Origin of the sequence: Streptomyces sp. NPDC014991 (assembly GCF_043080665.1) — a bacterium.
Lineage (GTDB): Bacteria > Actinomycetota > Actinomycetes > Streptomycetales > Streptomycetaceae > Streptomyces.
Map to the genome: position 1 here is coordinate 57,480 of NZ_JBIBVY010000022.1, position 56,882 is coordinate 114,361.

Consider the following 56,882-nt stretch of genomic DNA (forward strand, 5'->3'; position numbering starts at 1 on the left):
CGGTCGCCTGCTCGATGCGGTCGAGGGAGCGGAACTCGCGCGCGAGGGCCTGCGCGGCCACCGGGCCGACGTGCCGGATGGACAGCCCGTTCAGGAAGCGGGCCAGTGGACGGGACTTGGCGGCCTCGATGTTGGCCAGCAGCGCGAGGGTGTTCTTCTTCGGCTCGCCCTTCTGGTTGGCGAAGACCGTGACGACCTTCTCCTCCCCCGTCCTGGGATCGCGCTTGGGCAGCCCGCTGGCGGGGTCGAGGACGTGCGCCTTGATGGGCAGCAGCTTCTCCACCGTCAGGTCGAACAGGTCGCCCTCGTCCACCAGCGGCGGGTCGGCCGGCTCCAGCGGGCGGGTGAGCGCGGCGGCGGCCACCTCGCCGAAGTGCTCGATGTCCAGGCACTCGCGGCCGGCGAGGTAGGAGACACGCCCCCGCAGCTGGGCCGGGCAGGCACGGGCGTTCGGGCAGCGGAGGTCGATGTCGCCCTCCTTCATGGGCCGCAGCGGCGTGCCGCACTCCGGGCACTCGCCCGGCATCACGAACTCCGTCTCGGTGTCGTCCCGGAGGTCGACGACCGGGCCGAGGATCTCCGGGATGACGTCACCGGCCTTGCGGATGACGACCGTGTCGCCGATGAGGACGTTCTTGGCCCGCACGACCTCCTGGTTGTGCAGGGTCGCGAACTCCACCTCGCTGCCCGCGACCGTGACCGGCTCGACCTGGGCGTACGGCGTGACGCGGCCGGTGCGGCCGACGCCCACCTTGATGTCGATGAGCTTGGTGTTGACCTCTTCGGGCGCGTACTTGTAGGCGATCGCCCAGCGGGGGGCCCGCGCGGTGGAGCCGAGCCGCCCCTGGAGGCGCAGTTCGTCCAGCTTGACCACGGCTCCGTCGATCTCGTGCGCGACGGAGTGACGGTTCTCGCCGTAGTACGCGATGAACTCCCGTACGCCGTCGAGGTCGTCGACCACGCGGTTGTGCGGGGAGGTCGGCAGGCCCCAGCCCTTCAGCAGTTCGTAGGCCTGCGAGAGCCGGGTCATGCCGGTGTAGCCCTCCAGGGCGCCGATGCCGTGGACGACCATGTGCAGCGGGCGGGTGGCGGTGACCCGCGGATTCTTCTGGCGCAGCGAACCGGCTGCGGCGTTGCGCGGGTTGGCGAAGGGCTTGTCGCCGGCCGCGACGAGGCGCTCGTTCAGCTCGAGGAACTTCTCCATCGGGAAGTAGACCTCGCCGCGGATCTCGACCACGTCCGGCACCCGGTCGCCGTCGAGGCGGTCCGGGATCTCCGCGATCGTGCGGACGTTCGGGGTGATGTCCTCGCCGGTGCGGCCGTCGCCCCGGGTGGCCGCGCGCGTGAGCCGGCCCTTCTCGTAGGTGAGGTTGACCGCGAGGCCGTCCACCTTCAGTTCGCACAGGAAGTGGTAGGCCTGGCCGCCCAGTTCCCTGGCGATGCGGTCAGCCCAGGCGGCCAGCTCGTCGTCGTTGAAGGTGTTGTCGAGCGAGAGCATCCGCTCGCGGTGCTCGACCGCGGTGAACTCCGTCTCGTACGCCCCGGCGACCTTCTGGGTCGGCGAGTCCGGGCTGCGCAGCTCCGGGTACTCCTCCTCCAGGGCCTCCAGGGTCCTCAGGAGCGTGTCGAACTCCGCATCGCTGATGACGGGAGCGTCCTTCACGTAGTACCGGAAGCGGTGCTCCTCGATCTGCTCCGCCAGCTGCGCGTGCTTCTCGCGGGCCTCGGCGGGCACCGCCGTCGTCTCCGCCTGCTTGTCGCCGGCCACCGTGTGGTCCTCCCGTTACTCTGGGTTGTCAGCGAGGGATCTCGCCGCCTGGACGCAGTGGGCGAGCGCCTGGCGTGCGTAGCCCGGGGAGGCACCCGCCAGACCGCACGCCGGGGTGACCGTGACCGCCTCCGCGAGCAGCCCCGGACGCAGCCCCAGCCTGCGCCACAGCGTCCTGACACCCATGACGCTACCGGCAGGGTCCGACAATGGGCCGTCCGTGCCCGGCACGACACCGGCGAACAGCCGGGTCCCGCTCTCGACGGCCTCGCCGATCACCTCGTCGTCACGCTCGGTGAGGAGAGCGAGGTCGAAGGAGACGGCCGCCGCGCCGGCCCGCCGCAGCAGCGCGAACGGCACGTCGGGGGCGCAGGAGTGCACGACCACAGGGCCGCCGCCGTGCACCCCGACGACGTCCCGGAGCGTGGCCTCCACGACCTGCCGGTCCACCGCGCGGTGCCTGCGGTAGCCGCTGGCGGTCCGCACCTGTCCGCGCAGGACGTCGGTGAGGGAGGGCTCGTCGAGCTGGAGGACGATCCGGGCACCGGGGACGCGGCGCCGCACCTCGTCGAGGTGCAGCCGCAGTCCCTCGGCGAGCGAGGCGGCGAGGTCCCGGCACGCGCCGGGATCCGACAGGGCGGCCTCGCCGTTCCTCAGCTCCAGGGCCGCGGCCAGGGTCCACGGCCCGACGGCCTGCACCTTCAGATCGCCCTCGTAGCCCTGCGTGAACTCCTCGACGGCGTCGAGGTCCTCGCCCAGCCAGGCCCGGGCCCGCCGGGTGTCCCGGCCCGGCCGGTCGCCGATCCGCCAGCCGCTGGGCTCCACGCGCGCGTACAGCTCGACCAGCATGCCGGCGGTACGGCCGATCATGTCGGCGCCGGGTCCCCGCGCGGGCAGCTCGGGGAGGAAGGGGAAGTCCTCGAAGGACCCGGTGGCGGTCCTGGCGGCCTCCCGGGCGTCGCCACCGGGCAGGGACCCGACACCGGTGGCGCCACCGAACCTGAACACGCTGTTTTCGCTCACCAGGGCAGCCTACGGAACCCCGTGGCCGGGATCAGCGCCCCGGTCGCACCGTCAGGTCGTTGACCTCCGCGTCCCGCGGCAGGTCCAGGGCCATCAGGATCGTCGTGGCGACCGACTCGGGGTCGATCCACCGGGCGGCGTCGTACTCCTCGCCCTCCTGCTGGTGGACCTTGGCCTGCATGGGGCTGGCGGTGCGGCCCGGGTAGACGGAGGTGACGCGAACGCCGGCCGCGTGCTCCTCCTGGCGCAGGGAGTCGGCGAGCGCCTTCAGGCCGTGCTTGGAGGCGGCGTACGCGGACCAGCCGGCGTGGGCGTTCAGGCCGGAGCCGGAGTTGACGAAGATCACATGGCCGCGGGCGGCCCGCAGCTGCGGCAGGAAGTGCCGGGTCAGCTCGGCGGGGGCGACCAGGTTGACGTTGAGCTGGTGGTGCCAGGACTTCGGGGTCAGGTCGCCGACGTCACCGAGGTCGACGACACCGGCGATGTGCAGCAGACCGTCCACGCTCTCCGGGAGCGTCTGGTGGGAGAACGCCCAGGACAGCCGGTCCGGGTCCGCGAGGTCGCCGACGAGGGTGCGGGCGCCGGGGAACGCGGCGGCCAGTTCCCTGGCGCGGCCCGCGTCGCGCGCGTGCAGCACGAGGTCGTCCCCGCGCGCGTGCAGACGGCGGGCCACGGCCGCGCCGATGCCGGAACCGGCTCCGGTGATCACATGAGTTGCCATGCCCGCCATGCTCGCATCAGCGGGCGCCGAACCTTACGGCGGCGGCCGCTCAGATCGCGGACTCCAGGTACTGGAGCGCCGCGGCGGGCTCCTCCGCGAAGAAGACCAGCTCGGACAGCGGACGGGGCAGGAAGCCCTCGGCCTCCATGCGGAGGAACTGCTGCTGAAGGCCGTCGTAGAAGCCCGCGGTGTTCAGCAGCACGACCGGCTTCTCGGTGCGGCCGTGCTTCTTCAGCTCAAGGATCTCGGTGGCCTCGTCGAGCGTGCCGGTGCCGCCCACCATGATCACCACGGCGTCGGCCTTCTCCAGCAGCAGCTTCTTGCGCTCGGCGAGGTCGGCGGCGATGACCATCTCGTCGGCACCGGGCCGCGCCCTGTTCGCCAGGAACTCCACGGAGACGCCCAGCAGCCTGCCGCCCGCCTCGTGCACGCCGTCGGCGACCACCTTCATCAGACCGACGTCCGAACCGCCCCAGACCAGGGTGTGGCCGGCCCTGCCGATCAGTTCGGCGAAGGCACGCGCGGGGCGGGTGTACCGCTCGTCGAGGTCGGCGGCGGACAGGAAGACGCAGATGTTCATGGCTCCTACCGTACGGTGACCGGCCCGGGCGGGAAGAAGCGCGGCCCGCGCGGTGCTGACCCGGTATGACCCGAGGACACACGATCACGATCGAGAAGAGCGGGCGGCACGTGCGCGTGGAGCGCGACGGCCTGGTGCTCGCCGAGTCCGACCGCTCGCTGGAGCTGCGGGAGACGGGCTGTCCGGTGCGGTACTACGTCCCCGCCGAGGACGTGCGCCTGGACCTGCTGACTCCCTCCGACACGCACACCGTCTGCCCCTTCAAGGGAACGGCGTCCTACTGGTCCCTGCCGGACGCGCCCGACCTCGTCTGGGGGTACCCGGACCCGAAGCCCGGGGTCGCCGAGATCAAGGACCACTACTGCTTCTACGAAGCCGACGTGTCCTGACCCAGTCGGTGCCGAGCCGTGCGGGAGCGGCCCGCACGGCCACGGACGGACGCGGTGGGCGGGCTCAGACCGCCGCCTTCGCGCGGGTGGTGGACGCGATCGTCGCCGAGCCCACCACGCGCGTGCCGTCGTACAGCACGATCGCCTGGCCGGGGGCGACCCCGCGGACCGGCTCGCCGAAGGTCACGCGCAGCTCGCCGCCGGCCGGCTCGGCGGTCACCTCCGTCTCGCCGCCGTGGGCACGCAGCTGAGCGGTGTAGGTGCCGACGGCGGTGGGGGCGGTGCCGCACCAGCGGGGCCTGATCGCGGTGAGGGCGGTGACGTCCAGGGCCTCGGCCGGGCCCACCGTGACGGTGTTGTCCACCGGGGAGATGTCCAGGACGTAGCGGGGCTTGCCGTCGGGGGCCGGGGTGCCGATCCTGAGCCCCTTGCGCTGGCCGATGGTGAAGCCGTACGCGCCCTCGTGGGTGCCCAGCCGGGTGCCGGACTCGTCCACGATGTCGCCCTCGGCCCGGCCGAGCCGGGCGGCCAGGAAGCCCTGGGTGTCGCCGTCGGCGATGAAGCAGATGTCGTGCGAGTCGGGCTTCTTGGCGACGGCCAGGCCCCGGCGCTCGGCCTCCGCGCGGATCTCCTCCTTGGTGGTGACCGTGTCGCCGAGCGGGAACAGCGCGTGGGCGAGCTGCCTCTCGTCCAGCACGCCGAGCACGTACGACTGGTCCTTCGCCATGTCGGAGGCGCGGTGCAGCTCGCGGGAGCCGTCCTCGCGCACGATCACCTTGGCGTAGTGGCCGGTGCAGACGGCGTCGAAGCCGAGGGCCAGCGCCTTGTCCAGGAGCGCGGCGAACTTGATCTTCTCGTTGCAGCGCAGGCACGGGTTCGGGGTGCGGCCGGCCTCGTACTCCGCGACGAAGTCCTCGACGACGTCCTCGCGGAAGCGGTCGGCGAGGTCCCAGACGTAGAACGGGATGCCGATGACGTCGGCGGCGCGGCGGGCGTCGCGCGAGTCCTCGATGGTGCAACAGCCGCGCGCGCCGGTACGGAAGGACTGCGGGTTCGCGGAGAGCGCGAGGTGGACGCCGGTGACGTCGTGGCCGGCTTCCGCGGCGCGCGCGGCGGCGACGGCGGAGTCGACCCCGCCGGACATGGCGGCGAGGACGCGGAGGGGGCGGGTGCGCTGCGGGGTGTCAGTCATAGCCCTTCCAGGGTACGGGGACGCGGGAACCGGATGGGCCGGACAGCCGTTGAGGACGGCAGGGGCGACGAGGGGGTGACGGTGACGGCGGGGACGGCGAAGGACGACACGGACCGGCGGCTGGGACGGCGGGCCCTGCTGGCCGGCGGGGCCGCGGCGGCGCTGGGCACGGCCGTGCTGGCCCGGGACGAGCTGGCCCGGCTGTGGTGGCGGCTGCCCGGGGTGGAGCGGCCCCGGGTGGCGGGCGCGGTGGACTTCCGCAGCGCCCGCTGGGTGGCGGCCTCCCCGGCGAACTACCGGCGGGCGGACCGGCCGGACGACTACCCGGTGGACCGGGTGGTCGTCCATGTCACCCAGGGCGGGTACGCGTCGGCGGTGAAGGTCTTCCAGGACCCGGCGCACCGGGCGGCGGCGCACTACGTCGTGCGCCGGGACGGGCGGGTCACCCAGCTGGTCCGGGAGCTGGACGTCGCCTTCCACGCGGGCAACCGGGAGTACAACGAGCGCAGTGTCGGCATCGAGCACGAGGGCTTCGTGGAGGACGCCTCCTCCTTCACCGACGCGCTGTACACGGCCTCGGCACGGCTGACGGCGGCGATATGCCGGCGCTACGGCATACCCGCCGACCGGGAGCACATCGTGGGGCACGCGGAGGTGCCGGGCACGGACCACACGGACCCGGGCCGGTTCTGGGACTGGGAGCGGTATCTGAGACTGGTCCGAGCCGCACACACGGAAGCCCCGGCGGCCGGCTGAAACCCCTCGACGGGTGTCTCCTAGGGTCTTTCGTTCGGATCAGGGAGCGGGTCCTGGTGCCGTGCGTCGCAAGGCGGAGGAGGGAGCCATGGCAACGCGGCGAGGCGCGGTGCCATGGCCCGCGAGCCCGGCATGATCCGAACGAGAGGGCCTAGGTGAGCCCCGCCGCTCGGGCCCGTTCCACCGCCGGGCCGATCGCCTCGGCCACCGCCTCGACGTCGGCCTCCGTGGAGGTGTGGCCGAGGGAGAAGCGCAGGGTGCCGCGGGCCAGGTCCGGGTCGGTGCCGGTGGCGAGGAGGACGTGACTGGGCTGGGCGACGCCGGCGGTGCAGGCGGAGCCGGTGGAGCACTCGATGCCCTGGGCGTCCAGCAGGAGCAGCAGGGAGTCGCCCTCGCAGCCGGGGAAGGTGAAGTGCGCGTTGGCCGGCAGGCGGCCCCCGGGAGCCGGGTCGCCGCCGAGGAGCACGTCCGGTACGGCCGTACGGACGGCGTCGACCAGCTGGTCGCGCAGGGCGCCGATCTCGCGGGCGAACCGCTCCTGCCGCCCGGCGGCGAGCCGGCCGGCCACGGCGAAGGAGGCGACGGCCGGGACGTCGAGCGTGCCGGAGCGGACGTGGCGCTCCTGGCCGCCGCCGTGCAGGACGGGCACGGGGGTGTGCTCGCGGCCGAGGATCAGGGCGCCGATGCCGTACGGGCCGCCGATCTTGTGCCCGGACACCGTCATCGCGGCGAGACCCGAGGCCTCGAAGCCGACGGGGACCTGGCCGAACGCCTGGACCGCGTCGGCATGCAGCGGAACGTCGAACTCGGCCGCGACGTCCGCGAGTTCGCGGACCGGCATGATGGTGCCGATCTCGTTGTTGGCCCACATCACGGTGGCCAGGGCGACGTCGCCGGGGTTGCGGGCGATGGCCTCGCGCAGGACCTCGGGGTGGACGCGGCCGTGGGAGTCGACGGGAAGGTACTCGACCGTCGCGCCCTCGTGCTCGCCGAGCCAGTGCACGGCGTCCAGCACGGCGTGGTGCTCGACCGGGCTGGCCAGGACCCGGGTCCGGGCCGGGTCGGCGGCGCGGCGCGACCAGTACAGGCCCTTGACGGCCAGGTTGTCGGCCTCGGTGCCGCCCGACGTGAGGACGACCTCGCTGGGGCGGGCGCCGAGCGCTTCCGCCAGGGCCTCCCGGGATTCCTCGACCGTACGACGGGCCCGGCGGCCGGAGGCGTGCAGGGCTGACGCGTTGCCGGTGATGCTCAGCTGGGCGGTCAGCGCCTCTGCCGCCTCCGGGAGCATGGGGGTGGTGGCGGCGTGGTCGAGGTAAGCCATGGTGACGCCGATTCTACGTGGCCCCCACGGCGGTCTCCGGCCGCGCGGACGGCGTTCGCCGCCTCACAGGCTCCAGGACACCGTGCCGGACATCTCCATGGCCGCCACCAGGACGGCGAGGTCGGCGATGCCCAGGGCCAGGCCCAGGCAGGCGCGGCCCCGGCGGCTCGTGCCGCGCCACAGGGCTGCCGCGGCGAGGACGACGGCGACCGGGCCGAGGAAGAGGTTGAGGACGAGCAGGCCGAGGAGGCCGAGGATGAAGGACGCCACGGCCATGCCGTCGGCGTCGCGCATGCGCGGGCGGGTGTCGGTGCGGGGCACGGCCGGTGCGGTGAGGTGCATGGGTGTCAGCTCCTGGTGGTCCTGGTGTCTGCGTGGCCCTGGTGGTCGTGACGCCCGGTCAGTTGGCCGAGGGCTGCCGGCGGCGGCCGTGGCGCTCACGGAGCGCGAAGACGGCGAGCCAGACGACGATGACGGCGGCCAGGGCGGCGGTGACGGTCAGCGGCGCGTGGGCCACGGTGCCCAGCACGACGCCGAACAGCATGAGAGCGGCGACGAGGAACAGCATGAGATGGATCCCCCCTCCGGAATACCTCGTGTGCGGCCGGGGTGTTCGGCCGGCGTGAAGTTTCGGTGAACAATTGTAGTAACAGTTGTTCACTGACTTCGAGTCTAGCGCCTTCGACGGCTTTCCAATTCCGGAGAACAGTTGTTAACTGGATGACATGAGTCACACCCTCGGCATCCGGCAGGCCCAGAAGCAGAAGACCCGGCAGGCGTTCCTCGACGCGGCGCTCGCACTGCTGGAGGAACAGAGCCTGAGCAGCCTGGGCCTGCGCGAGGTCACCCGGGCCGTCGGCGTCGCGCCGACCGCCTTCTACCGGCATTTCCGCTCGACCGCCGACCTCGGTGTGGCCCTGGTCGACGAGGCGCTGGGGAGCCTGCATCCGATGGTGCGGACGACGGTGTCGACGACGGGCGACAGCGAGGAACGCATCGTACGGGCGGTCGAACTGATCGCCCGTCACGTGGCGGCGTACCCGGCGCACGTCCGCTTCATCGCCCGGGAACGGCACGGCGGGGTGCAGCCGGTACGCGAGGCCATCCGGGACCAGCTGCTGCGGTTCGCCGAGGAGGTGAAGGCCGAGCTGGCCGGGGACCCGGAGGCGGCGGGATGGAGCGACGACGACCTGCTGATGCTCGCGCACCTCTACGTCGACCAGATGCTCATCACCGCCTCCCTGTTCCTGGAGGCGCTGGAGGCTCCGGAGGAGGAGCGCGAGCGGGTGGCGCAGCTGGCCACCCGCCAGCTGCGGCTCATCACCATCGGCCGCGGCCACTGGCTCGACTGAGCCGCCCGGTGGTACGGCCCCTCGCTCATGCCGCGCTCAGGGGCGGCGGGGCGCGGCCCTTCTCCGCGCACACGCGGGCGAGGGGCGGCCCGGGGGCCGCCCCTCGACGCGGTTCCGCGCCGCTCAGCCGAGCCGGACGCGGGCCAGCTGACGGGACTGGGCGACCAGGCGGTCCTCGCTGTCCCAGACCTCGGCGTCCTCCTCCAGGAAGCCGCCGGCCAGGTTGCGGGTGGTGATCGCCACGCGCAGCGGGCCGGGGGCCGGGCGGTGGCGGACGTGGACGGTCAGTTCCACCGTGGGCACCCAGCCCTTCAGGCCGATCTCGAAGGCGGTGGGCGGGAGGGCGTCCACCACGAGGAGCAGCGACAACGGATCCGCGTCGCGGCCGTCGGCGAGGCCGAACCAGGCGCGCATCTCGCCCCTGCCGGAGGGCGCGCCGAGCGCCCAGCCGAGGGTGTCGGGGTCCAGCTTGAGCATCAGCCGGTCGGCGATCGCGGAGCTGCCGGGGACGGGCGCCGGCGCGTCGTCCGGGCCGAAGCACCGCTCCAGCGGCGGGATCGAGGGCGGGGTGGCCGTCGTGCGCACGTCGTCGGGGAGCGTGGCGAGGTCGCCGTAGGAGGCCAGGACGCGGATGCGTTCGACCTCGTTGCCCTCGTCGTCGTACTGGAAGAGCGAGGCCTGGCCGGTGGAGAGGGTGCGGCCGGTGCGGACGGTCTCGGTGCGGACGACCGCCGGACCGGGGTGGGAGGCGGTCAGGTAGTGCGCGGTGATGGTGAACGGGTCGGGATGCGGGAGGGTGTCCGCGAGGGCCCGGCCGAGTACGGCCAGCAGATAGCCGCCGTTGACGGCGTTGATGATGGTCCAGCCGGCCGAGAGATCGACGGCGTAGACGCCGGGCTCGCGCCGGGTGACCGCGGTGTCGCGGTCGAACTCGCTGTCACCGATCACGGCCCGCGATGGGGGTCCCCCCGCTCGAACGGAGCCGAGAGTGGGGAAGGTGGCGGAAGTCGCTTCTGGCATGGGGGAACGGTACAACAGCAAACTACTAAGCGGTAGCTTTTCGTGTTGCGGCGGTGTGACGCGATCCGGCGCCGGGTGAGGCTCCGGCCTCCGGGTGAGGTTCCGGCAATTTCTCGGTAAGTGTCCTGACACGTCCACAACCCCCGGCCGGCGATTCCCCTCTATGGGGGCATGAGCCTCACCGGGACTGCGTTCCTCTACACCACCCTCGTGCTGTCGGTGGCCGCCCTCGTACTGCCGCTCGTCCTGTGGTCGCGGATGCGTGGACCCCGGCCCGTGCGGGCCGTGGCCCGGATCCTCATGCTGCTGTTCGCCCAGGGTACGGCCGTCACCCTGGTCTTCGTCCTGGTCAACAACCAGAACAACCTGTACGACAACTGGGCGGACCTGCTCGGCACCGGCAACCACGTCCAGCAGGCCGCCGACCTCGGCCGGGACGGCACCGGCGGTATCGCGGTGAAACGGCTGCCCAGAGTCCGGCAGACCTTCCGGGCGGCCGACGGACCCGGCATGGGCGCGGCCGGCGGAGTGCGTGTCACCCAGCTCCGGGGCCGGGTCTCCGGTGTGAACGCCGAGGTCTACGTCTGGCTGCCGCCCCAGTACGACGACCCGGCCTACCGCCGCGAACGGTTCCCGGTGGTCGAGCTGCTGCCGGGCTACCCCGGGTCCGCCAAAGCCTGGTTCGGGCCCATGCGGACCCACGAGCAGCTGCTGCCGCTGATGAGGAGCGGCCGGGTGGCACCGTTCATCCTGGTCGCCCCGCGCACCAACCTGCTGGCCGGCGTGGACACCGGCTGTGCCAACGTCCCGGGCCAGGTCAACGCCGACAGCTGGCTCAGCGTCGATGTGCCGAAGATGGTCACGGACAACTTCCGGGCCCAGCCCGCCCCCCGGGGCTGGGCGGTGGCCGGGTACTCGGCGGGCGCGCACTGCGCCGTCAAGCTGGCGGTGGCCCATCCCGGCCGGTACCGGGCCGCGGTGAGCATGTCCGGCTACAACGACCCGATCGGCGAACGCAGTTCCCTCGCCGCCCAGACCCCCGCCCTGCGCGCCGCGAACAACCCCTACCTGCTGCTCAGGAAGGCGGCCGTACCGCCGCCCGTCGCGCTGTACCTCTCCGGCGAGTCCGGCGACGGCTACCAGGCGGGCGAGGCCCTGGCGTCCGCCGCCGAGGCGCCGACCACCGTGCACGTGGTGTTCCTGCCGCGCAGCGCGGGCGGCCACACGATGGCGCTGTGGCGGCCGCAGGTCCCCGCGGCCTTCCGCTGGCTGACCCTCCAGATGGGCCAGAGCCGCGCCGGCGGGCAAGACGGGTCCCTCGCCGGGTCTACTCCTCGGTCACCGTCGAACGGCGGTTCCACGCACGCGGCGCTCGCCAGTGGAACCGCATCGCGAGGAGACGCAGCACGAAGGCCGTGACGACCGCGAGCCCGCTGGTGAACGGGGTGAGGGCGCCGTACCGGATGCACAGCACGACCATGGTGGCGCCGACGATCGCCGGGACCGCGTACAGGTCGCGGTCCCAGCGCAGCAGCGAGGGCACCTCGTTGGCCAGCACGTCCCGCAGCACACCGCCGCCGACGGCGGTGGCCAGGCCCAGTGTGGCCGACGCGGTCAGGCCGAGACCGTAGCTGTACGCCTTCGTCGTACCGCTGACGCAGAACAGGCCGAGGCCGGCCGCGTCGAAGACGAGCACCGCGGCCTGGATGCGCTCGACGTGCGGGTGCAGGAAGAAGACGACGAGCGTGGCGAGCAGCGGCGTGAGGAAGTATCCGAGGTCCGTGAAGGCGGCCGGGGGCACGGCCCCGATCACCAGGTCGCGGATCATCCCCCCGCCCAGCGCGGTGACCTCGGCGAGGACCGCGATCCCGAAGACGTCGAAGTTCTTCCGGACGGCCAGCAGGGCGCCGGAGATCGCGAACACGAAGATGCCGATCACATCGAGCGTGTGCTGGACGGAGGGACTGAAGAGTTGCTGGAGCTGCACCCTGACATTCTTACCTGTCGGCGAGCTGGAACCTTACAAAGGCAGGCTCACAGGGTGGGTTTCCCTGTGGTGAACAGCCAGGTGTCGAACAGGTCGTCCAGCTGCTGTCCGCTGACCCGCTCGGCGAGGCGCTTGAAGCCGGCGGTGTCCGCGTTGCCGTACCGGTGCAGCGCCGTCCAGGCGGGCAGCAGCCGGAAGAAGGCGGTGTCGCCGATCCGCTCGCGCAGTGCCTGGAGTGCCATCGCACCGCGCTGGTAGACGGCGGAGGCGAACATCGTGTCCCGCTGCGGGTCGGCCACCTCGATCTGCCAGAAGGCGGAGTCGGCGGGGCGGGCGTTGTAGGCGGCGAGGAAGGAGTCGTGGGCGGTGCGGGTGCCCTGGTGTTCCGCCCACAGCCACTGGGCGTAGGTGGCGAACCCCTCGTTGAGCCAGACGTCCTTCCACCGCGCCACGCTCACCGAGTCGCCGAACCACTGGTGGGCCAGCTCGTGCACGATGGTCGTCTCGCTGCGCACGGCCGAGTAGGCGGGCTTGCTCTGCACCTCCAGCGAGAACCCCGCCTCGGGCATGTCGTCCACGATCGCGCCGGTCTCCTCGAAGGGGTACGGCCCGAAGACCCGCGACCAGTAGTCGGTGACGGCGGACGTGACGGCGTACACGTCGACGCTGTTGCCGTTCTTCAGCACGGGGTCGACGGCGACGTAGACCGGGATGCCGCCGGGGGTCCGCCCGGTGCGCACGTCGAACTTCCCGATGGTGGCGGTGGCGAGGTAGGTCGCCATCGGCCTCGACTCCCGCCAGTGGGTGTACGTCGAGCCGCCCCTGTCGTACGTCGACACCAGCCGGCCGTTGGAGACGGCCGTCAGGCCCTCGGGCGCCTTGATCCGGATGTCGTAGGTGGCCTTGTCGGAGGGGTGGTCGCTGGAGGGGAACCAGGTGGAGGCGGCGTTGGGCTCACAGGCGACGAAGACACCGTCGTCCGTCTTCATCCAGCCGTACCGGGAGCCGAAGACGATGGGGCCGCCGAGGGACTCCGGTACGCCGCCGTAGGTGACGGTGACCCGGAAGTCCCGTCCGGCGCGCAGGGTGTGCCGCGGGGTGACGGTGACCTCGTCGCCGTCGCGCGTGAACTCGGCCCGTCGGCCGTCGACCTCGATCCGGGTGATCTCCAACTGCTGGAGGTCGAGGTCGAAGGAGGAGAGGGTGCGGGTGGCCCGGGCGGTGAGGGTCGTACGGCCGTCGACGCGGCCGGTGCCGGGGGTGTAGGCGAGGTCGAGGTCGTAGTGGCGGGCGTCGAAGCCACCGTTGCCGAGCCGGGGGAAGTAGGAGTCGCCGACACCGGGGGCGCCCTGGGTGGGGGCGGCCGAGGCGGCGATGACGAGGAAGGAGGCCGCCGCGGTGGCGAGGGCCCCCAGACGTGCCGAACGGGAGAGTGCCATGAGTCGTCCCTTTCGAGCATGTACCGGTCAGTGGACTGACAGGGACGACTCTGCGCTCTCCCGTTCGGGCATGTGCATGACTTTGCCCAGTCGTCATGTGCTACTCGTCGGCAGCCTCCGCAGACGCGCCACCGGCGTTGCCCTTGCCGGCCACGGGCTTGCCGGCCACGGGCTTGCCCGTCTCGGCGTTCTCGGCCACCGGCTTCGTGGCCGAGGCCTTCTCCGCCGCGGTCTCCTCGGTCGGAGCCTTCTCGGTCGGGGCCTTCTCCGCCACCGGCTCCTCGACCGCGGGCTCCTCGACCGCGGGCTTCTCCGCCACCGGCTCCTCGACCGCCGGCTTCTCGACCGCGGGCTTCTCCGCCACCGGCTCCTCGACCGCGGGCTCCTCGACCGCGGGCTTCTCCGCCACCGGCTCCTCGACCGCGGGCTTCTCGACCGGGGCCTTCTCGACCGCGGTCTCGTCTGCCGGAGCCTTCTCGGCCGCGGTCTCTTCCGCCGCCGAAGGCTCCGTGGTCGAAGGCTCCGTGGTCGAGGTCTTCGCCCCCGGCCCGGTGTGCGCGCCGGCGGTTCCGGCCGCCTCGGACGCGGCCACCGCTTCGGGTGCCGCGGAGGTCTCCGCCACCTCCGTCGCCTCGGCCGTCTCCGGCGCCGCCGTCTTTCCGGCGGCCACCTCGGACACCGGCTCCTTGCCCGCCGCACCGCCGGAGGCCACCGCCGACGACAGCAGGACCGTGTCCTGCGGTGCCTGGTCGGCGAAGTTCTCGGGGTGGTGACAGGCGACCCGCTGACCCGGCCTCAGCTCCACGAGCTGCGGCTCGGTCGTCCTGCAGATCTGCGTCGCCTTCCAGCAGCGGGTGTGGAAACGGCAGCCGGAGGGCGGGGCGATCGGCGACGGGACGTCACCGCGGAGCAGGATGCGCTCGGTCTTCTGGCCCCGGCGCTTGGGGTCCGGGACCGGCACCGCCGACATCAGCGCCTTGGTGTACGGGTGCATCGGCGACTCGTACAGCGAGTTGCGGTCGGCGAGTTCCACGATCTTGCCCAGGTACATCACCGCGATGCGGTCCGAGACGTGCCGGACCACGGAGAGGTCGTGGGCGATGATCACGTAGGTGAGGCCGAGTTCCTGCTGGAGGTCGTCCATGAGGTTGACGACCTGCGCCTGGATCGACACGTCCAGGGCCGAGACCGGCTCGTCGGCCACCACCAGCTTCGGCTTCAGGGCGAGCGCGCGGGCGATGCCGATGCGCTGGCGCTGACCGCCGGAGAACTCGTGCGGGTAGCGGTTGTAGTGCTCGGGGCTGAGGCCGACCAGTTCGAGGAGCCGCTGGACCTCCTTCTTCACCCCGCCCTCGGGCTCCACGCCCTGCAGCCGGAAGGGCGCGGAGACGATCGAGCCGATGGTGTGCCGGGGGTTCAGGGAGCCGTACGGGTCCTGGAAGATCATCTGGATGTCGCGGCGCAGCGGACGCATCTGCCCGGTGCCCAGCCGGGTGATGTCCCGGCCCTCGAAGGTGACCTTCCCGCCGGTCGGGTCCTGGAGCCGGGTGATGACCCGGCCCATGGTCGACTTGCCGCAGCCCGACTCGCCGACCACGCCGAGGGTCTCGCCCTTGCGCACCTCGAAGTCGATGCCGTCGACGGCCTTCACGGCGCCGACCTGACGCTGGAGGATGCCCTTCTTGATCGGGAAGTGCTTGGTCAGCCCCTCGACCCTGAGCAGCACGTCGCGGTCCTCGGGGGCCGTCGCCTGCTGCGGGATCACGGCCTCGGCCTCGTCCGTCTTCTTGGTCTCACTCACAGCTTCGGCGCAATCTCTTCGGTCCAGATCCGCTGGCGGTCCTCGGCCGACAGGTGGCAGGCGGACCAGTGCCCGGCATCCACCTGCTCCAGCTCGGGGCGCACCGTGCGGGTGACGTTCCCCTTGGGGATGTCCGCGTACGGGCAGCGCGGGTTGAAGGCGCAGCCCGAGGGGATGTTGATGAGGCTCGGCGGCTGGCCCTTGACCGGGATGAGCCGTTCGGAGGTCTCGCGGTCGATGCGGGGCATCGAGCCGAGCAGGCCCCAGGTGTAGGGGTGCTGCGGCTGCTCGAAGACCTCGTCGGCAGGGCCGCGCTCGATGCACCGGCCGCCGTACATCACGAGGACGTCGTCGGCGATCTCGGCGACCACACCCAGGTCATGGGTGATCATGATGACCGCGGAGCCGAACTCCTTCTGGAGGTCGCGGATCAGGTCGAGGATCTGGGCCTGGACGGTCACGTCGAGGGCGGTGGTCGGCTCGTCCGCGATGAGCAGCTCGGGGTTGTTCACCAGCGCCATGGCGATCATGGCGCGCTGGCGCATACCGCCGGAGAACTCGTGCGGGTAGCCGTCGACGCGCTTGGCGGGCTCGGGGATGCCGACGCGGTCGAGCATCTCGATCGCGCGCTTGCGGGCGACCTTCTTGCTGACGTCGTGGTGCACCCGGTAGGCCTCGACGATCTGGTCGCCCACCTTGTAGTACGGGTGCATCGCGGAGAGCGGGTCCTGGAAGATCATCGCCATCTCCCGGCCGCGGAGCTTGCGCACCTCGTCCGGGGCGGCGGAGACCAGCTCCTTGCCGTCCAGCCAGATCTCGCCGGACATCTGCACGTTCTTGCCGCGCGCGCCGAGCCGGTGCAGGCCCATGACGGCCAGCGAGGTGACCGACTTGCCGGAGCCGGACTCACCCACGATGGCGAGGGTCCGGCCCTTCTCCAGCGAGAAGCTGAGCCCGTCGACGGACTTGACCAGGCCGTCGTCGGTCGGGAAGTGCACCTTGAGGTCGCGGACCTCGAGGAAGGCTTCGGGCGCCTTGCCGGCGGTCGTGGGCTCGCCCACGGCGGCGCCGGTCTTGGAGAGTTCGGTCACGAGAGCCTCACCCGCGGGTCGGCGGCGGCGTACAGCACGTCCACCAGGAGATTTGCGATCACGACGAAGAAGGCGGCGAGCAGGGTCACGCCGAGGATCTTGGGCAGGTCGTTGTCGGTGATGCCCTGCACCGCGTACTGGCCGATGCCGGGCAGCGAGAAGACGCTCTCGGTGATCACGGCACCGCCGAGCAGCAGGCCGATGTCCATGCCGAAGACCGTGATGATCGGGGTGAGAGCGGCGCGCAGGCCGTGGCGGACGACGACGTTGCGCTCACGCAGGCCCTTGGCCCGGGCCGTGCGGATGAAGTCCTCGTTCATCGTCTCCAGCATGCCCGAGCGGGTGAGCCGCGCGTAGATGGCGGAGTACAACAGGGCGAGCGAACACCACGCGGGGAACAGGGTGTTGGCCCACTGCGAGGGGTTCTCGGTGAACGGGACGTAGCTCTTGCCGAAGATCGGCCACTGGTACTCGAAGAGCAGGATCGCCAGGTTGCCGGTGAAGAACATGGGCAGCGAGACGCCGGTGAGCGCGATACCCATGAAACCGCGGTCGAGTACCGAGCGCGGCTTCAGCGCGGAGACGACACCGGCCGCCACGCCGGAGACCAGCCACAGTACGGCGGCACCCACGGCCAGCGAGAGGGTGATCGGAAGGCGTGAGGTGAGCTCCGGCCAGACCGCCTGGTGGTTCTTGAAGGAGTAGCCGAAACAGGGCGCGTCGCAGTGCACCGTGGTGGGGCCGAGGTCGTAGGTGGCGCCGGCCACGATCCCCTTGATGAAGTGCCAGTACTGGACGTAGACAGGCTGGTCCAGACCGAGGTTGTGCTTGACAGCGGCGATGTCCGCCGGCGACGGGCTCTTGCCGATGTACTGCTGCGCCAGCTGGTCCGCTGTCTGGCCGACGAGCCGGGGCAGCAGGAAGAAGATGGCGAAGGTGACCGCGGAGACGACCAGCAGCAGGATCACTGCCGCGAACGTCCGGCGGAGGATGTACGAGATCACGGGGACCGGCGCTGGTGCCCGCGGGCCGCGAAGCCCGCGGGCACCAATGCCTTCACCTGCCTTCCGGGGCTGCTACTTCGACGCGACGCCGATGTTGAGGTAGTCGTACTGACCGCTGAAGGCCGCCGTGGAGACCAGGTTGGTGTAGTTCTGCGGGCGGCCCAGCAGGACCTTGAAGTAGGTCAACGGGACCAGGACGGCGTCGTCCATGGTCTTCTTGTCGATCTGCGTGTAGAGGCTGTTGCGCTCGTTGAGGTCCTGCGTCCCGATCGCCTTGCCCAGCAGCTCGTTGACGGGCTTGGCGTCGTACTGCGACAGGTTGGTGTTACCCGACTGGCTGATCGCCTTGCCGTTCAGGATCTGCTGGAGGAAGCCGTAGCCGGAGGGCCAGTCGGCACCCCACTGCATCATGATCAGACCGAGGTTCTGCTTCTCCGAGAACTTCGGCACGCCCACGTAGTCGGTGAAGTACTTGCCCGACGGGTACTGCTTCAGGGAGGCGTTGATGCCGACCTTCTTCAGCGAGGCGATGATCGCCGTGGCGGCGTCGATCTCCGGCTGGCGGTCGGAACGCGCCGCGATGTTGGTCGTGATCGACGACTTGCCGCAGGCCTTCAGCTGCTGCTTGGCCTTGGCGGCGTCGCCCTTGTTGCCCTGGCTGGCGTAGACGTCCGACTTCTCGTAGCCCGGGATGTCCGGCGGCAGCACGGTGGAGGCGATGTCACCGCGGATCGGGCCGCCCTCGGCGGTCTGCACCGAGACCTTGTCGATCGCGTACTGCACGGCCTTGCGGCACTCGGCCTTGTCGAACGGCGCGACCTTGGTGTTGATCGCCAGGTACACCAGACGGCCACCGTAGGTGTTGTCCGTGTTGGCCTTCTTGTCGGCGTCGGTGAGGACCTTGGCCTGGGTGGAGGCCTGGACACCGGTGCCGGCCAGGTCGATCGCGTCGCCCGCGAGGACGTCCTGGTCGATCGTCTCCGGGTTGACCTTCAGCTTGACGACGATCCTGTCCGGCAGCTGCTTGCGCAGCGGGTCCGTCTTCGCGTCCCAGTTCGGGTTGCGCACCAGCACGGCCTGCCGGCCGTCCTGGTAGCTCTGGAACTTGTACGAGCCCGAGGAGACGATGTGCTTGATGTAGTCGACGCCCGTGTCCTTCGCCTGCGGCACCGGGGCCGTCTGCGGGGCGGCGACCAGGTAGTCGAACTCCTGGAAGGCCTGCTTCAGGTGGAAGACGATCGTCGTGTCGTCCGGCGTCACGATGGAGGACAGGCCCTTGGCGCCCTTGTCCTTGTACGGACCCTTGTACTTGTCGCCGTCGGCCAGGAACTGCTGGAAGTAGTTCGGGCCGAGGGAGAGCACGTCACGCGCGAAGTTGGAGCGCTCGACGGCGTACTTGACGTCCTTCGAGGTGATCGGCGAGCCGTCCTCGTACTTCAGGCCCGCACGCAGCTTGTACGTCCAGGTCTTGCCGCCGTCGCTCGGCACGCCCTTGCTCGCCGCGAGGTCCGGGACGAGGGTGTTGCCCTTCTCACCGGCACCCGGCTGGAAGGTCATCAGCGGGCGGGCGTACAGCCGGCTGAGGTTGTACATGTACGCGTAGTACGTGTTGCCGGGGTCGAAGGAGTCCGGCACGTCGGACAGCTCGTAGGTGAGCGTGCCGCCCTTCTTGTCGGACGCGTTGACGACGCCCTTGGTCGCGGCGTTGGCCCCGGCCGACTTGGTGCCGTTCTCGTTCTTGTTGTCATCGGCCTTGCTGCAACCCGCAAGAAGCAGGCTGACGGAGCCGATGGCCGCGATCGCGGCCAGCGCTGACCTTCGCATGATGGGAGCTTTCCCCTCCATTGGTGACAGAATTTTCGGGCTCGTCGCAGCAGGCGTCAGCGGCTGCGCGGATCGAGAGCATCGCGGAGACCGTCGCCGAGCAGGTTGAACGCGAGGACGGTGACGAAGATGGCGAGTCCGGGGACGATCATGAACTGGGGGTCGACCTGGTAGTAGGTGACCGCCTCACGGAGCATGCCGCCCCAGGACGCCTGCGGGGGCTGGATGCCGACGCCGAGGAAGCTCAGGGACGCCTCGAAGAGGATGTTGGTCGGGATCAGCAGCGTCGAGTAGACGATGATCGGGCCGACCAGGTTGGGCATCAGCTCACGGAACAGGATGTACGGGGCCTTGGCACCCATGCCGCGGGAGGCGTCCACGAACTCGCGCTCCCGCAGGGCCAGGGTCTGGCCGCGCACGATCCGGCCCAGGTACGGCCAGTTGAAGAAACCGATGACGAAGATGAGCACGCCCAGGTGGAGCGGGAGTCCGTTGAGACCGAAGGCGCCGCCCTGGAGGGTGGCGGAGATGGCGATGGCGAAGAGCAGGAGGGGGAAGGCGAGGAAGGTGTCCATCAGCCGGCTGATGATCGAGTCGACCCGCCCGCCGTAGTAGCCCGCCACGACACCGAGGACCGCGCCGATCACGTTCGACAGGACGGTGGCACCGAAGGCGACCACCAGCGACACCCAGGAGCCCTCCAGGACGCGGGTGGCGATGTCCCGGCCGAACTTCGGGTCCACACCGAGTGGGTGGTCCAGGCTCATGCCGCCCCAACTGCCCTTGGGCAGCGAGGTGTCGGGGGTGATCAGGTCCTGGTGGAAGGCGTTGGGGTCGAGCCCGAACACGGCCTGGAGGGGACGCGAGAGGATCGCGACGAGGATCAGCAGGACCACGATGGCGCCGCCCGCGACGGCGACCTTGTCCTTCTTGAACCGGGTCCAGGCGATCTGGCCCAGGGAACGACCCTCGATCTGCCCCTTTCCGACACCCTCCAGCACAGCCTCCGGCTGTGCCTCGGCTGCCGCTCCGGTGGTCTCGATCGGTGCGGTCACGGTGAGCGACCCCTCTCGCCGGTGGTGACCGGCCTGCGCCTGCCGCGGATTGCGGCTTTGTCGACTTGCCATCGAGCACGAGGCCTCGGCCTCGCGTCTGAGTCGCGAGTCTTCAGCGTCGTTGTGATCACCCGCCAGAGTTGGCGGCGAAAGTATGCGCAACCGTGATGCAGTGAAGGGGATTCCGTTATCCGAACAGTGGGTAACGACCCTCGGACGCACGCCAGTTGGGGCAGAACGGTGATTACGCCCGGAACGGGACGTATCAGCGGTGTCTACGCGCGCAGAAGGGCGTCGCTCGCACGGACACCGCGGACCCGCCCAAAACCCCTCGCCCGGGGGACCGTTGGTCAGTATCCGCCGTGCGCGGGCGGGTAGCCGTAGCCGGCGGCCGGCGGAATCTGGAGCGGGGACCGGGGCTGCGGGGCGGCGGCGTGGGCCTCGCGGTCGTAGAACGGACGCGCGTTGGCCCGCATCCACATGACCACCGGGTCGTAGCCGTCGGTCATCACGACCGTCGAGACGGGCAGCCCCTCCGGGACCGCGCCGACGGACTGCTGCATCATCGCGCGTACCGAGTCGACCGCCGCCGGGGAGGTGTCGTACACGTCCAGGCCGAGCGCGAGGTACGGCGCCCCGAGCGCCGGCTGCACCCAGGCGCGGCGCAGCGAGCGCAGCGCGGGGGTGCGGTGCGCGTTCTGCGCGAGCAGGGCGTAGAACTGCGGGATCTCGATGCCGGGTTCCGACAGGCGCAGGGGGCCGGCGGGCTGGCGGTCCAGGCCGGCGGCGATGCGGCGCAGGTCGAGCCAGGGGACGCCGACACCGCCGCCCTGGGCGTGCGGATTGAGCCACAGGCCGTAGTGGTCGGGGTAGAGGGTGCGGGCCACGTCGAGGCCGTCGACCACCTCGTAGGAGCGGTTCCAGCCGCTGGCCGACAGCTCCTGGGCGGAGGTGACGCAGGGGGCGTAGTGGAAGCCGCCGACCTCCATGTCGCCGTACTGGGCGTCCGGGGAGCCGGCCTGGCCGTGCCACAGGAACATCCAGATCTGGCCGGAGGAGGGGGCGGCGAGGGCGCGCAGCAGGGCCTCGTAGGCGTCGTAACGTCCAGGCGTGACCTGGCGCAGCATGTGCTCGACGCTGCCGCTCGGGCTCGCGCTCACCTGTCTTACCGCCCCTTCTCGTGGAGTGCCCCGCGTTGGGGGACAGCTTAAGCGCCCGGCGGCCCGGGGCCTCGTGGCCGTAGGCGGGGCGGGCCCGGTGGCCTGCCGCGCCCCGGCCGGCCGGCCTCGGGCCGACCCCGACGACACGGCCTAGTGGCCGAAACGGTAGAAGGGGCGGACGTTCGTCTTCAGCCAGTCGGCCACCGGGTCGTCGGTGACGTCCAGGAGGACCAGGTTGACCGGCCACTTCACCGGGACCCTGCCGAGGGCCCGGCCCAGCGCCTCCAGGGGCAGGGCGCGCAGGTCGCCCTCCCACCGGGAGAGTTCGACGCCGACGAACATCACCGGTTCGTCCGTCTCGACGGCGGCCAGGCAGCGGCGGGCGGTCACCACCACGCCGATGTCCGCGAACTCGGCGGAGGCGGCGGAGAGGAAGTCGACCGGGTCGTCCTGCCAGTCGGGCTCGAAGAGGCGGACCCGGCCGCCGCTGCCGGGGCCGTCGAGCGGCGTGCGGCCCACCCGGCACAGCTCGGCCACGGCCTCGGGCGGCAGCGGCATGCCGACCACGCCGCCCGGGTTCACGGCCAGGCCCGCCTGCGGCGGCAGGCCCCGGGCGAACTCCACGGCGGGGGCGACGGCGTACGACATGTGGGAGCCGGCCGCCTGCCGGAACTGCTCCTCGGAGCTGAACACCGGCACGTACACCTGGCCCTCGATGTCGAGTGTGGGCAGGTCCAGCGGGCCGCTGTCCGGGCCGCCGCCGGCCGGCAGCGGTATCCAGAGGAAACTGCGGCCGAGGACCTCGATGATCCGGCCGCCCGCCGTGGGGACGCCGAGGGAGGCCGAGAGCACCTCCTCCAGCTCGTTGCCGGGCCAACCGCCGTGCGGGTGGGGGTGTGCCTGTGCCGGGAAGTCCGCGGGAAGGTCCGCCGGGAAGTCCATGTGCCTACCGCCTGCTGGGAACCACTGCTGTGAGGTTGAAGGCTAGCGGGTGGCTGTGACATCGCGGCTTCGCGGAGGAACGGTGCGGCACGTCAGCGGACATCCGGGGCGGCGAAGTCCAGGCGGTGCAGGGTGTCCGCGGCGGGGCGGTCCAGCAGCAGCGCCGAGCCGCAGCCCGTGGGCAGTTCGCCGCGCTCGACCGCGCGCAGCAGCCGGGCGGCCGTACGGCGGTGCCGGCGGAAGGCGAAGCGGGAGACGCCCCGGCCGCGCTCGCGCTGGCCCTCGCGGGCCGTCTCGGGGGCGACGTCGAGCACCAGCAGGTGCATGGTGCCGCCGCGGCGGCGGGCCTCACGGACGAGCCAGCCGCGCACCCAGGGCTGGGTGCCGCAGTCGTGGACGACGACGCCGTCGCCGGTGCGCAGCGCGCGGCGCAGGCCGGCGTAGTGCGCGAGGCGGACCACGGGGCGGTAGAGGGCGTACGGCAGGAAGCGGGGCAGGCGGGCCGCGAAGCGGTCGCGGGCGTCCTGGGAGTCGACGCGGTGGCCGGTGACCGCGCGCCGCATCAGCGTGGACTTGCCGCTGCCGGGCAGGCCGGTGATCACCACCACGTCCCGCGGCCCGAAGACGAGGGCTCGGGGGCTGCGGCCGGCGCGGTCGCGCAGGTCGCGGACGACCGGGACGGGGCGCGCGGTGTCGCGCTCGCGGGGGGCGGCGGGGGCGGAGGGCTGCTTCGGCACCGCGAGGCCGGCGGCGGCGGTGACGTACGCCGTGGTCCTGTTCACCGTGATCGTCCTCCCCTGTGGGCTCGGTCATGTCCTGCCCGTTGAAGTTAAAGAGAAGGTAATGGCCGGTGGTCGGTGGTTCGGTGCGGGTCGTGCCACAGGTCGGTTACAGAAGCCGGGCTCGCATGCGATGATGTGCCCGCCAACTGCATACCGGCCGCTTGAATCCGCGCGGGAGAGTCCCCAGGTCCCCTTGGACCGTCTGGGGCGCCGAAGGAGCAAGTCCCTCCCTTGAATCTCTCAGGCCCCGTTACCGCGCGGGCGAGGCACATCTGAAAAGCGGGCCGCTGTGTCCAGTGGTCCCACCCAAGGTGCAAGTCCTGATCGTCCCCGTGGCGGTCGTGGCGAACCTCTCAGGTTCCGATGACAGATGGGGAGGAACGTTCCTCGCCCCGTCCGTATGCCCTGGGAGACGACCGACCGATGAGCAGCACCGAACTCCGCCACACCGCGCTGGATGCCGTGCATCGCGCGCTCGGCGCGACCATGACCGACTTCGCCGGCTGGGACATGCCCCTGCGCTACGGCTCCGAGCGCGACGAGCACCTCGCGGTGCGCACCCGGGCCGGCCTGTTCGACCTCTCCCACATGGGTGAGATCACCGTGACGGGCGCCGGGGCGGCCGCTCTCCTGAACTTCGCCCTGGTCGGCAACATCGCCTCCGTGGGCGTCGGCCGGGCCCGCTACACCATGATCTGCCGGGCCGACGGCGGCATCCTGGACGACCTCATCGTCTACCGGCTGGCCGAGACCGAGTACATGGTCGTGGCCAACGCCTCCAACGCCCAGGTGGTGCTGGACGCGCTGACCGAGCGGGCCGCCGGCTTCGACGCCGAGGTCCGCGACGACCGGGACGCCTATGCGCTGCTCGCGGTGCAGGGCCCGCAGTCCCCCGGGATCCTGAAGTCGCTCACCGACGCCGACCTGGACGGGCTGAAGTACTACGCCGGGCTGCCCGGCACGGTCGCCGGCGTGCCGGCGCTGATCGCCCGCACCGGCTACACCGGTGAGGACGGCTTCGAGCTGTTCGTGCGGCCGGAGCACGCGGAGCGGCTGTGGCAGGCGCTGACCGAGGCCGGCGAGGGCGTCGGCCTGGTGCCGTGCGGCCTGTCCTGCCGGGACACCCTGCGCCTGGAGGCGGGCATGCCGCTGTACGGGCACGAGCTGACCACCGCGCTCACCCCCTTCGACGCCGGGCTCGGCCGGGTGGTCAAGTTCGAGAAGGAGGGGGACTTCGTCGGGCGTGAGGCGCTCACCGGGGCCGCCTCCCGGGCCGAGGTGACAGCACCCCGGGTGCTCGTCGGGCTGGTCGCCGAGGGCCGCCGGGTGCCGCGCGCCGGTTACCCCGTCGTCGCCGGCGGCCAGGTGATCGGCGAGGTCACCTCCGGTGCCCCCTCCCCCACCCTGGGCAAGCCGATCGCCATGGCGTACGTCGACGCGGCGTACGCGGCGCCGGGCACCGAGGGCGTCGGCGTGGACATCCGGGGCACCCACGAGCCGTACGAGGTCGTGGCGCTGCCGTTCTACAAGCGCCAGAAGTAGACACTGGGCGCGGCGGCGCTCCCGGCGGACGCTCCGCGCCGCCGGACGTGACCCTGCGCACATCTCCCCTGCTCACAAGCAGGTCCTACGGTCCCCCTTCATCAGCACTCCCGCGCGTACAGGAGAATTCAGGCCATGAGCAACCCCCAGCAGCTGCGCTACAGCAAGGAGCACGAGTGGCTGTCGACCGCCGAGGACGGCGTCGCGACGGTCGGCATCACCGAGTTCGCGGCCAACGCGCTCGGCGATGTCGTCTACGCACAGCTCCCCGAGGTCGGCACCACCGTCGAGGCGGGCGAGACCTGCGGTGAGCTGGAGTCGACGAAGTCGGTCTCCGACCTCTACTCGCCGGTCAGCGGTGAGGTCACCGAGATCAACGAGGACGTCGTCAACGACCCCTCGCTGGTGAACTCCGCCCCCTTCGAGGGCGGCTGGCTGTTCAAGGTGCGCGTCACGGAGGAGCCGGCCGACCTGCTCTCCGCCGACGAGTACGCCGCCCACACCGCCGGCTGAGGAGTCGTAGCCCCATGACTGTCCTGAACACGCCCCTGCACGAGCTGGACCCCGAGATCGCCGCCGCGGTCGACGCGGAGCTGAACCGCCAGCAGTCCACGCTGGAGATGATCGCGTCCGAGAACTTCGCGCCGCTCGCGGTGATGGAGGCCCAGGGCTCGGTCCTGACCAACAAGTACGCCGAGGGCTACCCGGGCCGCCGCTACTACGGCGGCTGCGAGCACGTCGACGTCGCCGAGCAGATCGCCATCGACCGGGTCAAGGAGCTGTTCGGCGCCGAGTACGCCAACGTGCAGCCCCACTCCGGTGCCTCCGCGAACCAGGCGGCCCTGTTCGCCCTCGCCCGGCCCGGGGACACCATCCTCGGGCTGGACCTGGCGCACGGCGGCCACCTGACCCACGGGATGCGGCTGAACTTCTCCGGCAAGCAGTTCGACGTGGTCGCGTACCACGTGGACGCGGAGACCGGCCTGGTCGACATGGCGGAGGTCGAGCGGCTGGCCAAGGAGCACCGCCCGAAGGTGATCATCGCCGGCTGGTCGGCGTACCCGCGTCAGCTGGACTTCGCCGAGTTCCGCCGGATCGCCGACGAGGTCGAGGCGTACCTGTGGGTCGACATGGCCCACTTCGCGGGCCTGGTCGCCGCCGGTCTCCACCCGAACCCGGTGCCGTACGCGGACGTGGTCACCTCCACGACCCACAAGACCCTCGGCGGCCCGCGCGGCGGCATCATCCTCGCGAAGAAGGACTTCGCGAAGAAGCTGAACTCCTCCGTCTTCCCGGGCTTCCAGGGCGGACCCCTGGAGCACGTGATCGCGGCGAAGGCGGTCTCCTTCAAGGTCGCCGCCTCGGAGGAGTTCGCGGAGCGCCAGCGCCGTACGGTGGAGGGTGCGCGCATCCTGGCCGAGCGGCTGACGGCGGCGGACGCCCGCGAGGCCGGGGTGAACGTCCTGTCCGGCGGCACCGACGTGCACCTGATCCTGGTGGACCTGCGTGCCTCGGAGCTGGACGGGCAGCAGGCCGAGGACCGGCTCCACGAGGTCGGCATCACGGTCAACCGCAACGCCGTCCCGGACGACCCGCGCCCGCCGATGGTCACCTCCGGCCTGCGCATCGGTACGCCGGCCCTCGCGACCCGCGGCTTCACGGCCGAGGACTTCGCCGAGGTCGCGGACGTGATCGCCGAGACGCTGAAGGCGTCCTACGACGCCGAGGGCCTCAAGGCCCGGGTGAAGGCCCTGGCCGACAAGCACCCGCTGTACCCGGGGCTGAACCGGTAAGTCACCTTTCGCCGGGCACCGCGCACACTGGAAGAACCAGGGAGTGCGCGGTGCCCGCACCCTGTACCGCCTTTTGCACCACCCCCCGCATTGAGGAGTCATCCGTGGCCATCTCGGTCTTCGACCTGTTCTCGATCGGCATCGGCCCGTCCAGCTCCCACACGGTCGGTCCGATGCGCGCGGCACGCATATTCGCCCGCCGGCTGCGCAACGAGGAGCTGCTCGGCTCCGTCGCGGCCCTGCGCTGCGAGCTGTACGGCTCACTCGGCGCGACCGGGCACGGCCACGGCACCCCGAAGGCGGTGCTGCTCGGCCTGGAGGGCGCCTCACCGCGCACCGTGGACGTGGAGACGGCCGACGAACGGGTGGAGGCGATCAGGCGGGCGGGACGGCTGAACGTCCTCGGTGAGCACGAGATCCCGTTCTCCTTCGACGACGACCTGGTCCTGCACCGCCGCAAGGCGCTGCCGTACCACGCCAACGGCATGACCATCTGGGCGTACGACGCCGACGGCGCCGAGCTGCTCTCCAAGACGTACTACTCGGTCGGCGGCGGCTTCGTGGTCGACGAGGACGCGGTGGGCGCGGACCGCATCAAGCTGGACGACACGGTGCTGAAGTACCCCTTCCGCACCGGTGACGAGCTGCTGCGCCGCACGAGCGAGACGGGCCTGTCCATCTCCTCGCTGATGCTGGAGAACGAGCGTGCCTGGCGCACCGAGGAGGAGATCCGGGCCGGCCTGCTGGAGATCTGGCGGGTGATGCGCGAGTGCGTGCAGCGCGGCATGTCCCGCGAGGGCATCCTGCCCGGCGGTCTGAAGGTCCGCCGCCGCGCGGCCGTCTCGGCCCGCCAGCTGCGTGCCGAGGGCGACCCGCTGGCGCACGCCATGGAGTGGATCACGCTCTACGCGATGGCCGTGAACGAGGAGAACGCGGCCGGCGGCCGGGTCGTCACCGCCCCGACCAACGGCGCGGCCGGCATCATCCCGGCGGTCCTGCACTACTACATCAACTTCGTCCCCGGCGCCGACGAGGACGGAGTCGTGCGGTTCCTGCTGGCGGCCGGCGCGATCGGCATGCTCTTCAAGGAGAACGCCTCCATCTCCGGCGCCGAGGTCGGCTGCCAGGGCGAGGTCGGCTCCGCCTGCTCCATGGCGGCCGGCGCCCTCGCCGAGGTGCTCGGCGGCTCCCCCGAGCAGGTGGAGAACGCGGCCGAGATCGGCATGGAGCACAACCTGGGCCTGACCTGCGACCCGGTCGGCGGCCTGGTGCAGATCCCGTGCATCGAGCGCAACGGCATGGCCGCGGTGAAGGCGGTCACGGCCGCGAAGATGGCGATGCGCGGCGACGGCTCCCACAAGGTGTCCCTGGACAAGGTCATCAAGACCATGAAGGACACCGGCGCGGACATGAGCGTCAAGTACAAGGAGACGGCCCGGGGCGGGCTGGCCGTGAACATCATCGAGTGCTGACTGCCGTTCCCCCGCACATGCGCGGACCGGGACGGGCGGCGGCTCTGCCGGGAGCCGCCGCTTCGCTGGTGGTGGCGCCGGGCAACGCCCACGCGGCGGCGCCCGAGTTCTCCGGGACGACGGCCGTCGGCACGCACAACGCGTACGACAAGGCCGAGTACACGTACTTCGCCGGCCGACGCCCGGCCCGCCCGCGACGCCCTCAGGGGCAAGTTCCTCTTCGCACTCGTCCCGGGCACGGTGGAGCGGTCCAACCCGTCCGACAGCACACCTCGTTCTGCTCCGCGCACCACTGCATCCTGATCGCCACGGACGCCCACGACGTGTCCCCGGCCATCTCCTCCACCAACCCGACGGACGCCGAACTCACCGGCCGTGCCGAGTTCGGTGACGACCCGGGCCTGAGGTTCCGGCCACGGCCGCAGGGGGCACAACTCCCCCATGCTCCATGGCATCGACGTCAGCGCCTACCAGTCCTCCTCCTATGCCACGGACGGCCTCTCGTTCGCCTTCGTCAAGGCGACGGAGGGCCGTTCGTACGTCAGTCCCCGGCTCTCCGCGCAAGTGAAGCGGGCCCGTGACGCCGGACTGGTCGTCGGCTTCTACCACTTCCTGTGGCCCGGCGACCTCACCGCCCAGGCCGAGTACTTCCTGGGGCACGCCCCCGACCGGCCGGGCGACATCCTCGCCGTCGACTGGGAGACCACCGGCGACGGCACGCACGCGAGCAACGCGGAGAAGGACCGCTTCCTGCGCAAGCTCAAGGCACTGCGGCCGGACAACCGGGTCGTCCTCTACTGCAACCGCCACTTCTGGCTGACGGTCGACACCACCTCGTACGCGGGCGACGGGCTCTGGATCGCCGACTACGTCACGGCCGGCAAGCCCCGCATCAGGGCCGAGTGGCTGTTCCACCAGTACACCAGCGAGCCGCACGACAAGGACGTGGCCCGGTTCGCGCACAAGGACGACCTGCGCGCGTGGGCCACGCCGTAGGGGCCGTGCGCAGGCGTCAGCCGCGGAAGTCCGCCGGGCGCTCCGGGGACGCCTCGGCCAGGGCCTTGCGCACGGCCTCGGTGCCGGCGCGCAGGCCGTAGACCGGGGTGCCGGGCTGCTGGCGCCAGGAGTCGTCGATGCCGCCCGCGTCGACCGTGTCGAAGCCCAGCTCCCCGATCAGGTCACGCACGGTCCGCTTGGCCGCCTCGTCGTCGCCGGCCACCGGCAGGGCCATGCGCTCGGGGTCGCCGGCGGGGCGTCCGCGGTCCAGGATGTCCTGCGCGTAGGTGCCGTTGAAGGCCTTGATCACCGGGTGGCCGAGGTGCTGCTCGGTCCAGCGGCTCTCGGTCAGGCCCTCGTCCTCGATGGCGGCGATCCGGCCGTCACGCTGCTGCGGGTAGTAGTTGCCGGTGTCGATCACCGCGACGTCCTCGGCCGCGCCGTCGAGCAGACCGGCGGGAAGGTCCGGGATCGCCTTCAGCGGGACGGTGACGACGACCACCTGGGCGTCCCTGGCCGCCTCTTCGGCCCGGACCGGGGTCGCGCCGGTCTCCTGAGCCAGGTCGCGGAGTGTCTCGGGGCCGCGGGAGTTGGCCACGGAGACGTCGTGGCCGAGGGCGGTGAGCCGTCGGGTGAGGTTGCCGCCGATGTTGCCCGCGCCGATGATGCCGATCTTCATGACAGGCCCTTCCGGGGTTGTCCATGCATGTGCATGGGTTGTGTCGAGCGACAACCGTGCGGGGCGGCGGGCTATTCCGTCCCCGCGGCGAACGGGTGAGAGCGGCAGGACGGGGTGGCGCCGGCCGGTACCGCGCGAGCGGTGGCTGATCCCGGCCGCAGGGGCCCGTGGACGGCGGGGGGGTGCCCGGTCCCCGTAGGGCGGGCACCCCCTGCCGTGGTCACTTGCTCAGGTAGGCCCAGAACTCGTCGAACGACAGCACCTTGTCGCCGTCGATGTCACGGGTGCGGATGATGGCCTCCGCCACCGTCTCGGTGACGTTCCAGTCACCCTGCTGGGCCAGGGCGGACTTGAACTCCGCCGCGGTGATGAATCCGTCACCGTCCGCGTCGATCCGCTGGAACTGCTTGCGTGCTTCCTCGATGTCCGCCACCGATCCGCCCCTTTTTGCTCGTGTGTCACATGCCGTACCGGCGTTCTGTCGCTGGTCAGATTAACGGCCCCCGGGAACACGGAGTGCGGCGACCACCCGGGCGCCGTCACCGTCGAGGGCGTCTGGGACTCTGGTCGTGCGGTGGGCGGAGACCGAAGGAGCGGATGTGGAGACCTTGCGGGACGTTCTCGGCGCGGCGGCGGCCGGTGTCTTCCCGCCGCCCGACGGCACTACGACGGTCCTGCCGCAGGCGTCACCGCGGGACGCGGGGGTGCTGTCGTTCACCGCGCACGCGGTCGTCTTCACGGACGAGGACCCGGCGTGGGTGGCGCAGACGCTGCGCGCCCTGGACTGCGATCCCCTGGCGGCGCCGATGCACCCCCGCTTCCTGGCCGCCCTCATGGACCGGACGGGGCGGCGGGCCGAGACGGTCGACGCGCTGCTGGTGGGCTCCCCGCTGCCGGGCGTACCGCCGCTCGCCCTGCGGGAGATCGAGGACGCCGGCCATCCCCGGATCCGGTACGCCCGGGGACGCCGGGACCAGGTGCGCGCCTGGACCGCCGAGGGCGGGGTGCTGGTCATGGGGCGCGGGGTCGCCGGACGCCTCGAGGTGTCGGTCGAGGTGGCCGGGGACGTACGCCGGGGCCTGGGCCGGCTGCTGGTCACCGCCGCCCGGCACCTGGTCACGGAGCCGCTGTGGGCGCAGGTGACCCCGGGGAACGCCCGCAGTCTGCGGGCGTTCCTGGCGGCCGGTTACCGCCCGGTGGGCGCGGAGGCGCTGCTGCTCGCCCCGGACGGCTGAGCGGGCGTCAGCGGAAGATGCCGGTGTGGCCGAGGGAGTAGCGGCCCGGCTGGGGGTAGACGGCGAGGCCGTGGGGGCCGCTGCCGACCTTGATGCGGGCCAGTTCGGTGCCGGTGCGGGTGTCGATGGCGTAGACCTCGGCGTTGTAGCGGCCGGACAGCCACAGGACCTTGCCGTCGGCGGAGACGCCGCCCATGTCGGGGCTGCCGCCGTCGGGCAGGTCCCACTTCCTGGTGAGCCGGTCGCGGGTGAAGTCGAAGATCGAGATGGTGCCCTCGCCCCGGTTGGAGACGTACATCTCCCGCGAGTCCCGGCTGACGTAGAGGCCGTGGGCGCCCTTGCCGGTGGCGAGGAAGCGGGGCCGGGTGAACGTGTCGCCGTCGAGGATCCACAGGCCGTTGGCCATCATGTCGGCGATGTAGAACAGCTTGCCGTCCGGGGAGATCTTCACATCCTGCGGCATGGCGCCGTGGAACGGCAGTTTCTGCTGGGCCACGACCTTCATCCGGGCGGTGTCGACCTTGAGCAGCTCGCCGCTGAACTCGCAGGAGACGACGAAGTAGCGGCCGTCGGCGGAGAAGTCGGCGTGGTTGACGCCGTAGCAGCTGACCGGGACGGACTTGACGACCTTCATGGTGTGCGCGTCGCGGAAGACCAGCCGGCGGTCCATGGAGGCCATGACCACGGCGTACTTCCCGTCGGGCGTGAAGTACAGGTTGTACGGGTCGTGCACGTCGACCGGTTCGCCGGCCTTGCCGGTCCTGGGGTCGATGGGGGTGAGGCTGTTGCCGAGGTCGTTGTTGACCCAGAGGGTCTTCAGGTCCCAGGACGGTACGACGTGCTGGGGCTGGCGGCCGACCGGGATCGTGTCGATCACCCGGTAGGTCGTGGGGTCGATGACGCTGACGGTGTCGGAGTTGGTGTTGGGGACGTACACGCGGGACGGGAAGCCCCGGACCACGGGCGAGAGCCGGCCGGGCCGGTCGGCGGCGTACAGGTCGGCCGGGTCCTCCACCGGCGGCATTCCGGGCAGCACGTTCACCCGGGGCTGCCTGCGCACCTCCGGCTGGACCGGGGTCCTGCTGACGGGGGCCTCGCCCCTGTGGGACCCGGTCCCGCCGTCGCACGCGGACAGCAGGGTCAGGGCGGTGACGGCGGCACCGGCGGCCAGCAGGCGGGCGGCATTCGTGGTTCGCATCAGCTCAGCAGCTCCGTGGTGGTGACCGCGCGCAGTCCGCGACGGCCGAGTTCGGTCAGGAGGTCGGGGAGGGCGGCGACCGTGTCCGGATATCCGAGGTGCAGGCTCACCACCGAGCCGTTGCGTACGTTGTCGAGGACCGTGCGGGTGACGGCGGGAGCGCCGGGGCGGGTGTAGTCGAGCGAGTCGACCTCGTACGACAGCACGTGCGGGTAGCCCGCGGCGTGGGCCAGCCGGGTGACGAGCGGGGAGGCGGTGGGGGCGCGGGAGGGGCGGAACCAGGCGCCGATGGATCCGGTGAGCCGCCGCAGCCGCTCGGCGCAGTCGGTGATCTCCCGGCGGGCGTCGGCCTCGGACATCGCGTTGACGGAGATGTGCCGCTGGGTGTGGTTGCCGAGGTCGTGGCCCCCGTCGAGGATGCGGCGGGCGAGGTCCGGGTGCTCGTCCAGCCAGGCGCCGACGGCGAGCACGGTGAGCCGGGCACCACGCTGCTCGGCCTCGGTGAACAGGGTGCGGGCGAGGGCGGGGTCGCCCTGGCCGTGGAAGGTGAGGGCCACCTGGGGGCGGGTGCGCGGGCCGTGGGTGAGCTGGGCGGGCAGGCCGGGGTAGGCGCGGGGAGCGGGGGCCGATGCGGGGCGCGCGGCCGGGGCGGCGGATGTCGGGGAGGCGGAGGCCGGGGCGGGGGGCGGGGTAGCCCGGCCGGTGCCGCAACCGGCGGCGAACGCGCCGCCGGCGACGAGCCCCGCGCCCGCGCGCAGCACTCCGCGACGGTTGGTGGTGGTCACGCGCACCATTTAAGGCGTGATGGGTGGAAAAACGGCCGATTAGCCCGACCGGGGGGCGATTTCGGGTCGCGGCGCCGGGAGCGGCGTCAGCGGTCGGTGACCCGCATCTCGAACCAGGTCGTCTTGCCCCGCGGCAGCAGGTCGACGCCCCAGCGGTCGGAGAGCTTGTCCACGAGGAACAGGCCGCGTCCGCTGACGTCCAGTTCCTGGACCGGCATCAGACAGGGCAGCCCGCGTGACGGGTCGCGGACCTCCACCCGGACCCAGCCGGGGCGGCGGCGCATCCGCAGGCCGAAGACGCGGGCGCCGGTGTGCCGTACGGCGTTGCCGACGAGTTCGGAGACGAGCAGGACAGCGTCCTCGGCCAGCTTGGGGGTGAGCCGCCAGGTGCGCAGGACGACGACCTGGGCGAGGCGGCGGGCGGTGGCCGCGGATTCGGGGCGGGACGGCAGCGGCACCTCCGCCTCCGTGGGGTTCCCGAACAGTTCGAGCGCCTTGAGCGCCTGTTCGTCCTCGACCGCGGGCGACCAGCGTGCCGCGGCTGCACGGCCTTGTCCCCGCGGCTGTTCGATGCCCTCCAGCCCCGCCATGTGCCCATGATGGCCGTCCGGCGCCCCCTCGGGGGCCGTTCCGGGGGAATGCGCCCCCCGCACGCCCCCGTTCCACCCCATGCGACCGGCATATGCCCTCGGCACGACAGCGTCCGGCACAGCCTGTCCGACCTGCGGCGACGGCTCGCAACCGGGCAATCGACGGGCTCCCTCGACGCGACAGACTTAAGGTTGCCTTAAGGCTCCCATAAACCGCCCCATCGAGGGACCCGAACGGGACGATGCGCCAACTCCCGGTTCACTCATGGGAGTTACGCAGACCTCCGAGCCGCCGACGACCCGGCCTGGGCCCTCTCGTTCGGCTCAGGCCGAACGAGAGACCCTAGAGGAACTTGGCCTTGCCCGGCCCCTCCTCCACGAAACTGCGCATGCCGCGCTCGCGGTCCTCGGTGGCGAACAGTCCCGCGAACCAGTTCCGTTCCACGGCGAGCCCCGTCTCGATGTCGGTCTCCAGGCCCGTGTCGACGGACTCCTTGGCCGCGCGCAGCGCGATCGCCGGGCCCTTGGCCAGCCCGGCGGCCCAGGCGTGCGCCTGCTCGTACACCTCGGCGGCCGGCACGACCCGGTCCACCAGACCGATCGCGAGGGCCTCGTCGGCCCTGACCTGACGGCCCGTGAAGATCAGGTCCTTGGCCCGGGAGGGCCCGACCAGCCGGGCCAGCCGCTGGGTGCCGCCCGCGCCCGGGATCAGGCCGAGCAGGATCTCGGGCTGGCCGAGCTTGGCGTTGTCGGCGGCGATGCGGTAGTCGGCGCAGAGCGCCAGTTCGCAGCCGCCGCCGAGCGCGTAGCCGGTGACGGCGGCGACGACGGGCTTGGGGATGCGGGCCACGGCGGTGAAGGAGTCCTGGAGGGCGCGGGCCCGCAGGACCATGCCCGCGTGGTCCATGTTCTGCATCTCCTTGATGTCCGCGCCCGCCGCGAACACCCGCTCACCGCCGTAGATCACCACGGCGCGCACGTCGTCGCGGCGCGTGGCCTCCTCGGCGAGTTCCTTCAGCCGGTCCTGGGTGGCGATGTCCAGCGCGTTCATCGGCGGCCGGTCCAGACGCAGCGTGCCGACGCCTTCGGCGACTTCGAGAGAGACGGTCATGCAGGCAGGTTAACGGCGACTAACGCCGGACGGCCCGGTGCCGTAGGTCACAGCACCGGGCCCGTGGGGCGGGTGGGCTCACTTCTTCCAGTCGGCCCAGGACATGTTCCAGCCGTTCAGGCCGTTCGCCGGGTCCACCGTGCGGTCGTGGGAGTTCTTCACGACCACCACGTCACCGACGATCGAGTGGTTGAAGAACCAGGCCGCCGGGACGGAGCCGTCGTAGCCGCCGCGCACGTCGCGCAGGCCCACACAGCCGTGGCTGGCGTTGTAGTGGCCGAAGGCGCCGCCGCCCCAGTAGTTGCCGTGGATGAAGGTGCCGGAGGTGGTGAGGCGGATGGCGTGCGGGACGTCCTTGATGTCGTACTCGCCGCCGTAGCCGACGGTCTCGCCGTTCATGCGGGTCACGGAGAGCTTCTCGCTCATGACCATCCGGCCGTTCCAGGTCTCGTACCCGGCCTTGCCGGTGGTGACCGGGAGGGTTCTGACGGTCCTGCCGTCCTGGGTGACCCGCATCGTGTGCTTCTTGGCGTCCACGACGGAGACCTGGTTGCGGCCGATGGTGAACTTCACGGTCTTGTGCTGCTTGCCGTAGACGCCGTCGCGGCCCTCGACGCCGTCCAGGTCGAGGTCGACGGTGACCTTGGTGCCGGACTTCCAGTACGCCTCGGGGCGGAAGTCCAGGCGGTCGTTGCCGAACCAGTGGCCCTCGACGTCGACGGCCGGCTCGGTCCTGATCCGGATGGCCTTCTCGACCGCGTCCGCCCGGGTGATGCCCCGGGTGAAACGTATGGAGAACGGCATGCCGACGCCGACGGTGGAGCCGTCCTCGGGGGTGAAGTCGCCGACGAAGGTGTTCTTCGGCGTGAGGGTGGTGAACGTCGCGTCCTCGGCGGCCTCGCGGCCCTCGGAGTCCTTGGCGACCGCGTGCACGGTGTACTTGGTGGCCGCGGCCAGATGGGTCGACGGGGTCCAGGAGGCGCCGCCCGCGGTGATGGCCCCGGCTATCTCGCCGCCCTTGGCGTCCTTGACGGTGACCCGGGTCAGCCTGCCCTTCGCGACGGCGACTTTGAGCGCGCCGCTGGTGTCGACGCCGGTGGCACCGGACCTGGGGGCGATGCTGACGGCAGCCGTGGACTGTGCGCCCTGTCCGCTGCCCCGGCCCTCGCCCTTTCCGTTCCCAGAACCGGAGTCCCCGCCTCCGCCGCACGCGGCGAGCGACAGCACCAGGGCGCCGGCTATGAGTGCCAGTCCCCCACGGCCTCCCCGCCCCCGAGCCGACGCCCCCGTCACAGGCCGCACGTCCACCTTGTTCTCCCCTCGCCGGACCCGCGAAGGCCCGCTCCCCACCACATCGGTGCGCGCATATTAACCGCCTGGTTTTGAGCGGAGTGTCAGACAGATGTCACCGTTCCGTCGCAAGTCGCGCCCGGCACCCCGCCGCGGCCCCGCCCCTCACCCTGTTACTTCACCGCGCTGCCCGCCTTCCACTCCTTCCAGCGCATGTTCCACCCGCCGAGGCCGTTGTCGGGTGCGACCGTCCTGTCCTTGCTGTGCACGACCTCGATGACGTCTCCGACGAGACTGCGGTCGAAGAACCAGCCGGCGGGAGTGTCCGAGCTGCCCCCCTTGACGTCCACCAGTCCCACGCAGCCATGACTGACGTTGACCTCTCCCGGGGCCTGCGGGGCCCAGTAGTTGCCGTGCAGGAAGGTGCCCGAATCGGTCAGCTTCATGGCGTGCGGGACGTCCGGGATGTCGTACTCGCCGCCGAAGCCGACCGTGCGGCTGTTCATGCGGGTGACCTCCAGCATGTCCATCACCACCATCTTCCCGTTGTACGTCGGGTGTTCGGGGGCCCCCGCGGTGATGGGCACGGTGGCGAGGAGCTGTCCGTCGCGCCGTACGGCCATGGTGTGTTTCGCGGCGTCGACCAGGGAGACCTGGCTGCGGCCGACGGTGAAGGCGAACGTCCTGTCCTGGAGCCCGTAGACGCCGGGTGCGCCCTGCACGTCCCGCAGGTGCAGGTCGACGGTGACCTCGGTGCCGGGCTTCCAGTAGCGCTCGGGACGGAAGTCCAGGCGGCTTCTGCCGAACCAGTGCGGCCGGATCTCGGCCGGGGGCCGGGCGCTGACGCGGACGGCGCGTTCGACGGCGGCCCGGTCGGCGATGTCACGGTTGAAGGAGAGGGAGACGATCATGCCGGTGCCCACGGTGGCGCGGTTCTCGGGGGTGACGTAGCCGATGAACCGCTCGTCGGGGACGTAGGTGGTGAAGGTGGTGTGCCGGGCGGCGCGGCGGCCGTGGGAGTCCAGCGCCACCGCGTCCACGGTGTACCGGGCGGCGAGCGCCAGCCGGTCGTCGTCGGGCCGCCAGGTCAGCCCGTCGTCGCTGATCCGCCCCGGGATCGGCGAACTCTGCGCGTCCTGCTCCCTGACCACCGTCACCTTCTCCAGGCGCCCGCCGGGCACCCGCACCCGCAGCCGCTCGCCGGGGCGCACGGCCTTGCCGCCGTCAGCGGGGGTGACCCGGATGACGTCCTCGGCTGCCGGGGGTCTGCCCGGGCCCCCGCCCATGTCCAGCGGCCCGGAGCCGTCCGAGGAGCAGCCCACCAGCAGCCCCGCCCATGTCAGTACGGCGGCCAGCGCGGCCCCCACGCGCCGTGCGCGTCGTTGTACGTGCCTCACACGACACCCAACGACGGGGCCGCCCCGGGGAAACGTGAGTGCGAGCCACGCACTGGGCAGAACAGAGGGAAGGACGACACGTGGGGGTGCCTCCCCGGGACGGGGGGCACCCCCATCCCGGCCGGAGCCACTGGGAAGAGGGGCCGACTGTGACGAGCGCAGCCGAGCAGCGGGCACCGGCCGGGGAGCCGGCCGGGAGCGGGCAGACGGCGGCGGTGAGGGGCGCCCGGCGTGCCGTACCGCCCGTCCCGGCCGCGTGGCCGGGTGCGCCGACTCCGCTGGGGGCCCGGTTCCGGGTCGGCCCGGACGGGGTCGCCGGCACCAACTTCGCCCTGTGGGCGGCCGGGGCGGAGGCCGTGCGGGTGTGTCTGTTCGACGAGGGCGGCCGGGAGACACGGATCCCGCTGACCGAGCTGACGCACGAGATATGGCACGGCTTCGTGCCCGGGGTGCTGCCCGGGCAGCGGTACGGCTACCGGGTGGACGGCCGCTGGGACCCGTGGACCGGCGCCCGCTGGAACCCGGCGAAGCTGCTGCTGGACCCGTACGCACGGGCGGTGGACGGCGAGTTCGGCCTGCCGCCGCAGGTGTACGGGCACGTCCGGGACTGGCCGGAGCAGCATGTCGCGGACACCGTGCGCGACGAGCGTGACTCGGCGCCGTACGTCCCGAAGGGCGTCGTCGTCCACGACGACGACGACTGGTCCGACGACCACCGCCCGAAGACACCGTGGGCGGACTCGGTCATCTACGAGCTCCACGTGCGCGGATTCACCCGTCTGCACCCGGACATCCCCGAGGAACTGCGCGGCACGTACGCCGGGCTGGCGCACCCGGCCGCGATCGAGCACCTGGTGCGCCTCGGCGTCACGGCCGTCGAGCTGCTCCCCGTCCACCAGTTCGCGCACGAGGACCACCTGCTGCGCCGGGGCCTGCGGAACTACTGGGGCTACAACTCGATCGGCTACTTCGCCCCGCACGCGGCCTACGCGGCCTCCGGTACGACGGGAGCACAGGTGGGCGAGTTCAAGCGGATGGTGCGCGCGCTGCACGCGGCCGGCATCGAGGTCATCCTCGACGTGGTCTACAACCACACGGCGGAGGCCGGCGAGCTGGGGCCGACGCTGTCCCTCAAGGGCATCGACAACCGCGGCTACTACCGGCTCCAGGACGACGCCCGCCGGTACGCCGACTACACCGGCTGCGGCAACACCCTGCACGTCGTCCAGCCCCAGGTGCTGCGCCTGATCACCGACTCGCTGCGCTACTGGGTGACCGAGATGGGCGTGGACGGCTTCCGCTTCGACCTCGCGGCGGCGCTGGCCCGCTCGATGCACGACGTCGACATGCTCTCGCCGTTCCTGGCGGTCATCGCCCAGGACCCGGTGCTGCGCCGGGTGAAACTGATCGCCGAACCATGGGACATCGGCTCCGGTGGCTACCAGGTGGGCGCCTTCCCGCCCCTGTGGACCGAGTGGAACGACCGCTACCGCAACGCGGTCCGGGACTTCTGGCGGCACGCCCTGCCGGACGTGCGCGAGATGGGCTACCGCCTCTCCGGCTCCAGCGACCTGTACGCCTGGGGCGGCCGGCGCCCGTACGCCTCGGTCAACTTCGTCACCGCGCACGACGGCTTCACCCTGCGCGACCTGGTGTCGTACGAGACGAAGCACAACGAGGCCAACGGCGAGAACAACCGGGACGGCACGGACGACAACCGCTCCTGGAACGGCGGGACCGAGGGCGACACGGACGACGAGCGGGTGCGGGCGCTGCGGCGCCGGCAGCTGCGCAACCTCCTCACCACCCTGCTGCTGTCCACCGGCGTGCCCATGCTGGTGGCCGGTGACGAGCTGGGCCGCACCCAGCGCGGCAACAACAACGCCTACTGCCAGGACAACGAGATCAGCTGGCTCGACTGGTCGCTGCTGGAGGACCCCGGCTGGCGGGCGCTGTACGACCTGACCTCCCGGCTGATCGCGCTGCGCCACCGCCACCCGGTGCTGCGCCGCCGGGCCTTCTTCTCCGGCCGGGCCCAGACCGCGGACGGGCTGCGCGACCTGGCCTGGTTCACCGCGCGGGGCGCGGAGATGACCGAGGGCGACTGGTACGCTCCGGCGGCCACGCTCGGCATGTACCTCTCCGGGCGGGACATACCGGGCCGGGACGAGCGGGGCGCGCCGGTGGTGGACGACAGCTTCCTCGCGGTGCTGCACGCCGGGGACCGGCCGACGGGCTTCGTGCTGCCCGGACCGCCGTGGGCCGAGCGGTACGAGGTCGTCGTGGACACCTCGCGGGAGGAACAGGCCGAGGCACCGGACACGGTCCATCCGGCGGGAGCGGAGATCACCGTGCCGGCACGGGCGGTCCTGCTCCTGCGGGTCGCCTGAACCGGCCCGGACGGCGGTGCGAGAGACTCCCCGGAGCCTGTGCACCGGCTGTGCGTGACGCGGATCACGCTCACCGGATGCAGCGCGGGCGGGGGTCCAGGGCCTTTCTCCTGGTGTGAACAGCCGGCGAGAACGGGGACCGTGGGGATGGAGCAGACCAGGGCCGGTGAGTACGACGCGTTCGTGGCGGCCCGCTGGTCGGTGTTGTTCCATCTCGCCCGTCTGCTCACCGGAGGAGACCGGTACCGCGCCGAGGACCTGTTGCAGGAGTCCTTGGTCAAGCTGTGGTTCGTCTGGCCGAAGGTCGCCGACGAGGCACCGGAGGCGTACGTCCGCAAGGTGCTGGCACGGGCCGCTGCCCGGTCGGCGCGCCGCCGCTGGTGGGGCGAACGGCCCGTGGAGGAGCTGCCCGAGGTGGTGGCGGCCGGCGACGTGTCGGCGACCGTGGCCGAGCGCTCCCGCCTCGAGACGGCGCTCGCCCAGCTGCCTCCGCGGCAGCGGGCCGCGGTGGTGCTGCGCTACTACCAGGACCTGCCCGACCGGCAGGTGGCGGAGACCCTCGGCTGCCCGGTGGGCACGGCACGGTCCCATGCCGCGCGCGGGGTGGCCCGGCTGCGCCGGCTCCTGGCCGACGTCATCGAGCCGGTGGGGTGAGGGAGGACCCATGGACCGCATGGACCGCAGGAACGGCTTGGACGGCATGGACGGCACGGACGGGACGGACCGCACGGACGGCACGGACCGCGTGGACCACTTCGAGCGGCAGCTGACACAGCTCATGCACCAGGCCCGGCAGCCGGCGCCGTTCGAACCCCGGCACCGGGACGCGCTCCGCGCCGGCGTGCGCACCCGGCACCGGGTGCGCACGGCACGCCGGGCCGCCGGCTCGGTGCTGGCCGTGGCCGGCCTCGGCCTGGGGCTGCTGCTGTGGCCGCACGGCCACACCGACGACCGGCCCAGCGCACCGCGCCCCCGGCCACTGACCAGTCCGGCGCCCAGCCCCAGCACTTCGCCGTCGCCGTCGTCGTCAGAGCCACCCTCACCGTCGCAGTCGTCGTCCCGGTCGCCCGGCGCGCCGCCGACCACGTCGTTCCCGACGACGGTCCCGCCCACGCCGCCCGGCACCGCGACGGCCACGGCCGGATCGGGCCCCGGATCGGGCCCCGGCTCGGGCACGGCCACCGCCACCGGCCGGCCGCCGTCGGCCACGGCCGGCTCCCGGGCCGGCGGCAGCACCACACCGCCGGCCACGGCACCGGCGCACACACCCGCCGTGCCGTCGGACCGGCCCTCCTCGACCGCCGGCCCGGCCGGCTAGCCCCCGCTTCACCCTCCGCCCCCGCGCGCCCCCGGCACGCCCGACACACCTGACCCACAGGGATTGACGTGACACACATACGACCGAGCCGGCCACCGGCGGTGACCCCGGCGTCCCGGCGCGCGCCCCTGCCGACGGATCCCGACGAGCCCGTCCTGGACGTGGCCGTACCGGTGTTCAACGAGGAGAAGGACCTGGAGCCGAACGTCCGGCGGCTGCACACACACCTGCGGGACACCTTCCCCTACCCGTTCCGGATCACCATCGCCGACAACGCGAGCACCGACCGCACCCCGGCCATCTCCGCCCTGCTCGCCGGTGAACTCCCCGAGGTGACCTCGCTGCGGCTGCCCGAGAAGGGCCGCGGCCGGGCGCTGCGGGCGGCCTGGTCGGGTTCCCGGGCGCCCGTGCTGGCGTATCTCGACGTGGACCTGTCCACCGGGCTCGCCGCGCTGCTGCCGCTGGTCGCCCCGCTGATCTCGGGCCACTCCGACGTGGCCATCGGCACCCGGCTCGCCCCGGGCGCCCAGGTGGTGCGCGGGGCCAAGCGCGAGGTCATATCCCGTTGTTACAACGCGCTGCTGCGCTGCACGCTCGCCGTCGGCTTCTCCGACGCCCAGTGCGGGTTCAAGGCGGTCCGGCGGGAGACCGCCGAGCGGCTGCTGCCGCTGGTGCGGGACGGGGAGTGGTTCTTCGACACCGAACTGCTGGTGCTCGCCGAGCGGGCGGGCCTGCGGATCCACGAGGTTCCGGTGGACTGGGTCGACGACCCCGACAGCAGTGTCGACCTCCTCGCCACCGCGCTGGCCGACCTGCGGGGGATCGTCCGGATGCGGCGCACCCTGGCCCGCCGGCGTCCCGGGCCGGTGACCCGGTGACCGCGACCCTGCCCGGGACGGTGGCGCCGGCGGCCCGGACCGCGCCCGGCATCCGGCTCCGGGCCGCCGCTCGCCGTCACGGACCGGTCCTGGCCCTGTTCGGCGCGCTGAAGCTGGCCGGTTTCTGCTCCTTCATGTACCTGTTGTCCGCCACCGGCGACTACCGCACCAGGCACCCCCGGTTCGGCGGCGGCGCGCACGCCTGGGACGTGCTGGCCACCTGGGACGGCTGGTGGTACCAGCAGATCGCGCTGCACGGCTACGACCCGAAGCTGGTCCCTGTCCCGGGAGCCACCGGCCTGATCACGCTGGAGGGCAATTCGGCGGCGTTCTTCCCGCTGTACCCGGCCCTGATCCGGCTGACGTCGGGCGTCACCGGCCTCGGCTCGTACGGCGCCGGACTGCTGGTCTCGATCCTCGCCTCCTTCGCCGCCGCCCTCGGCGTGTACGCCGTCGCCGAGCGGTTCGGCGGCCGGCGGGCCGGGTTCGCGGCGGCCGGGCTGTGGGCGGTGTGGCCGGGCTCGGGCGTGGAGTGGGCGGTCTACTCCGACTCGCTCTACGTGGCCCTCGCCGTCTGGGCCTGTCACGCCGTCATCACCCGCCGCTGGCTCACCGCCGGGGCGCTCACCTTCACGGCCGGCCTCAACCGGCCCACGGCCGCCGCCCTGATCGCCGCGCTCGGCGTCGCCGCGCTGCTCGCCCTGCGCCGCCGCGAGGAAGGCGCCCTGCGTCCGCTGCTCGCCACGGCACTGGCCCCGCTGGGACTGCTCGGCTATCTGCTCTGGGTCGGCAACCGCATGGGTGACCTGGGCGGCTACTTCAAGCTCCAGTCGGGCGCCTGGGCGCACCGCTTCGACTACGGCAAGCAGACCCTGGACGTGCTGACGTCCGTACCCGTGGGCAAGTTCACCTATCTCTTCGCCTACCCCTTCCCGGACGTCATCTCCGTCGGCGTCATCCTGCTGGCCTGCGCGCTGCTGCCGCTGCTGCTGCGGCTGCGCCCGCCGCCGATGCTGGTCGTGTACACCGTCCTGACGCTGGCCCTGGTGCTCGGCAGCCAGCAGATCGTCGCCAACATCTCCCGCTATCTGCTGCCCTGCTTCCCGCTGTTCCTGCCGCTCGCCGTCGCGATGCGCCGGCTGAGCCTGCCCGTGCAGTGCACGCTGCTCGGCATCGCGGCGGTGGCCTCCGGGTCGTACGCGGGGTACGCGCTCTTCGAGCTGGGGGTGCCGTAGGAGCCCGGGTCATGAGCCGGCTCCTCGGTCATCGCCTCCCCCTGCCCGAGTCGAACCGCCTGACGTAACGGGCCTGGTCGGCGAGGTAGCCGTCCGTGAACAGCCTTCTCGGCAGGAAGATCGCGGTGGCCGTGAGCAGCGGCTCGCGACTCTCGAGTTCGTGGTCGACGAGCGAGTGTGTGGCGCCGGGATAGTGCGCGACCTCCAGCGTGGAGGGGGGCAGGACGTCGCGGTAGACGCTCTCCGTCTCGGCCGCGTCCACATGCACGTCGTGACCGGCCAGGACCAGCAGGACGGGAGTGCCCCGCATGGCGCGCAGATCGGCGACCGCGTCGGCGGTGTAGTTCCGGGTCACGAACCGCCACCGTCCGCGGGTCATGTCGGCGTCGCGCCCGAGCGTGGCGCGGTACTCGTCGTACGTCGCGCCCCGGCGCAACAGGGCGACGGTCGTCTCACTGCGCCGCAGCGCCCGCGCGGTCTCCCGGGGGCCGGCGCCGTCCCGCCGGAGCTGGGTGAGGAGGTCGTAGCGGCCCTGCCGGAGCCAGTTGACGGCCGGGGCGACGGCGATGACGAACCGGATCGAGCGGTCCGCGGCGGCGACCTTGGGCAGCACCCATCCCGCCTGGCTCGCCCCCCACAACCCGATGCGGCGACCGTCGATGTCGGTGCGGCCGCGGGCCCAGGCGACCGCGGCCAGGGTCTCTCGCGCGCGATCGGCCATGCTCTGCTCCAGCCAGTCGCCCTCGGAGTCCGCCACCCCCGGTTTGTCGAACGACAGCGACGCGTAGCCCGCGCGGGCGAAGGACTCCCACAACGGCCGGTAGAACGTGTCGTGCGTGGCGTCCGTCGGTCCGTCACCGTGGACGAAGACGACCAGCCCGTACGGCCCGTGCCCTGTCTCGGGGCGGGCGAGCACCCCTTCCAGCCGGTGCCCGTCGTGCCGCAGCACCACCCGCTCCTCACGCAGGGCGTACGTGTTCTGCCACACCACCACCCCACCGAGACCGGCGGCCGTCACGAGGACGCCGACCACCGACCACGCGATCCTTCGCAGCCACCGCCCGTGGCGCGGCCCGGTGGTCCTCTCACGTCGTCCCGGCACGATTTCCCCCGATCGATCGAATCAAAAACGCTCGTTTCGAGAACGAACGTACTAGATTGGATCACGTAAGAGTCAACCCTTTCGGAGGAGAACCCTCATGGTGGTGTGTCGGCGTGGCGTGCCCGAAGGCAGCGAACGGCGGGTGGCCGCGCTCTACTGGGAGGCCTTCGGCCGCAAACTCGGTCCGGCGCTCAACCCGCCGGACGCCGGGCGGGCTTTCCTTGCCGGACACCTGAACCGTGACCGGGGCGTCACGGTGCTCGTGGACGGGGAGGTGGTCGGGGTCGCGGGCTACCAGGTCGGGGGTCGCGGTCTGACCGGCGGCAGCGCGGCCGACGTGCTGTCCGCCTACGGGTTCCTGTCGGGGCTGCCCCGCCTGGCGGTCCTGGCCCTGTTCCGGCGCACCCCGGGCGAGGGCGACCTCGTCATGGACGGCATCGCCGTCGACGCCCGCCACCGGGGCTCCGGCATCGGCAGCCTGCTGCTGAGTGAGATCGCCGCCATAGGAGCCGAGAACGGCTGCCGGCGCATCCGCCTGGACGTCGTCGACACCAACCCCCGCGCCCGCGCGCTGTACGAGCGGCACGGCTTCACCGCCCGGCACACCGAGCAGACGCCCTGGCTGCGCCGGCTGCTGGGGTTCGGCGCCGTGACCACCATGCACCGCCCGCTCACCGCGGCGGACCGGATGGACGGGGGCGCGGCCTGATGGCCCCCCGGACGCCCACGAGCGGGGAGCGCGCATCGGCTGCCCGGCCCGAGATTCCCACCCGCCTGCTGGTGCACGCGCTCGTCCGCGAGAACGGCACCGTCGACGCCGGGCAGCTCCACGCCGTCGCGGGCACCTTGGGCATGAGCGACCAACAGATACGGCTCTGCGTCCGACGCCTGGTCGAAGAAGGCCGGTTCACCCAGGACGGCCGCGGCCGCAAGGCCCTGTTGCGCGCCGTCGCCGACGCATCCGGGGCCCTGGCGCCGGACGCGGACCACGTACGTCACGCCTACCGCCAGGACGCCGGGCTCGCTCCCTGGGACGGCACCTGGCACCTGTTCGCGTTCGCCGTCCCGGAATCCCGCCGGAACGCCCGTGACGCCCTGCGCGACAGGCTGCTCCATCTCGGCGCCGCACCGCTCCAAGGCGGTCTGTACGTCACCGCCAACCCCGTCACCGACCTCGTCGAAGCACACGCCCGGCACCTCGGCGTGCTCTCCTGCGTCACCTTCCTCACGAGCACCGATCTGCGTGTCGGGACGCTCACCGCCCCGCCGGCCCTGGCCGCCGCGCTGTGGCCGCTGGAGGACATCGCCGCCGGCCACGAACGGCTCGCCGCCTTCACGCGACGGTGCCTCGACGAACTGGCGGCCACGCGGGAAAGCGCCGCGCACGGGTCCCCCGAGGGGCGGCTGACCATGGCCGTGGAACTGGCCGCCGAGTTCACCCGGGCCATGGAACCCGATCCGCTCCTGCCACCGGAACTGCTTCCCCGGCCCTGGCCCGGTGCGGCCGCCCGCCGCCTCGCCGCCGAGTGCTGGCAGCGCCTGCGCGAGGCCGGGCCCGCCGGGACCGCAGAACACGGGGACCTGCGCCTGTTCCGGCTCTACCACGACGCTCTGGGCACCGGGGCCGAGGGGTGACACCGCCATGCCGAACGAGGGGTGGGGGGGCGGCCGGCGCACCCCGAGCACCGCGGGCGGCGCCGCCGACCCGCGCAGCCCGGTCGTCCACGGGTCGGCTCCGGTGCGTCGCGCGACACGGGAGTGCGGCACCGAGGCGGCCACCCCGCTCGCGGCCGGCGGCCTCGCCCCTCGCCGCCGTCCTCACCGGGTCAGCGAGGCGACCCTAGGCCAGGCTGTCCCGCCAGGCCTTGTGCAGGTCCGCGAACCGGCCGGTACCGGCGATGAGCTCCTCCGGACGGCCGTCCTCGACGATCCGGCCGTGCTCCATCACCAGCACCCGGTCCGCGATCTCCACGGTGGACAGCCGGTGCGCGATCACCACGGCGGTACGGCCCCGCAGCACCGTCGACATCGCCCGCTGCACCGCCCGCTCCCCCGGGATGTCCAGCGAACTGGTCGCCTCGTCCAGGACGAGCACCGCCGGGTCGGCGAGCAGCGCCCGGGCGAACGCGACCAGCTGGCGCTGCCCGGCGGAGATGCGCCCGCCGCGCTTGCGGACGTCCGTGTCGTAGCCGTCGGGCAGCGCGCTGATGAACTCGTGCGCGCCGATCGCCTTCGCGGCCCGCTCGATCTCGTCCCGGCCCGCGTCGGGCCGGCCGATCGCGATGTTGTCGGCGACCGTGCCGGAGAACAGGAAAGCCTCCTGCGTCACCATGACCACCCCGCGCCGCAGATCCGGCGCGTCCAGCTCGCGCAGGTCGACCCCGTCCAGCAGGACCCGCCCGTCGGAGGGGTCGTAGAAGCGGGCGAGCAGCTTGGCCAGGGTGGACTTGCCCGCCCCGGTCGAGCCGACGACCGCGACCGTCTGTCCGGCCGGCAGCGTCAGGTCGAAGCGGGGCAGTACCTCCCCGCCGGTGCGGTAGGCGAACCGCACGCCGTCGAAGACGACCTCACGGCCCGGGAGGCCGCCCGTCAGCGGCGGGAGTGCGCGGGGCACCGCGGGCTCCGGCACGGACGGCGTCTGCGCCAGCAGCCCGGCGATCTTCTCCAGGGAGGCGGCGGCCGACTGGTAGGAGTTCAGGAACATGCCGAGCCGGTCGATCGGGTCGTACAGCCGGCGCAGATAGAGCACCGCCGCCGCCAGCACCCCCAGGTCCAGCGAACCGGACGCCACCCGGTAGGCGCCCCACAGCACGATCGCCGCGACCGAGGTGTTGGCGACCAGGCGGGAACCGACCACATAGCGGGCCATCTCCAGCAGCGCGTCCCCGTTGGTCCGCTCGTGCCGCCGGTTCAGCACGGCGAACTCCGCGTCGTTCGCGGCCTCCCGGCGGAACGCGCGCACCGGCCGGATGCCGTTCATCGTCTCCACGAACCGCACGATCACCGAGGCGACCGCCGTGGACCGCGCCCGGTACACCCGTCCCGCGCGCCGCTGGTAGAGCCGGACGAGGAGGTACAGCGGGACGAAGGAGACCACCGCGACCGTGCCCAGCCCGAGGTCCAGCCAGAGCAGTATCGCCGCGATGTACACGAAGGACAGCACGACGCTCACGAGTTCCTGGATGCCGTCGTCGAGGAGTTCGCGCAGCGACTCGACGTCCGTGGTGGAACGGGAGATCAGCCGGCCCGAGGTGTACCGCTCGTGGAAGTCCAGGCTCAGCGCCTGCGCGTGCCGGAAGATCCGCCCCCTGAGGTCCAGCAGCACGTCCTGGCTGACCCGCGCGCTGTTCTCGATGAAGCCGAACTGCAACGCGCCCGACGCCAGGGCGCTCAGCGCGGCGCCGACGGCCACCGCGGCCAGCGGGCCGCGCCGGTCGTCCCGGAACGCGGGTACGGCGGTGTCGATGGCGTACGCCACCAGCAGCGGGCCCACCTGCGTCGCCGCCTGCTGGAGCAGCAGCAGGAGCCCGGTGAACACGGCCCGGCCCTTCAGGGGCGCGAGCAGCGAGCGCAGCAGGGCGCCCGTGGCGCCGGGCGGGGCGGGCAGGACGTCCTGGTCGAAGGCGTCACCGGGGTCGGGGGCGCTGTGGTCGTCGCTGCCCGTGGCGGGGGCGGAGGCGGTCGTCGTCATCGCTGGTCCTCCGGTTCCGCGGACATCAGGCGGGCGTACTCGGCGTTGCCGCGCAGCAGTTCGTGATGGGTGCCGACGGCGGCGATCCGGCCGCCCGAGAGCAGGGCGACCCGGTCGGCGAGCAGCACGGTGGACGGGCGGTGAGCCACGATCAGCGCGGTGGTGTCGGCGAGGACCCGCCGCAGCGCGGCCTCCACGGCGGCCTCCGTGTGCACGTCCAGGGCGGACAGCGGGTCGTCCAGCACCAGGAACTCGGGCCGGCCGACGACCGCGCGGGCCAGCGCCAGGCGCTGCCGCTGCCCGCCGGACAGGCTGAGTCCCTGCTCGCCGACGCGGGTGGCGGTGCCGTGCGGGAGCGCGTGCGCGAAGTCGGCCTGGGCGATGGCCAGGGCCCGGCCGAGGTCCGCGTCCCCCGTCCCGTCCGGGGCCCCCATCAGGACGTTCTCGCCCACCGTCGCGGAGAACAGGGTGGGTTCCTCGAAGGCGACGGCGACCCTGGTGCGCAGTTCCTCGCGGGACATCTCGGTGATGTCCACGCCGTCGAGCGTGATCCGCCCCGAGGTGACCTCGTGCAGCCGGGGCACGAGGGCGGTGAGGGTGGTCTTCCCGCTGCCGGTGGCTCCGACGAGGGCCATGGACTCGCCGGGACGGATGTGGAGATCGATGCCGGCGAGGAGGGGCGGGGAGCCGGGGGGCGCGTCGGGGTAGCGGAACGAGACGTCCTCGAACCGCAGTCCGCGTCCCGTCGCCGGTGCGGCCCCCGGCGCCTTGGTGACCCGGGGGCGGGCGGGCCCGTCGAGCTGGTCCTCCGGCGCCTGGTCCATCACCTCGAAGTACCGCTCCGTGGCGGAGGCGGCCTCCTGACTCATCGCCAGCAGGAACCCGATCGAGTCCACGGGCCAGCGCAACGCGAGCCCCGTGCTCAGGAAGGCGACCAGCGTGCCCGTGCTGAGCCCGCCGTCGGCGACGCGCACGGCTCCCAGCACCAGGGCCGCCCCGATCGCCAGCTCGGGCAGCGTGACGATGACACCCCAGATCGTGGCCAGCAGCCGCGCCTTGCGCAGCTCGGTGCCGCGCAGGGTGCCCGAGAGCACGCGGAAGGCCCTGGCCTGGCTGCGGTGCCGGCCGAAGCCCTTGATGACGCGGATGCCGAGCACGCTCTCCTCGACCACCGTGGTCAGGTCCCCGACCTGGTCCTGGGCGCGCCGCGCCACCTGCGCGTACCGCCGTTCGAAGACCGCGCAGGTCCACACCACGGGGAGGGTGGGACCGAGGATGACCAGGCCCAGCTGCCAGTCCTGCATCAGCATGATCATTACGCCGACGGCGATGGTCACGCCGTTGACCAGCAGGAACGTCAGCGGGAAGGCGAGGAACTGCCGGACCAGCATCAGATCGGTCGTGCCCCGGGAGAGCATCTGGCCGGACGCCCAGCGGTCGTGGAAGGCGACGGGCAGGCGTTGCAGACGGCGGTAGAGGTCCGCGCGCATCTCCGCCTCGACGTGCGACAGCGGGCGGGCCACCAGCCACCGCCTGACGCCGAACAGGACGGCCTCGGCGATGCCGAACAGCAGCAGGTACAGCGCGCCGAGCCAGACACCCGCCGGGTCCCGGTCGGAGACCGGCCCGTCGACCAGCCACTTGAGGACGAGCGGAATCACCAGCCCCGTACAGGAGGCGACGACGGCGACGAACGCGGCGGTGAACAGCCGGGCGCGGACGGGGCGGACGTACGGCCACAGGCGCAGGAGGGTACGGACGGCGGACCGGTCCTCGGTGGTTGCGGGTGTCGTGGGCATCAGGTGCGAGCCTACGGACCACCACCGACATCGCCCACCGGGTTTCCCCCGGGCGGGTTTCCACCGGGCGGAGAGCGGAGGCGGGTGGGGTGCCGTCCGATATTCGGTGGAGTCGCCCTCGCCGGAACCGGTACGTTCCGGGTTCGCCGTCCGGCCCGTGCGCGCAGGCGGGCCGGGGAGACCGGGGGACGGATGATCGACGCGTACGAGGATCCGGGCACGGCCGACGTCCGGGGCGGCTGGTGGTACCTGTGGTGGCTGGTGCGGTGTCAGCCGGGACGGTCGGTGGCCGGGGCGCTCCTGGGCAGTATGTGGATGGTGCTGCTGGCCGCGCAGCCGTATCTGATGGCGCGGGCCGTGGACGAGGGACTGGTGCCGGAGCGGCCGGGGGTGCTGGCCGGCTGGACCGCGGTGATGTTCGTGGCCGGCTCGGTGAACGCCTGGCTGGGCACTCTGCGGCACCGCACGCTGACCCGGGTCCGGATGGACGCCAACTTCCGCACGGTGAAGGTGGTCGTGGGTCATGTGGTGCGGCTGGGGGCGGCGCTGCCGCGCCGGGCGGGGGCGGGGGAGGTCGTCACCATCGGGGTCGGGGACGTGCAGACCCTCGCGCAGGCGCTGACCGTGATCGGGCCGGGCGTCGGCGCGGTCGTGGTGTACGCGCTGGTGGCCGGGCTGCTGCTGTCGGTCTCCGTGCCGATCGCCGTGGTGGTGGCGCTCGGGGCGCCGGTGGTCGCGCTGCTCACCGGGCCGCTGACGCTGCGGCTGCAGGGCGCGGAGAGCGAGTACCGGGAGCGGCAGGGCGTGCTCGCCGCGCGCATCGGTGACCTCGCGGGCGGGCTGCGTGTCCTGAACGGGCTGGGCGGCAAGGGGCTGTTCGCCGACGCGTTCCGGGACGATTCGGAGCGGCTGCGGGCCCAGGGGTACCGGGTGGGCGCGGTGGCCGGTTGGGTGCAGGCGCTCGGGGTCGGCCTGCCCACCCTGTTCCTGGCCGTGGTGACCTGGCTCGCGGCCCGGCTCACCGCCCAGGGGGCACTGACCGTGGGCGAGCTGGTGTCGGTGTACGGCTATGTGGCCGTCCTGGTCGGGCCGGTGGCGTTCTTCGTACAGATGGCCTACGACCTGAACCGGGGCGTGGTGGCCGCGCGCCGGGTCGTCGGGCTGCTGCGGCTGGCACCGGAGCCGGACACCGGCACGCTGCCGGCGCCCGCCGGTCCGGCCGGGCTGCACGATCCCGCGTCCGGGGTGCGGGTGGTGCCGGGCCGGCTGACGGCGCTGGCCGCCGCCCGGCCCGCCGAGGCCGCCGCGGTGGCCGACCGGCTGGGGCGGTACGGGCCGACCGATGCCACCTGGGGCGGAGTACGGCTGGACGCGGTCCCGCTGGCGGACGTACGGCGGCGCATCCTCGTCGCGGACAACGAGGCGGACCTGTTCGCGGGGCCGCTGCGGGAGGTCGTGGCCGCCGCGCACCCGGTGGACGAGGCGGCGCTGCGCCGGGCGGTGTACGCGGCGGCGGCCGAGGACGTCGTCCGCGGCCTGCCGGACGGGCTGGACTCGGTGGTCACCGGGCAGGGCCGCAGCCTGTCCGGCGGGCAGCGGCAGCGGCTGCGGCTGGTGCGGGCGCTGCTGGCCGACCCGGAGGTGCTGCTCGCCGTGGAGCCGGCCTCGGCGCTGGACGCGCACACCGAGGCGACGGTCGCCGCGCGGCTGCGGGTGGCGCGTGAGGGCCGCACGACGGTGGTGACGACGACCTCCCCGCTGGTGCTGGACCACGCGGACACGGTCGTTCTCCTGGTCGACGGCAAGGTCGCGGCCAGCGGCCCGCACCGTCGGCTGCTGGCGGCGGAACCGGCGTACAGGGCACTGGTCGCGCGGGACACCGGGGACGACGGGGACGCGGGGGACAGCGAGGCCACCGGGGGCGGCTCGGTGTCCGTGGAGCGCCGGGGCGTCACGCGATGACCGCGGGTGAGGCGCTGCTGCCCGTCGCGGACCGGGCCGCCGTGCGCCGGGCCGCGGTGCGGCTGGTGCGGGCCGACGGGCGGGCGTTCGCCGCCGTGTCGGCGCTGAACGTGCTGGCGGCGGGGGCGGGAGCGGCCGGGCCCTGGCTGGTCGGCCGGATCGTGGACGAGGTGCGCGCCGGGCACGGCGTCGGCGCGGTGGACCGGCTGGCGCTGTGGATCGTGCTGTGCGCGGCGGCGCAGCTGCTGCTGGCCCGCTGGGCGCGGTACGCGGGGCACCGGCTCGGGGAGCGGACGCTGGCCCGGGTCCGCGAGGAGTATGTCGACCGGGTGCTGGCGCTGCCCGCGTCGGTGGTGGAGCGGGCCGGCACCGGGGACCTGACCGCGCGGGGCACGGCTGACGTGGCGACCGTCGGCATCACGCTGCGGGAAGTCGGCCCGGACCTGCTGGTCAACGCCGTGCAGGCGGTGTTCGTGCTGGGCGCGGTGTGCGCGCTGAACCCGCTGTTGGGCGTGTTCGGGGCACTGGGCCTCACCCCGGTCCGGATGGCCCTGCGCTGGTATCTGCGGCGGGCGAGGGACGCCTATCTCGCCGAGGGCGCGGCCACGTCGGAGGTCGCGGAGATCGTCGCGTCCACGGCGGCCGGGGCGCGGACCGTGGAGGCGTTCCGGCTCCGGGAGCGGCGGACGGCGGCGAGCCGGGACGCGCTGGAGGAGTCCCGCCGTACCCGCCTGTACACGCTCCGTCTGCGCTCGGTGTTCTTCCCCGCGGTAGACGTGACGTACACCGTTCCCGTGGTCGGGGTGCTGCTGCTCGGCGGATGGCTGCACGCGCGGGGCACGGCCGGGGTGGGCGAGGTGGTGGCCGCGGCGCTGTACCTGCGGCAGTTCACCGAGCCGCTGGACCAGGTCCTGATGCGGGTGGAGCAGTTGCAGAGCAGCGGTGCCTCGTTCGCGCGCGTGGAGGGACTGGCGCGGGCGCCGCGCGGCCCGGGCGGGGACACGTCCGGGGTGCCGGCGAACGACCGGATCGACGTGCGCGGGGTCCGGTACGCCTACGAGCGCGGGGGCGAGGTGCTGCGCGGGGTGGACCTGACGGTACGGCCCGGCGAACGGCTGGCGGTGGTGGGGCCGTCCGGCGCCGGGAAGACGACGCTCGGCCGGCTGCTCGCGGGCATCGACCGGCCGGGGTCCGGCACGGTGACGGTGGGCGGGGTGCCGGTGGCCGAACTGGCACCGGAGTTGCTGCGCCGGCAGGTGGTGCTGGTCACACAGGAACACCATGTCTTCCTGGGGACGGTCCGGGACAACTTGCTGATCGCCGAACCGGGCGCCGGGGAAGCCGAGTTGTGGGCGGCGCTTGAGGCGGTGGGCGCCGACGACTGGGTCCGCGGCCTGCCGGACGGCCTCGACACCCGGCTGGGCGCGGGCGGCCGGCCGACGGACGGCTCGCAGGCCCAGCAACTGGCGCTGGCCCGCGTGGTGCTGGCCGGCCCGCACACGCTGATCCTCGACGAGGCGACGGCCCTGCTGGACCCGGCCACGGCCCGGCACACCGAGCGCGCCCTCGCCGCGGTCCTGGCGGGCCGTACCGTCATCGCCATCGCCCACCGTCTGCACACGGCCCACGACGCGGACCGCGTGGCGGTCATGGAGGACGGCCGGCTGAGCGAACTGGGCACGCACGAGGAGCTGGTGGCTGCCGACGGGGCGTACGCGGCCCTGTGGCGGAGCTGGCACGGGACACCGCCCGGGCGCTGACCCGCCGTCCCGACGGTTCGCATATAGAACATGACCCACCGTTCAACGAACTGTTTCCGGCCAAGTTTGTGACGCGCTCCTGACATGTCCCGCCATTCCTGCCACTCTTCCCAGGCCGACTCACAGCGACCCCACAGCTCCTGCGCCCCGGCGTGAGCCGGCTCTGCACCTGCACCTGGTTCCGCGTAACGCCTGTTCTGCCCGGACGTCAGAACCCACCGTCCGGTCTCCCCTGGCCGCGCGACCCGCGGCCATGCAGAAGGAGTCAGTGTTGAGAAGCAATTCCTCTCGCGGACGCACCTCCCACACAGCACCGCGGCGCACGACCCCCCGCCGCACCGCCACCGTCGCCCTCGCCGGCGTCACCGCCCTGATCGCCGCCGCGGTCCAGTCGGGCACGGCCGGCGCCGCTCCGGCGGGGCCGCAGCCCGGCAAGGCGAACCCCGCGCACACGGCCCTCAGGCTCACCCCCTCGCAGCGCGCCGAGCTGATCCGGCACGCGGACGCCTCCAAGGCCGCCACCGCCCGGCAGATAGGCCTGGGCGGCAAGGAGAGGCTGGTCGTGCGGGACGTCGTCAAGGACGCCGACGGCACGCTCCACACCCGCTACGAGCGCACGTACGCGGGCCTGCCCGTGCTCGGCGGCGACCTGGTCGTGGAATCCGCGCGGTCCGGAAAGACCATGGAGGTCGTCCGGGCCGGCAGCGCCTCGCTGAAGGTCGCCGGTCTCACCCCGGCCGTGCCGGAGGCCGCCGCAGAGCGGCAGGCGGTGCGGCGGGCGAAGTCGCTCGGCGGGACGAGGACGGCCGCGGACAGCGTCCGCACGGTGATCTGGGCGGCGTCCGGCAAGCCCGTGCTGGCGTACGAGACGGTCGTCGGCGGCCTCCAGGACGACGGCACCCCGAACCGGCTGCACGTCATCACCGACGCCGCCACCGGCAAGAGGCTCTACGAGTACCAGGCCGTCGAGACCGGCGTCGGCAACACGCAGTACAGCGGGCAGGTCGCGCTGACCACGACCCAGTCGGGCTCGACGTACACGCTCACCGACGGGGCGCGCGGCGGCCACAAGACCTACAACCTGAACCACGGCACCTCCGGCACCGGCACCCTGTTCTCGCAGACCAGCGACACCTGGGGCAACGGGACCAACTCCAACGCCGCCACCGCGGGCGCCGACGCGCACTACGGTGCCGCACAGACCTGGGACTTCTACAAGAACACCTTCGGCCGCAACGGCATCAAGAACAACGGCGTCGGCGCGTACTCGCGGGTGCACTACGGCAACTCGTACGTCAACGCGTTCTGGGACGACGGCTGCTTCTGCATGACCTACGGCGACGGCTCCGGCAACGCCAAGCCGCTGACGGCGATCGACGTCGCCGGCCACGAGATGAGCCACGGCGTCACCTCCAACACCGCGGGCCTCAACTACAGCGGGGAGTCCGGCGGTCTGAACGAGGCCACCTCGGACATCTTCGGCACCGGTGTGGAGTTCTACGCGAACAACACGTCCGACGTCGGCGACTACCTCATCGGCGAGAAGATCGACATCAACGGCAACGGCAGCCCGCTGCGCTACATGGACAAGCCGAGCAAGGACGGCTCGTCCAAGGACAGCTGGTACTCCGGCATCGGCGGCGTCGACGTGCACTACTCGTCGGGCCCCGCGAACCACTTCTTCTACCTGCTGAGCGAGGGCAGCGGCGCCAAGGTCATCAACGGCGTCAGCTACAACTCGCCGACGGCGGACGGCCTTCCGGTCACCGGCATCGGCCGGGACAAGGCGCTCCAGATCTGGTACCGGGCACTGACCACGAAGTTCACCTCGACCACCAACTACGCGGGCGCCCGCACCGGCACGCTCGCGGCGGCCGGCGAGCTGTACGGCACGACCAGCGCCGAGTACAAGGCGGTGCAGGACGCCTGGGCGGGCGTCGCGGTCGGTTCGCGTTCCGGCGGCGGGGGCGGCGGCGGTACCTCGTACGAGAACACCTCCCCGGTGGCGGTCCCGGACAACGGGCCGGCCGTCACCTCGAACATCACCGTCTCCGGCCGGACCGGGAACGCGCCGAGCAACCTCCAGGTGGGCGTGGACATCTCGCACACCTGGCGGGGCGACCTGGTGATCGACCTCGTCGGCCCGTCCGGCACCGCCTACCGGCTGAAGAACTTCAGCTCCTCGGACTCGGCGGACAACGTGAGCGAGACCTACACGGTCAACGCCTCCGCCGAACCGGCCAACGGCACGTGGAAGTTGCGGGTACAGGATCAAGCCACGTACGACACGGGAACGATCAACAGCTGGAAGCTGACCTTCCCGTAAACCGCAGACCACAAGCCCGGCAACACAAGGCCGTCCGGGGGTGCGACACCCCCGGACGGCACCGGTTCACATAGCCGCAACATTCACCCGGCAGTCGATTTTCGGCCAACATCACTTCAGGGTCCTGACATGTACGCGCCCCTGATGACACTCTCTCTCCACCCGCCGCAGTAGCACAGCAACTTCACAACGCCACACTCTCCGGCCAGTAACCCCACGCTGACCGGACTCCCCCACGAAGGAGCTTCTGTGAGCCCCCTCTACGCGCGTCACAAGCGCACCACTCTGGCCGTCGCCACCGCCGTCGCCGCCGGAGCCCTTCTCACCACCGGCCTGACCACCGGAGCCAGCGCCGCCCCGGCCGGATCCGCCGCCAAGACCCTGGCAGCCGCCCCGACCACGCTGTCCACCGCGGCCCGTACCTCCCTGCTCCAGAAGGCACAGGCCGGCGCCGCCGAGACCGCGCAGCACATAGGCCTCGGCGCCAAGGAGAAGCTGGTCGCCAAGGACGTGGTCAAGGACGTCGACGGCACCGTCCACACCCGCTACGAGCGCACCTACGCGGGCCTCCCGGTGCTCGGCGGCGACCTGATCGTCCACACCGCCAAGTCGGGCAGGACCGAGGGCGTCACCAAGGCGAACAAGTCGGCCCTCAAGCCGGCTTCGCTCAAGCCGCAGATCACCGCGGCCAAGGCCGAGAAGCAGGCGGTGTCCGCCGCCAGAGTTCTCGGCTCCGCCAAGACCACCGCGGACGGCGCCCGCAAGGTGATCTGGGCCGGCTCCGGCAAGCCCGTCCTCGCCTACGAGACGGTCGTCGGCGGCCTCCAGGACGACGGCACCCCGAACCAGCTGCACGTCATCACCGACGCGGCCACCGGCAAGAAGCTCTACGCGTACCAGGGCATCGAGAACGCGACCGGCAAGACGCTGTACTCCGGCACGGTCAGCCTCAACAGCACGCAGTCGGGCTCGACGTACCAGCTCACCGACGGCGCCCGGGGCGGTCACAAGACCTACAACCTGGCCCGCAAGACGTCCGGCACGGGCACCCTGGTGGCCAGCTCGACCAACGTCTTCGGCACCGGCACCGCCTCCAGCTCCTCCTCGGACCAGACCGCGGCCGCCG

The 56,882-nt window shown here is 72.3% G+C and carries 49 protein-coding genes, 2 pseudogenes and 1 riboswitch (2 of these 52 cut by a window edge); of the genes and pseudogenes, 21 read left to right on the plus strand and 30 right to left on the minus strand.

All coding sequences use genetic code 11. The features are described 5' to 3' along the window. The 4 genes in view from ligA to ACF1BE_RS28425 are tightly spaced (at most 40 nt apart) and all read right to left on the minus strand, a layout consistent with a single transcriptional unit that may run on beyond the window. Positions 1–1,768 carry the 5' portion of an NAD-dependent DNA ligase LigA gene (gene ligA, locus ACF1BE_RS28410; RefSeq protein WP_392201860.1) on the minus strand. 428 nt of this gene lie to the left of the window's left edge, so the window shows 1,768 of its 2,196 coding nt (coding positions 1–1,768); the start codon lies at positions 1,766–1,768; its stop codon lies beyond the left edge, outside the window. A 15-nt stretch (positions 1,769–1,783) separates the two neighbouring features. Then, a complete protein-coding gene (locus ACF1BE_RS28415) occupies positions 1,784–2,791 on the minus strand; it encodes a methionine synthase (protein ID WP_392201861.1) in 1,008 nt (335 codons plus the stop codon). A 31-nt stretch (positions 2,792–2,822) separates the two neighbouring features. Further along, complete coding sequence (locus ACF1BE_RS28420; protein ID WP_392201862.1) at positions 2,823–3,521, minus strand: SDR family oxidoreductase; 699 nt, start codon at positions 3,519–3,521, stop codon at positions 2,823–2,825. 40 nt (positions 3,522–3,561) lie between these two features. Beyond that, positions 3,562–4,092 (minus strand): TIGR00730 family Rossman fold protein, encoded by a 531-nt coding sequence (locus ACF1BE_RS28425; RefSeq protein WP_392201863.1) that lies wholly within the window; start codon positions 4,090–4,092, stop codon positions 3,562–3,564. A gap of 65 nt (positions 4,093–4,157) precedes the next feature. On the opposite strand from ACF1BE_RS28425, the gene ACF1BE_RS28430 reads away from it, so the two are divergent. Beyond that, positions 4,158–4,481, plus strand: a complete 324-nt coding sequence (locus ACF1BE_RS28430) for a DUF427 domain-containing protein (protein ID WP_392201864.1) — start codon at positions 4,158–4,160, stop codon at positions 4,479–4,481. A gap of 64 nt (positions 4,482–4,545) precedes the next feature. On the opposite strand, the gene mnmA is transcribed toward ACF1BE_RS28430, so the two are convergent. Then, positions 4,546–5,673: a tRNA 2-thiouridine(34) synthase MnmA gene (mnmA, locus tag ACF1BE_RS28435; protein ID WP_392201865.1), complete on the minus strand. Its 1,128-nt coding sequence runs from the start codon at positions 5,671–5,673 to the stop codon at positions 4,546–4,548. A gap of 33 nt (positions 5,674–5,706) precedes the next feature. Here mnmA and ACF1BE_RS28440 point away from each other — a divergent pair, with 33 nt between their 5' ends. Beyond that, entirely contained in the window at positions 5,707–6,429 is a 723-nt protein-coding gene (locus ACF1BE_RS28440) for an N-acetylmuramoyl-L-alanine amidase (protein ID WP_392201866.1), read from the plus strand. A 151-nt stretch (positions 6,430–6,580) separates the two neighbouring features. Here the strand turns inward: ACF1BE_RS28440 and ACF1BE_RS28445 are convergent, their stop codons facing one another. The 3 genes from ACF1BE_RS28445 to ACF1BE_RS28455 all read right to left on the minus strand — a co-directional run bounded on the left by ACF1BE_RS28445 (position 6,581) and on the right by ACF1BE_RS28455 (position 8,318). Further along, a complete protein-coding gene (locus ACF1BE_RS28445; protein WP_392201867.1) occupies positions 6,581–7,750 on the minus strand; it encodes a cysteine desulfurase family protein in 1,170 nt (389 codons plus the stop codon). Positions 7,751–7,813: 63 nt separating this feature from the next. Beyond that, positions 7,814–8,092: a DUF4190 domain-containing protein gene (locus ACF1BE_RS28450; RefSeq protein WP_392201868.1), complete on the minus strand. Its 279-nt coding sequence runs from the start codon at positions 8,090–8,092 to the stop codon at positions 7,814–7,816. A gap of 58 nt (positions 8,093–8,150) precedes the next feature. Then, complete coding sequence (locus ACF1BE_RS28455) at positions 8,151–8,318, minus strand: hypothetical protein (protein WP_361997240.1); 168 nt, start codon at positions 8,316–8,318, stop codon at positions 8,151–8,153. 157 nt (positions 8,319–8,475) lie between these two features. Between ACF1BE_RS28455 and ACF1BE_RS28460 the strand changes: the two genes are divergently transcribed. Further along, a complete protein-coding gene (locus ACF1BE_RS28460; protein ID WP_392201869.1) occupies positions 8,476–9,102 on the plus strand; it encodes a TetR family transcriptional regulator in 627 nt (208 codons plus the stop codon). Positions 9,103–9,225: 123 nt separating this feature from the next. Here the strand turns inward: ACF1BE_RS28460 and ACF1BE_RS28465 are convergent, their stop codons facing one another. Continuing rightward, the gene (locus ACF1BE_RS28465) at positions 9,226–10,122 is read right to left on the minus strand and encodes a thioesterase family protein (protein WP_392201870.1); all 897 of its coding nucleotides are present in this window, start codon (positions 10,120–10,122) and stop codon (positions 9,226–9,228) included. 171 nt (positions 10,123–10,293) lie between these two features. On the opposite strand from ACF1BE_RS28465, the gene ACF1BE_RS28470 reads away from it, so the two are divergent. After that, positions 10,294–11,541, plus strand: a complete 1,248-nt coding sequence (locus ACF1BE_RS28470) for an alpha/beta hydrolase (protein WP_392201871.1) — start codon at positions 10,294–10,296, stop codon at positions 11,539–11,541. On the opposite strand, the gene ACF1BE_RS28475 is transcribed toward ACF1BE_RS28470, so the two are convergent. The 10 genes and pseudogenes from ACF1BE_RS28475 to ACF1BE_RS28520 form a co-directional block, all read right to left on the minus strand. Beyond that, positions 11,450–12,109, minus strand: a complete 660-nt coding sequence (locus ACF1BE_RS28475; protein WP_392201872.1) for a trimeric intracellular cation channel family protein — start codon at positions 12,107–12,109, stop codon at positions 11,450–11,452. The genes ACF1BE_RS28470 and ACF1BE_RS28475 overlap by 92 nt on opposite strands. A 47-nt stretch (positions 12,110–12,156) precedes the next feature. Next, positions 12,157–13,548, minus strand: a complete 1,392-nt coding sequence (locus tag ACF1BE_RS28480) for a M1 family metallopeptidase (RefSeq protein ID WP_392201873.1) — start codon at positions 13,546–13,548, stop codon at positions 12,157–12,159. A gap of 711 nt (positions 13,549–14,259) precedes the next feature. Then, positions 14,260–15,349 (minus strand): annotated as a pseudogene (locus tag ACF1BE_RS28485) (ABC transporter ATP-binding protein); the annotation flags it as partial. Continuing rightward, entirely contained in the window at positions 15,346–16,440 is a 1,095-nt protein-coding gene (locus ACF1BE_RS28490) for an ABC transporter ATP-binding protein (protein WP_392201874.1), read from the minus strand. The gene ACF1BE_RS28490 and the pseudogene ACF1BE_RS28485, both read right to left, overlap by 4 nt. Further along, positions 16,437–17,444 (minus strand): ABC transporter permease, encoded by a 1,008-nt coding sequence (locus ACF1BE_RS28495; protein WP_392201875.1) that lies wholly within the window; start codon positions 17,442–17,444, stop codon positions 16,437–16,439. Before ACF1BE_RS28495 ends, ACF1BE_RS28490 begins: the two co-directional genes overlap by 4 nt. A gap of 72 nt (positions 17,445–17,516) precedes the next feature. Continuing rightward, a complete protein-coding gene (locus tag ACF1BE_RS28500; protein ID WP_392201876.1) occupies positions 17,517–19,289 on the minus strand; it encodes an ABC transporter substrate-binding protein in 1,773 nt (590 codons plus the stop codon). Between the two features lie 35 nt (positions 19,290–19,324). Further along, on the minus strand, positions 19,325–20,323 hold the full coding sequence (locus ACF1BE_RS28505; protein WP_392201877.1) for an ABC transporter permease: 999 nt from the start codon (positions 20,321–20,323) through the stop codon (positions 19,325–19,327). Positions 20,324–20,673: 350 nt separating this feature from the next. Next, a complete protein-coding gene (locus ACF1BE_RS28510; RefSeq protein WP_392201912.1) occupies positions 20,674–21,450 on the minus strand; it encodes an enhanced serine sensitivity protein SseB C-terminal domain-containing protein in 777 nt (258 codons plus the stop codon). A gap of 183 nt (positions 21,451–21,633) precedes the next feature. Beyond that, on the minus strand, positions 21,634–22,425 hold the full coding sequence (locus ACF1BE_RS28515; protein ID WP_392201878.1) for an enhanced serine sensitivity protein SseB: 792 nt from the start codon (positions 22,423–22,425) through the stop codon (positions 21,634–21,636). Positions 22,426–22,517: 92 nt separating this feature from the next. Next, positions 22,518–23,213, minus strand: coding sequence for an AAA family ATPase (locus ACF1BE_RS28520; RefSeq protein ID WP_392201913.1), 696 nt, complete (start codon positions 23,211–23,213; stop codon positions 22,518–22,520). 156 nt (positions 23,214–23,369) lie between these two features. Then, a riboswitch (glycine riboswitch) is annotated at positions 23,370–23,473 on the plus strand. A gap of 157 nt (positions 23,474–23,630) precedes the next feature. Between ACF1BE_RS28520 and gcvT the strand changes: the two genes are divergently transcribed. From gcvT to ACF1BE_RS28545, 5 genes are all read left to right on the plus strand, one after another. Then, complete coding sequence (gene gcvT, locus ACF1BE_RS28525; protein ID WP_392201879.1) at positions 23,631–24,749, plus strand: glycine cleavage system aminomethyltransferase GcvT; 1,119 nt, start codon at positions 23,631–23,633, stop codon at positions 24,747–24,749. Between the two features lie 135 nt (positions 24,750–24,884). Beyond that, positions 24,885–25,262, plus strand: coding sequence for a glycine cleavage system protein GcvH (gene gcvH / locus ACF1BE_RS28530; RefSeq protein WP_392201880.1), 378 nt, complete (start codon positions 24,885–24,887; stop codon positions 25,260–25,262). 14 nt (positions 25,263–25,276) lie between these two features. Beyond that, positions 25,277–26,542: a serine hydroxymethyltransferase gene (glyA, locus tag ACF1BE_RS28535; protein ID WP_392201881.1), complete on the plus strand. Its 1,266-nt coding sequence runs from the start codon at positions 25,277–25,279 to the stop codon at positions 26,540–26,542. A gap of 104 nt (positions 26,543–26,646) precedes the next feature. Further along, on the plus strand, positions 26,647–28,014 hold the full coding sequence (locus ACF1BE_RS28540) for an L-serine ammonia-lyase (protein WP_392201882.1): 1,368 nt from the start codon (positions 26,647–26,649) through the stop codon (positions 28,012–28,014). A gap of 441 nt (positions 28,015–28,455) precedes the next feature. After that, on the plus strand, positions 28,456–29,010 hold the full coding sequence (locus tag ACF1BE_RS28545; protein ID WP_392201883.1) for a glycoside hydrolase family 25 protein: 555 nt from the start codon (positions 28,456–28,458) through the stop codon (positions 29,008–29,010). Between the two features lie 16 nt (positions 29,011–29,026). On the opposite strand, the gene ACF1BE_RS28550 is transcribed toward ACF1BE_RS28545, so the two are convergent. Continuing rightward, the gene (locus ACF1BE_RS28550) at positions 29,027–29,689 is read right to left on the minus strand and encodes an NADPH-dependent F420 reductase (RefSeq protein WP_392201884.1); all 663 of its coding nucleotides are present in this window, start codon (positions 29,687–29,689) and stop codon (positions 29,027–29,029) included. Positions 29,690–29,909: 220 nt separating this feature from the next. Further along, positions 29,910–30,122 carry an EF-hand domain-containing protein gene (locus tag ACF1BE_RS28555; RefSeq protein ID WP_392201885.1) on the minus strand — a complete coding sequence of 71 codons (213 nt, stop codon included), beginning with the start codon at positions 30,120–30,122 and terminating at the stop codon, positions 29,910–29,912. Positions 30,123–30,288: 166 nt separating this feature from the next. On the opposite strand from ACF1BE_RS28555, the gene ACF1BE_RS28560 reads away from it, so the two are divergent. Beyond that, positions 30,289–30,924 (plus strand): GNAT family N-acetyltransferase, encoded by a 636-nt coding sequence (locus ACF1BE_RS28560; RefSeq protein ID WP_392201886.1) that lies wholly within the window; start codon positions 30,289–30,291, stop codon positions 30,922–30,924. Positions 30,925–30,931: 7 nt separating this feature from the next. On the opposite strand, the gene ACF1BE_RS28565 is transcribed toward ACF1BE_RS28560, so the two are convergent. From ACF1BE_RS28565 to ACF1BE_RS28590, 6 genes are all read right to left on the minus strand, one after another. Next, on the minus strand, positions 30,932–32,122 hold the full coding sequence (locus ACF1BE_RS28565; protein ID WP_392201887.1) for a hypothetical protein: 1,191 nt from the start codon (positions 32,120–32,122) through the stop codon (positions 30,932–30,934). Beyond that, positions 32,122–32,916 carry a polysaccharide deacetylase family protein gene (locus tag ACF1BE_RS28570; RefSeq protein WP_392201888.1) on the minus strand — a complete coding sequence of 265 codons (795 nt, stop codon included), beginning with the start codon at positions 32,914–32,916 and terminating at the stop codon, positions 32,122–32,124. Before ACF1BE_RS28570 ends, ACF1BE_RS28565 begins: the two co-directional genes overlap by 1 nt. 77 nt (positions 32,917–32,993) lie before the next feature. Continuing rightward, the gene (locus ACF1BE_RS28575; protein ID WP_392201889.1) at positions 32,994–33,497 is read right to left on the minus strand and encodes an ATP-binding protein; all 504 of its coding nucleotides are present in this window, start codon (positions 33,495–33,497) and stop codon (positions 32,994–32,996) included. Between the two features lie 343 nt (positions 33,498–33,840). Beyond that, positions 33,841–34,608, minus strand: coding sequence for an enoyl-CoA hydratase/isomerase family protein (locus tag ACF1BE_RS28580; RefSeq protein ID WP_392201890.1), 768 nt, complete (start codon positions 34,606–34,608; stop codon positions 33,841–33,843). Between the two features lie 78 nt (positions 34,609–34,686). Beyond that, positions 34,687–35,916, minus strand: a complete 1,230-nt coding sequence (locus ACF1BE_RS28585) for an Ig-like domain-containing protein (protein WP_392201891.1) — start codon at positions 35,914–35,916, stop codon at positions 34,687–34,689. A 155-nt stretch (positions 35,917–36,071) separates the two neighbouring features. Next, on the minus strand, positions 36,072–37,295 hold the full coding sequence (locus tag ACF1BE_RS28590) for an Ig-like domain-containing protein (protein ID WP_392201892.1): 1,224 nt from the start codon (positions 37,293–37,295) through the stop codon (positions 36,072–36,074). Between the two features lie 149 nt (positions 37,296–37,444). Here ACF1BE_RS28590 and glgX point away from each other — a divergent pair, with 149 nt between their 5' ends. The 5 genes and pseudogenes from glgX (at position 37,445) to ACF1BE_RS28615 (ending at position 43,116) form a co-directional block, all read left to right on the plus strand. Then, entirely contained in the window at positions 37,445–39,685 is a 2,241-nt protein-coding gene (gene glgX / locus ACF1BE_RS28595) for a glycogen debranching protein GlgX (protein ID WP_392201893.1), read from the plus strand. Positions 39,686–39,832: 147 nt separating this feature from the next. Then, on the plus strand, positions 39,833–40,339 hold the full coding sequence (locus ACF1BE_RS28600) for a SigE family RNA polymerase sigma factor (protein WP_392201894.1): 507 nt from the start codon (positions 39,833–39,835) through the stop codon (positions 40,337–40,339). A 10-nt stretch (positions 40,340–40,349) separates the two neighbouring features. After that, complete coding sequence (locus tag ACF1BE_RS28605; RefSeq protein WP_392201895.1) at positions 40,350–41,003, plus strand: hypothetical protein; 654 nt, start codon at positions 40,350–40,352, stop codon at positions 41,001–41,003. Between the two features lie 101 nt (positions 41,004–41,104). Beyond that, positions 41,105–41,854: pseudogene (locus ACF1BE_RS28610) on the plus strand (dolichyl-phosphate beta-glucosyltransferase); the annotation flags it as partial. 23 nt (positions 41,855–41,877) lie between these two features. Continuing rightward, positions 41,878–43,116, plus strand: coding sequence for a hypothetical protein (locus ACF1BE_RS28615; RefSeq protein ID WP_392201896.1), 1,239 nt, complete (start codon positions 41,878–41,880; stop codon positions 43,114–43,116). A 28-nt stretch (positions 43,117–43,144) separates the two neighbouring features. On the opposite strand, the gene ACF1BE_RS28620 is transcribed toward ACF1BE_RS28615, so the two are convergent. Beyond that, positions 43,145–44,149 carry an alpha/beta hydrolase family protein gene (locus ACF1BE_RS28620; RefSeq protein ID WP_392201897.1) on the minus strand — a complete coding sequence of 335 codons (1,005 nt, stop codon included), beginning with the start codon at positions 44,147–44,149 and terminating at the stop codon, positions 43,145–43,147. 166 nt (positions 44,150–44,315) lie between these two features. On the opposite strand from ACF1BE_RS28620, the gene ACF1BE_RS28625 reads away from it, so the two are divergent. Continuing rightward, positions 44,316–44,927 (plus strand): GNAT family N-acetyltransferase, encoded by a 612-nt coding sequence (locus ACF1BE_RS28625; protein ID WP_392201898.1) that lies wholly within the window; start codon positions 44,316–44,318, stop codon positions 44,925–44,927. After that, a complete protein-coding gene (locus ACF1BE_RS28630) occupies positions 44,927–45,853 on the plus strand; it encodes a PaaX family transcriptional regulator C-terminal domain-containing protein (RefSeq protein ID WP_392201899.1) in 927 nt (308 codons plus the stop codon). The genes ACF1BE_RS28625 and ACF1BE_RS28630 overlap by 1 nt, the downstream gene beginning before the upstream one ends. Positions 45,854–46,058: 205 nt before the next feature. Here ACF1BE_RS28630 and ACF1BE_RS28635 read toward each other — a convergent pair whose 3' ends face one another. Together ACF1BE_RS28635 and ACF1BE_RS28640 are read right to left on the minus strand one after the other, a co-directional pair. Then, a complete protein-coding gene (locus ACF1BE_RS28635; RefSeq protein ID WP_392201900.1) occupies positions 46,059–47,909 on the minus strand; it encodes an ABC transporter ATP-binding protein in 1,851 nt (616 codons plus the stop codon). Beyond that, positions 47,906–49,708 carry an ABC transporter ATP-binding protein gene (locus ACF1BE_RS28640; protein WP_392201901.1) on the minus strand — a complete coding sequence of 601 codons (1,803 nt, stop codon included), beginning with the start codon at positions 49,706–49,708 and terminating at the stop codon, positions 47,906–47,908. Before ACF1BE_RS28640 ends, ACF1BE_RS28635 begins: the two co-directional genes overlap by 4 nt. 192 nt (positions 49,709–49,900) lie before the next feature. Here ACF1BE_RS28640 and ACF1BE_RS28645 point away from each other — a divergent pair, with 192 nt between their 5' ends. The 4 genes from ACF1BE_RS28645 to ACF1BE_RS28660 form a co-directional block, all read left to right on the plus strand. Next, positions 49,901–51,670, plus strand: a complete 1,770-nt coding sequence (locus tag ACF1BE_RS28645; RefSeq protein ID WP_392201902.1) for an ABC transporter transmembrane domain-containing protein — start codon at positions 49,901–49,903, stop codon at positions 51,668–51,670. Further along, complete coding sequence (locus ACF1BE_RS28650) at positions 51,667–53,430, plus strand: ABC transporter ATP-binding protein (protein ID WP_392201903.1); 1,764 nt, start codon at positions 51,667–51,669, stop codon at positions 53,428–53,430. Before ACF1BE_RS28645 ends, ACF1BE_RS28650 begins: the two co-directional genes overlap by 4 nt. 271 nt (positions 53,431–53,701) lie before the next feature. Further along, a complete protein-coding gene (locus ACF1BE_RS28655) occupies positions 53,702–55,756 on the plus strand; it encodes a M4 family metallopeptidase (protein WP_392201904.1) in 2,055 nt (684 codons plus the stop codon). Positions 55,757–56,005: 249 nt separating this feature from the next. Further along, positions 56,006–56,882, plus strand: the 5' portion of a protein-coding gene (locus tag ACF1BE_RS28660; RefSeq protein WP_392201905.1) for a M4 family metallopeptidase. Its footprint extends 773 nt past the window's final position; 877 of the gene's 1,650 nt are visible here — the first part of the coding sequence; its start codon is at positions 56,006–56,008; the stop codon falls past the right edge of the window.

What these genes read in the sequence shown, in the direction of transcription:
- ACF1BE_RS28440 (WP_392201866.1), top strand. Translation starts at nt 5,707, where the DNA reads ATGGGCCGGACAGCCGTTGAGGACGGCAGGGGCGACGAGGGGGTGACG.
- ACF1BE_RS28430 (WP_392201864.1), top strand. Translation starts at nt 4,158, where the DNA reads ATGACCCGAGGACACACGATCACGATCGAGAAGAGCGGGCGGCACGTG.
- ACF1BE_RS28465 (WP_392201870.1), bottom strand. Translation starts at nt 10,122, where the DNA reads ATGCCAGAAGCGACTTCCGCCACCTTCCCCACTCTCGGCTCCGTTCGA.
- ACF1BE_RS28645 (WP_392201902.1), top strand. Translation starts at nt 49,901, where the DNA reads ATGATCGACGCGTACGAGGATCCGGGCACGGCCGACGTCCGGGGCGGC.
- ACF1BE_RS28635 (WP_392201900.1), bottom strand. Translation starts at nt 47,909, where the DNA reads ATGACGACGACCGCCTCCGCCCCCGCCACGGGCAGCGACGACCACAGC.
- ACF1BE_RS28460 (WP_392201869.1), top strand. Translation starts at nt 8,476, where the DNA reads ATGAGTCACACCCTCGGCATCCGGCAGGCCCAGAAGCAGAAGACCCGG.
- ACF1BE_RS28425 (WP_392201863.1), bottom strand. Translation starts at nt 4,092, where the DNA reads ATGAACATCTGCGTCTTCCTGTCCGCCGCCGACCTCGACGAGCGGTAC.
- ACF1BE_RS28500 (WP_392201876.1), bottom strand. Translation starts at nt 19,289, where the DNA reads ATGGAGGGGAAAGCTCCCATCATGCGAAGGTCAGCGCTGGCCGCGATC.
- glyA (WP_392201881.1), top strand. Translation starts at nt 25,277, where the DNA reads ATGACTGTCCTGAACACGCCCCTGCACGAGCTGGACCCCGAGATCGCC.
- ACF1BE_RS28550 (WP_392201884.1), bottom strand. Translation starts at nt 29,689, where the DNA reads ATGAAGATCGGCATCATCGGCGCGGGCAACATCGGCGGCAACCTCACC.
- ACF1BE_RS28510 (WP_392201912.1), bottom strand. Translation starts at nt 21,450, where the DNA reads ATGCTGCGCCAGGTCACGCCTGGACGTTACGACGCCTACGAGGCCCTG.
- ACF1BE_RS28545 (WP_392201883.1), top strand. Translation starts at nt 28,456, where the DNA reads ATGCTCCATGGCATCGACGTCAGCGCCTACCAGTCCTCCTCCTATGCC.
- ACF1BE_RS28570 (WP_392201888.1), bottom strand. Translation starts at nt 32,916, where the DNA reads ATGGTGCGCGTGACCACCACCAACCGTCGCGGAGTGCTGCGCGCGGGC.
- mnmA (WP_392201865.1), bottom strand. Translation starts at nt 5,673, where the DNA reads ATGACTGACACCCCGCAGCGCACCCGCCCCCTCCGCGTCCTCGCCGCC.
- ACF1BE_RS28515 (WP_392201878.1), bottom strand. Translation starts at nt 22,425, where the DNA reads ATGGACTTCCCGGCGGACCTTCCCGCGGACTTCCCGGCACAGGCACAC.
- ACF1BE_RS28625 (WP_392201898.1), top strand. Translation starts at nt 44,316, where the DNA reads ATGGTGGTGTGTCGGCGTGGCGTGCCCGAAGGCAGCGAACGGCGGGTG.
- gcvH (WP_392201880.1), top strand. Translation starts at nt 24,885, where the DNA reads ATGAGCAACCCCCAGCAGCTGCGCTACAGCAAGGAGCACGAGTGGCTG.
- ACF1BE_RS28605 (WP_392201895.1), top strand. Translation starts at nt 40,350, where the DNA reads ATGGACCGCATGGACCGCAGGAACGGCTTGGACGGCATGGACGGCACG.
- ACF1BE_RS28565 (WP_392201887.1), bottom strand. Translation starts at nt 32,122, where the DNA reads ATGCGAACCACGAATGCCGCCCGCCTGCTGGCCGCCGGTGCCGCCGTC.
- ACF1BE_RS28650 (WP_392201903.1), top strand. Translation starts at nt 51,667, where the DNA reads ATGACCGCGGGTGAGGCGCTGCTGCCCGTCGCGGACCGGGCCGCCGTG.
- ACF1BE_RS28640 (WP_392201901.1), bottom strand. Translation starts at nt 49,708, where the DNA reads ATGCCCACGACACCCGCAACCACCGAGGACCGGTCCGCCGTCCGTACC.
- ACF1BE_RS28445 (WP_392201867.1), bottom strand. Translation starts at nt 7,750, where the DNA reads ATGGCTTACCTCGACCACGCCGCCACCACCCCCATGCTCCCGGAGGCG.
- ACF1BE_RS28470 (WP_392201871.1), top strand. Translation starts at nt 10,294, where the DNA reads ATGAGCCTCACCGGGACTGCGTTCCTCTACACCACCCTCGTGCTGTCG.
- ACF1BE_RS28480 (WP_392201873.1), bottom strand. Translation starts at nt 13,548, where the DNA reads ATGGCACTCTCCCGTTCGGCACGTCTGGGGGCCCTCGCCACCGCGGCG.
- gcvT (WP_392201879.1), top strand. Translation starts at nt 23,631, where the DNA reads ATGAGCAGCACCGAACTCCGCCACACCGCGCTGGATGCCGTGCATCGC.
- ACF1BE_RS28630 (WP_392201899.1), top strand. Translation starts at nt 44,927, where the DNA reads ATGGCCCCCCGGACGCCCACGAGCGGGGAGCGCGCATCGGCTGCCCGG.
- ACF1BE_RS28580 (WP_392201890.1), bottom strand. Translation starts at nt 34,608, where the DNA reads ATGACCGTCTCTCTCGAAGTCGCCGAAGGCGTCGGCACGCTGCGTCTG.
- ACF1BE_RS28455 (WP_361997240.1), bottom strand. Translation starts at nt 8,318, where the DNA reads ATGCTGTTCCTCGTCGCCGCTCTCATGCTGTTCGGCGTCGTGCTGGGC.
- ACF1BE_RS28600 (WP_392201894.1), top strand. Translation starts at nt 39,833, where the DNA reads ATGGAGCAGACCAGGGCCGGTGAGTACGACGCGTTCGTGGCGGCCCGC.
- ACF1BE_RS28575 (WP_392201889.1), bottom strand. Translation starts at nt 33,497, where the DNA reads ATGGCGGGGCTGGAGGGCATCGAACAGCCGCGGGGACAAGGCCGTGCA.
- ACF1BE_RS28450 (WP_392201868.1), bottom strand. Translation starts at nt 8,092, where the DNA reads ATGCACCTCACCGCACCGGCCGTGCCCCGCACCGACACCCGCCCGCGC.
- ACF1BE_RS28420 (WP_392201862.1), bottom strand. Translation starts at nt 3,521, where the DNA reads ATGGCGGGCATGGCAACTCATGTGATCACCGGAGCCGGTTCCGGCATC.